This window comes from Paenibacillus sp. 01T442, assembly GCF_056398345.1.
Window position 1 is genome coordinate 1 of the sequence record NZ_JBFTPF010000044.1, and the last position, 52724, is coordinate 52724.

Genomic DNA, 52724 nt, shown 5'->3' on the forward strand with positions numbered 1-52724 from the left:
TCTTCTTCTTCTTCTTCTTCTTCTTCTTCTTCTTCTTCTTCTTCTTCTTCTTCTTCTTCACCAAACGCTATCTTGGAACCATCAGCTAATTCAATCTCAACTTCATCAACTTCTGCCCAAGCGATGTCTTTCATTAAATCATTAATTTCTGTTAAATCAACCTTGTCTTTGTCACCGTTCTCAAACTCCAATGAGAGTTCTGTCACTTCAGGATGCGCTTTTAAATAACTGAGTAATTGTTCCAAACTTTCCAAAAAAATCATTCCCCTCGTCATAAATTAGAAACTTTAATGTCTCCCTGTATACTATGATATTTCCTACCTCATGCTTAGGCTCTTGATAGAGTAGATTGGCGGATTATGATTGTCCACTAGGAGATATTCCATGAACCTTATACATATCAGCTTATTTTCCCTGTGAATAGCCCTTACATTTCCATAATTTTCATCATAAATTAATAATGTCTTCATATAGACAAGGAGGTAAAAGCTTATGAAAGGATTAATTCTCTGTGCAGGCATAGGTACTAGACTCCAACCTTTTACTAATATAAAGCCTAAAGGTCTGCTTCCAGTGGCGAATAAACCCTTAATACATTATGGTATTGAAAAGCTAGTGGAATTAGGCATTCACGAGATCGGCATTGTAATCCGGCACAATCTTCACGCTATGTTTATGGAAGAAGTAGGTGCTGGCGAGAGGTGGAAAGTAAACATCACATATATTTTTCAAATTAATCCTTTGGGTATTTCAGACGCTGTAAAACAAGCCGAATCATTCATGAATAACGAACCTTTTATGCTGCTTCTTGGGGATAATCTGATTACGCAAGATCTTCATGGCTTATCTCACGCCATTACTCATGAGAACCATGATGCAGCCATTCTTCTCAGAAAAGTGACGAATCCAAAGCAATTTGGAATTGCCGAAGTGAATAAAGATCGCATTATTGGTCTGGAAGAAAAGCCTTCAGAGCCCAAGTCAGATCTTGCGGTTCTGGGGAGTTATGCATTTAAACCAAGTATATTTAAAGCTGTTCATGCAATCGCTCCCTCTGCCAGAGGTGAATACGAAATTACAGATGCCATTCAGTGGTTGATTCAACAACAATATTCGGTGTCTTATCAAACGACAGATAAAAATTTCTCCGATGTTGGAACTATGGAAGGCTGGCTAGAAGCGAATAGGTGGATGCTGAAGCAGTTAGACGAAGAAGGTTTGTTAACGACTCCAACAGATTACCCAGGAACTACGATAATCCCACCTGTATGCATCGCCCCTAGTGCTGAATTGATTAATTGTGTGATCGGACCTTACGTGACGATCGGACCCAATGTCAGACTTGAAAGTTGCACATTAGAAAACAGCATTTTGCTAGAGTACGCCATTCTTAATCCTAACCACTATCCAATGACGAACTCGATTATCAGTCCACAGTCGGTGTTTGTGCAAAAAGACGGAGGGTCAGGAAAATGAACATATTAATGATGGGTATGGGGTATGTAGGCGTTACAACTGGATTGGTATTTGCCGAACTGGGATGGCAAGTCACAGGGTTAGATACGGATACGAAGAAAGTAGAGGCATTATCTCAAGGCAATTTATCTTTTTATGAACCAGGGCTAGACCTTTTATTAAAGAAACACATTGAATCCGGTAAAATCAACTTTACGTCCTCTCCCGAGATGGGAATTCGTCAGAACGACATCATTTTCATATGTGTTGGCACACCCTCGGATAAAGATGGAAGCGCTGATCTTCAGGCAGTACGAGGAGCCGCCCAAAGTATTGGAACCTTCATGGATGACTATAAAATTATTACTGTGAAAAGCACAGTTCCCATAGACACAAACCGTAAATTAGCCCAGTGGATTAGAGAAGCTCAACTCCATCCCCACCCCTTCGATGTTGTTTCTAACCCTGAGTTCCTTCGGGAAGGCAGTGCCTTGTTTGATTCACTGAATCCGGATCGTATTATTATTGGAAGCGATAATGAGCAAGCCGCAAGTATCATTCAATCCTTGTATGATCGTATAGAAGCCCCCATTTTTGTGACTAAACCTCGAACAGCGGAATTGATCAAATATGCATCGAATGCTTTCTTGGCAACTAAAATTTCCTATGTCAATGAATTGGCAAGACTTTGCGAGTMGCTGGAGGTCAATGTCACCGATGTCACCAAAGGAATGGGCATGGACCAACGGATTGGCTCTCATTTTCTAAAAGCTGGGATCGGTTATGGCGGATCTTGCTTCCMGAAAGACAGCATGGCACTCTTATATACAGCGAAAGAGCAACAAGTTGAATTGAGTATCCTTGAACGAGTAGTTGCCGTCAATAACTCGCAGTCTTCACACTTTTTGAACATATGGGAACAAAAGCTTGGTGGATTCAAAGGTAAAACGATTGCGATTCTCGGCATTTCCTTTAAACCGAACACCGACGATTTAAGAGAAGCACCCGCACTTTCCATCATTCAACAATTACAGGATAAACAAGTGAACCTCAGAGTGCACGATCCCATTGCCAAGTTGCCTGAAGCTCTTCGCTCTGATCAGGTTCAACAATTCGAAACACTTGAGAACGCATTGCAGCATTGCGATGCAGTCATTCTTTGTTCGGAATGGAAACAATATCGGGAGGCAGACTGGCAGCAGTTAAAAGCGCTTATGAAAGATTATTATTTTTTTGATGGAAGAAATACGTTGATCGGTAAAGAAATGACCAAGCTAGGCTATGCTTACTATGGCATTGGAAATAGATAATTGCTCTAAGATGGGAGGTTTAATGGAATGAAAATACTCGTCACAGGAGCAGCTGGTTTTATCGGATCTCATCTATGTGAAAAGCTTCTCCAGGATCCTCGCAACGAAGTCATTGGATTGGATGCTTTGGTTCAGAAATCGCCAACCCCTGTCCCAGTTAGGGAATATAACCTGCGCTATTTACTGGTGCATGATCGATTCACATTCATTAACCAGGATTTATTACATGTTCAGTGGGAAGCGATTCTCCCCGGGGTAGATGTTGTCTACCACTTGGCCGGAATGCCTGGCGTGCGTTCTAGCTGGGGGGAAGATTTCAAAACCTACGTCACCAATAATATCGAAGCTACGCAAAGACTACTTGAAGGTTGTCGCACTTATCCCGTCAGTAAAATCGTGTATGCATCGACATCCTCCGTGTACGGCGAAAAAACGAATCAAGTGAATGAGGCCGCTACGACGGTGCCGCTCTCGCCATATGGGGTCACCAAACTGACTGGAGAGCAGCTCTGTAAGGTCTATGCTACGAAAGATGAGCTACCCATCGTTGTATTACGCTTCTTCACTGTGTACGGTCCTAGACAGCGTCCTGACATGGCGTTTCATCGTTTTATCCAGCATATTCGGCACAATAAGCCCATCCCGATCAACGGTGATGGACTCCAAACTCGCGACTTTACATTTGTTGGCGACTGCGTGGAAGCCATCGCAGCAACAGCCCATGCAGCGGATATCATTGGCGAAACCATCAATATCGGAGGCAAAGAACGTGCTTCTGTACTTGATTGTATCGCCATTCTTGAGGATCTTTTTGGCCAAAAAATAGACAGGCAATTTCTTGGCAAGGCCTCCGGAGAGCCTCGTCATACCTGGGCAGATATCAGTAAGGCACAATTACTGCTCGGCTATCAACCGAAAACCGATTTACGGACTGGATTACAAGCCGAAATCATGGATTTATCTCATACTCCTTATTTATAAGGTGACACACATCACATAAAACTGGATCTTCTACATGTAGACGTTTGTAGAAACATCCAGTTTTTCTGTTGAACACAGTACTCTTTCTCCGGGCTACGAGCCTCCTCTTCGCTCACGTTAGTCGATTTTATCGACGATCTCGGGGCCACAGGCCTCGAAATTCCCATGACCACTAATTAAATTCGAAATTTGGACAACAAATAGACGCATTTGACACTTCAAAATCCATTTTTTTGTAAATAAAGGTAAAAATCATTCATTTTAGATACAATCAAAACCAGTTATTAGAAAATATCAAATCTATTCCCCCTTCAAATCGTCACAATTACAAGCGTTTCCATCACTTTTGTTAACGAAAATCAGCATTTTCCTGCACAATCACGTGATCTCACGGTTGCATTTCCCACTCTTATCGTTTATATTTTTATCTTGCTGGCCATCCTAATTAGCATAGAATTCGGTTTATTTAACAATATAAGCCAGCAGATAAATAATGATGAGGTGTACCCAATGACATTGAAGAAAACAGCTGCAGGGCTACTTATACTAACGATGGCAGTTACAGGCGCTGCTTGTACTTCCAAAGATTCTACAACTTCTCCTACTCCTGCTGCGTCAGCAACTGCAGCTCCACAAGCAACAGCAGCAGTAACGCAAGATGCAACAAACATGAAAGGCTATATCGCTGCTAGAATTGCACGTGAAAAAGTAGATTACTTGTTCGCTGAAGCAAAATCAGCAGATGGCGCTTTCGTTGTTAATCCGATTGCTGCAACTGATAAAGAAACAGCTAAGAAGTTTCTTGCTAGCTACGTCGATGCCGCGATGCTCGATACTCTTGTGAATCATTATGTGACAGACACGAAGGCTGGTACAACATACGCAACGAACACCAAATCGTACTTCACTTCCAATATTTTAGAGACAAAAAAAGAGGAAATTACTTTCGATAAAGCTAACACGCCTGAGCTTGTGAAGTTCACAACGAAAGATGGCACTACCTATACAACGAAAAAAGTGAACGATAAATTCCTTCTTTCCGAAGTTAAATAAGCTTCTGCTCCATAAGTAAGCCCAGTCCCATGTATGTGGGCTGGGCTTTCGTTATATTTCATAAAGTGCATAACCCGTTTCATGCTAATTTAGATCATACTTCAACCCAACTACTCCAGCTACTTTACCTACTTCAGGATCTCAAACTAGCTAACTATTCTCCTTAAATTTTCAAATAAATGGAAAACCTACAGTTAAATTTCATCATTTCGGCGATTACAGAAGAATAACTGGAAAATACACAGCTAATATTGATGATTTTACTCAAAAATAATATAAACATACTAATTAACTACATATTTTACATCTAATTCAATTTCCGAACCCAAAAGCACTAAATTAGCTGTACTTTTTACAGTTAATCACACTCCCGCTGGGGAGGATGGCATGTTTGGCCCTGGATGACGAGGATCGGGAGAATAGCATGGTTGGCCCTGGATGGCATGGATCGGGAGGATAGCATGGTTGGCCGTAGATGACGTGGATGACGAAGTTCACGAAGATGACGTGGATAGCATGGATAAGGAGCATGGCGTGAAGAATGTGCGAGAAAATCGAATTCCCATACCTAGCCGCGCACAAAAAAGAGCTAAGCATCCGCTTAGCTCTTCTCATTTCATCTATTCCTCAAAATAATTGCTTTCATGCAGCCAATCCGCGATTTGGAACGATCGCAGAATATGATTTTTCTCCGCATCGCCCGGCTCACCGATGAGCGTGCCATTATTAAGAATAGTGAAATTCCGATTCGTATTCACGAGGATTTTGCCCATCGCGGTTGACTCGAATTTCGCTTTATCTACGCCCATCAGATAGGCAAGTGTAGGAAAGGTGTCGATTTGCCCGCCGATAGTGGGAATCTTCTCCCCTTCCATTCCTTTGCTGTAAATAATGAACGGGAGCTGCAGCGAATGCGTTCTCCAGGCTTCATTTTCTAAGGAAGGAATCGCGTCAACTTGGTCTTGATAGTACTTATGCACACCTGTATGATCCCCATATATCGCAACTACCGACTGATCTAACAAACCTAATTGATCCAACTTGTCTAGGAATGCACCAATCTGCTTGTCTGTGTAGTTGATTGCTTGAAAGTAAGCACCCATGATCGTCTTATCCAAGCTTGGATCGAGCTGAAGCGATCTCGTTTTCGCCGGTAAATCGAAGGGGCCATGGCTAGACAATGTAATGACATGCAGCATGAACGGGGATTGGACTTTTGCCATTTTGTCCCCAAGCTGACGGAGATAGGACTCATCTGATAAACCAAGACCGACAGTATCGTCTTCCTTATATTTTCGTAGATCCCAACTCGTTTGGTAACCGATATTATGATGGGCCTCAACCCAGTTCCAGCTGCCCGCAGGTTCCGAATGCGTGGAAATCGTCTGATAGCCCATACCTTCCATTAACTTTGGCAACGAATTATACGTGTTGGTTGGATACCGAAAGAAATTCGCACCCGATCGAATGGGAAACACGGATGTCGTCGTCATTAAATCACTATCTGAACTCGTCCCATTGTTAACCTGCTCATAAAATTGATTGAAATACAAGCTATTACCTAGTATACGGTTTAGGTTCGGCGTAATTTCCTGCCCATTCACCTTTTCACCAATAACGAAGTTTTCTAGCGATTCTACCTGGATGACAATGAGGTTCTTCCCTTGAAACATCCCTTGGTAGCTATTATCCGGAAGGCTTTCTGCGTTCCCTTTAAGCCACTCCTGCACCTCTGTACGATCTTGATCAGCAAGCTTGATACTATTCGATGCACCGAACAGCCGTATCCCATCATACAGATGATAGCCAATCGGTGACATATCTGACATGGATTGAAAAGGGGCCCAGCTCAGATTAAAGAACATCATCTCGCCTTTCGTCGTATTCTTAACATCAATACGATAGTGTTCGTAGGAAACAACACCCACAGCAAGGATAATCAGCAGAGCCGCCAGAATCGGCTGCCTTTTGTTTTCACGTCGACGCGATTGAATTGGTGTGTTTCTAAAGCGAAAAAGTGCAACAGCAGCAATCACCACAAGATCCACAAAGAACCATAAATCAAACGTGYGAATAAAGGTCCACAGATTATAATCGAGAGGATTAAATCCATTGGGATGAGCAAGGAAGCGAAGAGATAGAAACGCTGAATAAGCTCTGTAATACACTAAATCGCAAAACAATACTAAACTAAACAGCACCTGTACACAGATCAAATAGTTGCGACGGCCTCTTTTTTTGAAAAATAGTCCAAAGGCGACGACAAATACGATGAACATAAGATGCGACATGACAGGCGGAATGGTGAAATACATTTTGCCAATATTAATTCCCGCCATATCGGGTGCATGAAGAGCTGCCAGCAAGAGCTGGGACTTCCATAGAATTGCAAAGAACGTATACAAGGTCAGCTTCTCGCTACTCATGACCAATCGAAGAACATGCCCGATCGTGTCGCGGAAGGTCTTTCTTTTATAGGATGATAATTGCAGCAAAAACAGTTCACCTCATACTTCTTGATTTCAAGCCGATTTTCCMATTTTACCACAAGTTATTCGCGTATGTTGCTTAAAATATTGCAATCTACCGACAAGCAAAGCAATATGCCGCTCTCCACAAAAAAAAGAACCTGAGACGAGTGCCCCAAGGTTCTTTGAACTGCTACGTTCTCCCATAAAATCTAATCGTCACTTGATATAAGTTAACAAATTATAGATCAGAACTGCAGCCTGTGCACGATTCGTCGTATCCTGTGGAAACACTTGATTCGCGTAGCCATGTATCAGCCCTATTTTAACCAGCGTAGCAACACTTGTGAACGCATAATCAGATATCAGCGAGACGTCTCCAAATATCAATAGATCCGATTGTTCTCCTACCTGGGTAAGATGATTCGATACGCGTAATGCTCGATCTGTGAGCACCATCATATCTTCTCTTGTAATCGAAGCTTTAGGATGAAATTGATTCGCTTCGTCTCCTTGCACAATGCCCAAATTTCTTGCAATAGCTACTGGCTGTGCATAATAAGCATCAGCTTCAATATCATCAAATGGTTGGCCTACAGTCCCCTTCATGCCTAGAGCTCTCATCAAAAGCACAAGGAAATCCGCACGCGTCACCGCTGCTTCCGGACTGAACTGCCTCTCACCAGTGCCATTCACGATCCCTTTGGAAGCCAAATCTTCAATCGCCTCCACGGCCCAGTCGAAGGAATCAAGATCATCGAAAGCATATGGATGATGTATCGTAAGTGTGGATTTCGCATTTATTTGCTTCGTAAAGTTACCAAGTTTGGAATCTACAAGCTTCACACTGCTTAGTGTGAGTTCATTGTTCCCATTCTGGATCGCTTGAAAATGCAACTTGAATAGGGATTGCTCACCTTCTAATCCTTTCCCTTTTCCAACCTTTGTATGCGCAAGTTGAATATGTGAATCCTTCACAATCGGTGGTACAGAGAACCCAGGTGCATCGGATTTGGCATCTATGAATGTTAACCTTGTAGGATCATACTCCAAATTAATTTCGAAAGCATAGACATCAGTCAATTTTTGTCCCGAAATGACCACTTCAATGGTGTCACCATGATTCGGCATGAGTGTTGAAACCTTCATCGTAAATGTGCCTGATTCATCGGCCTCAGAGGCCCAACTGGTTGTAGGAAGAATCCAACTTATAAAGAGTACTAGTACAAAGCTTATTTTCATCCATTTTCGCAAAAACATGTTCGATGTCCTCCCTCAGCACTCTGAACTCAGAACGATTCATCCCCGTAAAATGAAGATCGCCCGCCATGAAACTATACGAAATGTATCATGACGGGCGATGCTGAATCTGCTTAACCTTACTTAACCCTTATTGAAAGAATGACACTTACTGTTGCAGAATGCGTTGTGCCACAGCAGCCAAATCAACCAGATCCACTTTGCCATCCCTGTTGAAGTCAGCTTTCTTGAACTGTGCCCAATCGATATCTGCGGATGTTTTGCCGTAAGCCGCTGCTACGTTTGCCAAATCTATGACGGAGAGTATGCCATCATTATTCAGATCTCCTGGATCGCCAACGTATTTCAGCGAGTCAAAGACATCTATAGCTTGTTGCAAATTCGCTATCGCTTGCGTCACTTGCGGTTTCGTAACCGCCACATTCGCAGCAACACTTCTTGCAGCGTCGATCGCAGTCTGCAGGGCAGCTTTCGCTCCTGGCGCGTATTGACCACTGCTATAACCTTCTGTTGCGGCATCATGCAAGGATTGCGCCGCATTGATCTTACTGTTTAGAATCGACAGATCGACGATCGCTTTCACCAGAATCACTTCCGATGCTGAGCCAAGGTTCGTTGCCGTCTGCAAATCAGCTAAGGCAAGACTGTCTAATACGATCGTTGTGGACACATCGTCACTGGGCGCTAACGCTTTCCAATGTAGTAACATCAACGGTCCGTTGACATCACCACCAGCCAAATTCGCTGTCAGGATGCGTATATGTCCTGCTCCAACCTTTTGCCCAATGATCGTAATGGCAGGATTTAATGATTCCACCGAGTCAAATTCAAGCAATCCAGCGTCATAAGACAATTGAATATCTTGTGCATACACACTGGAAACAACATCAGACAAATTAATCGTCGTCTCAAAGGATTGCCCGCTTGTGACTGTCGTAGGTCCCTCTATGGAAGCTGATGCAGGTACGGAACCGTACACTCTCACTTCATGAACAGACCACCAGCTGGAATTCGTTCCTGTTTGAACAACTTTGAAGAATCTCGTCACCTGTGGAGCAAAGTCAATGGTGATTAGCTTGTTGCTACCCACTCCTGTGGCGATCGGACTGCCCCAAGTTACACCATTATTGGATACGTATAACGCATAACCCCGTGCATAGTCATTATTGCTGCCTGTAGAATCCAACTCAATACTATTGATACTTGTAGGTACCTTCATATCAATGGTGAACGATTGCTCTGGCGTTGGCGCCATCGGTTTGCCTGCGCTCCAGCGCGTACCCATATCACCATCTATGAGATGAGCTGCTGGATCCGCTGATGTCGAGGTTGCTGTCCATGCAGAGCGATCTAAGGCTCTCTTAGGCGTTGTTACACTTAACGCCGCACTTAACGCGGAAACATTGTTTCCACCATCTTTGGCTTTCACCGTGTAGCTGTAAGTTGTCAGTGGTTTTACCGTAGTGTCCAGATACTCAGCCGTAGTTGTGTGGCCAATGAGCGTCCCATCACGATAAACATCATAACCGGTGACATTGAGGTTATCTGTCGATGCTGTCCATCCAATTTTGACACGATCATGTGCCGCAGTCTCTTTGAGGACCAAATTAGTAGGGACGCTCGGTGCTTCCGTATCCCCAGCATCTGTCCCGTAGAAGTTAATCGTTTGTCTTTGAGCGCTGCCTGATGTCCCGTACACACGACCGCCGATACCATTAATAATGTGTGTGATTTCACTGCCCGCTTTACCATTTAACCAAATAGTCGTCGCATGATGAATTTTGACGCCTGCCGTATTCGGCACTTCGATGGCATTCTCCAGCTTCACCGCTGCATCTCGGAAATAAGAATACACCCCAAGTCCCCAAGCTTCATGGGTCGTAACGGTATCAGCTACTTTATAAGAGGCATATCCATTCTTGCTTCCATCCATCCAAGCCGCTTGATTCGGAACATCATATGGAATCTCGGACTGATAGAAGTAAACGCGACCGCCGTTCCCATTCCATAGGGTTTGATACTCATTATGATGCTCATTAAATAAACCATATAGAGTAACATCATCACCATTCACGATAAGACCATTGGTCGAAACATTCTCTGTCCAACCTGCACCTGCACCGTGGTCTGCGCGCCACATCCAGAAATGATCACCAATGATGTCATCGCTGTTAATGGTCATTTGCGCTTTATTTTCACCAACAACGGCTCCGCCAGTACGGAAGAATAAGTCATGCAACGAGGTTGGGTTAGCTGCGTGATCTAATGAACTGCCCGTTGGTCCGACTTCTAATAACGACGAGGTTGCATTTGGTCCCGCCTCATACAGCAATCCGGCCAGCTTCACGCCATCCACATCAGCAATTGTCATCGCTGGCTTATCTGTCGTTGGAATGAGTGTCGGCATCCCGATGCCCAGCACAACTGTATTCGCATTATTGATACGAATTGTATCATCAATGTGATAAATTCCTGGCGTAAAGAGCAAATTCTTGCCATTCGCCAAAGCAGCATTGATATTCGTAGCACTTGTTGTTGCGGGCACATCTGCACGTACAATATAGAATTGATCAATACTAATGGAATTACCTGGTGTTGCGCCATTTGCCCAGCTTGCACCTTGCGTATTCTGAGAAAGTGACGGGACGAATACTTGATATTCATTCGCGTTATTGATATAGAGATACGGCTTCTCTCTTATGACTGGCGTCTTCTCGACTACTGTATAAGGCGGATCCGGAAAGTTTCCAGTTGGCGTATTCTTGTCACCGACGAACACCATGTTCCAAACCCCGTTGGACCAACTCGACCACTGACTGTTTCGCGAGAACCATTGTTGTTGTGAAGCCGGTGTAACTTGACCATCTACGATGGAGTCCGCGAGGAAACCGCCACTTGCCCATCCAGCTCCCCACCCTGAATCAAAATCGAACAAATTTAATTTCCCTTTAATATGTAAACGCCTTAGTGGTGCCGCTTGTGAAACCGCGATTTGCGTTGTCCCTGCTGAGAAGTGGGCTGGCGCTGGCGGTGTATAATTGAAAGTCGGATTAATGCTCAGATTCTCTATCCCCCGCCAAAAATTACGTGTCGCATTCCCATTATCCCAATCCGCATTCACATTCAGTCCGCCATTGATCAGCACATCATCTGGATTGAGCCCGAGCCCTGAAGCTTGTGTGTTAAACCCAATAAAGTAATTGCCATTATACGTTCCCGGTTTAAAAAGAAAAGCATCTCTTTCCGTACCAAATTCATTGGATTCCTGTCTTGTGAATACCGCATTCACAGCACTCTGAATGTCCGCTGCAGGCATATCAGGATCAAATACATACACATTTGGACCAAAGATCGATGAATTGGCATCACCGATTGGTGTTGCTGCACTCGAAACTCCAGGACTCCACAAACTAAGAACGATAGCCATCATCGATACGGATGAAACCATTTTTTTCAAACTACGCATTGTATACCTCCCTTAGATTAGAAACGATCTATCCTGCTCCACATTCCATTGGTAAGCGATTACATAATTGCTCCGATCACCCTCTCGTCTTACAAAGTAGGATGCTGACTCGTAGTTGGTATCTCCATCATAGAAAAATATGGATCTTAATGAAAGCGGTAAACTTAAGAAGATTAGGAGAGTTACTTAAGGTATTGGGATATTTTAACTATAACGACGACCTTGCCTTATTCTACCTTACTTATGGATATGCTGAAGAATAGCAGGTCGATATCCGATCATTTTCTACCCTGGTCCTTATCCTGTTCACCTTACGAAACATCCGAAAATCCTTAGAATGAAGTAGAGTCAATCAATCAGGAGGTCGAACATGAAAAAACTAACACTTATCTCTACAGCTTTACTTGCAACAACCGTTCTTGTATCCGCATGTGGAAATGGCGAAGAAGCTGCTCCCGCAGATAAAGGCACATCCGGCGAGAAAGTAAAGCTTACCATTTGGCACAACTGGTCTGGTCAAGATGCGAAAGCTGTTGCTATGCGTAAAATTCTAGATGATTTCCAAGCTCAAAATAAAGATATCACTTTGGAAATTGAAGGTCTTCCAACCGACGGTTTGAAAACGCGACTGAAGACCGTTGCAGCAGCMAATGAAATGCCTGACTTATTCGTGATGTGGCCAGATGCGATGACGAAGGAATTCGTTAGCGGTAACTTGCTCCAACCGATTAATGAGTTCTTGGATAGCAAGCCAGAATGGAAAAACAATTTCATTCCAGGCGCTTTAGACGGATATACGGTAGATAGCAAAATCTATTCCGTACCTATGAACTTATCTCCAACTTCCTTTATTTACTACAATAAAGCGCTACTTGATCAGTATCATGTTGCTGTTCCAAAAACGTKGGATGAGCTTATGGCAGCTGTCAAAACGTTCAACGACAACAAAATCATCCCAATCGCGCTTGGTAACAAAGCAAACTGGGCTGCCCAATCCACGATTTTCAGCGGACTTGCTGATCGTATGACGGGTTCCGACTGGTTCCTTAAAGCTGCTAAGCAAGATGGCGTGAAGTTTACAGATCCTGAATTCATCCAAGCTTTGAAAAAGCTGCAAGAGCTAAGCAATGCCAAAGCATTCCAAGATGGCTTCAACAGTATCGATCAAAACCAAATGAGACAACTGTTCTATCAAGGTAAAGCAGCGATGTTCATCGATGGTGGATGGGCGATGGCTGACGTCGTTCAGAATGCACCGAAAGATTTGCTTGCCAACACCCATATCGCTCTAATGCCATCCATTGCAGGTGGAAAAGGTGATCCTCAATCCACTTCTGGTGTAGTTGGTACTGGACTTGGCGTTAGTAAGAAACTTACTGGGGCTAAAAAAGAAGCCGCTCAAAAATTGTTCTATGCACTATCTGGTCCTGATGGTCAACAAGCAACGCTGAACAGCTCCACTTTGGTTAGCTACAAAATTGATCTTGATCCTTCCAAAGCAAACCCGTTATTCGTTGAACTCAATGACCTTATGAAAACAACGAAAATCACACCGGTTTATGATGCTAAACTAAGCTCCGCTGCAGTTGAAGTTATCAATAATGGTCTACAAGAGCTTCTAATGGGTGGAAGCCCCGAAGCGATTGCTAAGAAAATTCAAGACTCACAAGCTGCTTCACTAAGTAAATAATACGTTATCACAACCAGCCCTCCACATCTGTGGCAGGGCTGGCTAATTTCATACATGAAGGAAGTGAGATTGATGAATGCTGCTTACGTCCGCAGGTTTGTTTTTATGAGCCTTGCCCCTGCGATACTTGTTTATGCCTTATTTGTGTTTGTCCCCGTTCTCTGGTCAGGCTACTATAGCTTCTTCGACTGGAAAGGTATTGGTACGGCGAAATTTATCGGTTTGAAAAACTATGTAGAAATTATTCATGATCCTATTTTTTGGACATCCTTAAAGAATAACTTAATTTTTCTTGTTGTTGCTGTGCTCGGCCAGCTGCCAGTTGCTCTTATCCTGGCCATTCTGCTGCATAAAAGCAATGCGCTTCAACGGTTCATCCGTTCTGCCGTCTTCGTTCCGATGGTCATGTCCTCGGTCGTTATCGGAATGATCTGGCAATATATTTATCATCCGCAAATCGGAATTCTGAACCTTCTCCTAGAGAAGCTAGGTTTAGAATCTTGGAAGCTGCAATGGTTATCAGATCCTAAGATCGCTATCTTCGCATTAGCTCCTCCTCTGATTTGGAGTTTTGTCGGTTTGTATCTCATTATTTTCATCTCTGCTTTTCAAAATATTCCTGGTGAAATTCACGATGCTACGCAAATCGATGGCGCTGAAGGAGCACGTAAATTATTCTCCGTTACGCTGCCGATGATGTGGAGTACGGTTCAAATTGCCATTATCCTATGTATTTCTGGCAGCTTGAAATCCTTCGATCTCGTATATGTCATGACCAAGGGCGGACCCGCTCACGCTACTGAGCTCCTTGCTACGTATATGTATAATTCAACTTTTTCCTCATACCGATATGGATTTGGCAGCGCCATTTCGACAACAATCGTCTTGATCTCCCTTATTTTCATTGGGATTAGCCAATGGGCCACAAGTCGTAAATCCAAAGTATAACGAAAGGAGGAAGCTGACTATGTCTTCAATTCCCATTCAAGTAAAATCAACTGCGACAACTCGCAAGTTCTCGTTTCAAGTATGGAAACAAGGCGCACTATGGACGTTCTTAACCCTGTATGCGATTCTCACGCTTTATCCATTGTTTTGGCTCGTTATTTCCTCATTTAAAACGAATAGTGAATTCTTTAACCATCCGTTCGGATTGCCCCAAGTATGRAAATTCTCGAATTACGTAACCGCATGGCAAGCATCCAAAATGGGTACGGCTTTTCTCAACTCGGTTATCGTCTCGCTGGTCTCACTGGCACTTACGTTATTTTTGAGTTCCCTCGCCGCGTATGTGCTTGCCAGAATTAAATTCCGTTTCAAAGGCATTATCCTAGCATTTTTCGTCATCGGGATGCTCATTCCCATTCATAGTACATTAGTCCCCTTGTTTATTCTCATGAAACAAATTGGACTATTGAATACGTACTGGGCACTTATCTTACCTTACACGGCTTTCGCATTACCGACGGCCATCTTCGTTCTTACAGCCTATTTGGCTTCCGTACCGAAAGAAATCGAAGAAGCTGCCTATATTGATGGAACGAGACTTTGGGGCGTATTCTGGCGTATTATGCTGCCAATCTCACTGCCAGCCCTTTCAACAGTCGTCATCCTGAGCTTCTTGCATTTCTGGAATGACTTCTCGTTCGCACTTGTTTTTATTAGCAAAAGCAGTTTAAAAACGTTACCGTTAAGCATCGCTAATTTCGCTGATGGCTACCAAACGGATTACGGCTTAACGCTCGCCGCTATGACGATCGCTGTTATTCCGACAATTGCCGTGTACTTAGCCTTCCAAGAGCAAGTTATGAAAGGGATGACCGCGGGAGCTGTAAAAGGCTAATTGATCAACGATCCAGACAACGAGTTAGGAGATGACACCTGTTGCGCGAGTGGTTCGGCTATTCTTTACAGCGTAAGCTATCCTTCATTATGCTTGTCACAACATTAATCCCCCTCTTGTTTCTGGGTACTTTCGCTTTTACAACATCATCGGATATTACCAAAGAAAAGGCGCAGCAAGCAGGCTTGAATTCACTCGCTCAGATGGATGCCAAATTTCAATTCATTCTGAAAGATGTTGAGAATATTTCTATTTTTCTGATTGGGCAACGGGATATTCAATCGTATTTGAAACGAACTGATGAGAACTTGGATGCGCAAGCACAAATCCTTGGGTTAATGACGAATCTGGTGTACACCAAGGATTACATTTCAAATATCACCATTTATCCCAGCAATAACACGATGCCTCTCTCTACCTCTACGATCTACAATTCGAGTTTGGATCAAGAGATCGCCATCAAACAGATAACAGATAAGTTGTGGACGGGCTTATATCACATTGAGAATTATTTGGGGAAACGACAAGTATTTTCCTTTATACGACCCGTACGCGCTATGAATACCTTTCAAACACTTGGTTGGTTATCGATCAGTGTGGATGAGCAAGTGTTTTCTCGCATTTGGTCCGTTCCACAGTTAGCTGATGGCCAAGGTCAAGTTGCTTTGTTAAATGATCGGAATGAAATCATGTCTTCAACCACCAAGAGTTGGCTGTCACAAGAAGCCGATAGCTTGTTCCCTGGCATAAGGGATCGCGTTCGCGGCTTTTCTTCCGGGGTATGGACGTCAGGCACCGGGAACACTCAACAGAGCATTTTATTTTATCGAGAACCAATGATCAACTGGACGATTGTTGGCATTATTCCGTCAAAGCTATACAGTGCGCAGAATCGGTACATTTTGCAATTAACAGCCGTTGCTGTGGCGCTTTCCGTCCTTACCAATGTGTTTCTCACCATATTCGTCATTCGTAAGGTCACCACGCCTCTCGGATCGCTAACCCGACTGCTAACCAAAATCAATCCTGATGAACCTTTACCCCACTATCCGGTGTACACATCAGATGAAATTGGGCGACTAGCTGGCAGCTACAATTTGTTAAGCACACATATTGAGGCCTTGAAGAAGCAGCTCATCCACAATGAAACACGCAAAAAAGAAGCAGATATGCGGGCATTGCAAGCTCAAATCAATCCGCATTTCCTCTATAACACGCTGTCCTCGATTCATTGGATCGCTTTGCTCAATGAAGAGAATCGCATAGCCGAGATGGTCGGTGCCTTAAGTGACTTCTTGCGTTTCAGCTTGAATAAAGGCAAAGAATATTGCAAGGTCTCGCAGGAGCTAGCCCATATTCGCAACTATGTGCAGGTTCAATCCATCCGTTTTCCAGATGAATTTACCGTGGATTACGTGGTAGACGCCCGACTTAGCGAAACGATCATGCTGAAATTGCTGCTTCAACCATTGGTTGAAAATGCGATGATTCATGGTATTCAAATGAAAGAGGAAAGAGGTGTTATTTCCATTTATGTTGAGCTAAAGGGCAATTCGATGTATGTCAAGGTGATGGATGATGGCATCGGGATGACGGAAGAACGGCTGCGCGAAGTCACTGAAAGTTTATACCCTACTGAGGGCATGGAAGCTAACGATGCCAGTTATGGGCTGCGTAATGTGCACGAGCGACTGCAATTGCATTACGGGCTTGATTCGGGGATTAAGATCGAGAGTCGATTAAATGAAGGTACTTGCGTGTCATTTGTGATCCCAGTTTTGGAGGATAACCATGAAAATCTTGATCGTTGATGACGAGGTCATCATCCGAACAGGCTTGGCCAAAGTCATTAATTGGAAAGAGATCGGACTCGAGCTGCTTAAACCAGCCGTTTCGGCCGAAGAGGCGCTTCGCCGCATGCCTGAGGAACGTCCGAACATTTTATTAACGGATATCCGCATGAAGCATATGAATGGGTTAGAACTTGCCCTTAAAGCGAAAGAAATCATCCCCGATATCGAGACAATTATCTTATCTGGGTACGATGATTTCATGTATACACAGCAAGCGATTCGGCAAGGTGTCAGCGACTATCTCTTGAAATCGAGTCGTCCTGAAGAGATTATGAAAACCGTCCTCCAAGCCAAACAGCGTATTGAAGATAAATGGAAGCATCTCAATCAGGATCAATACAAGAACAAAGAAGTTCGCAATCGATTGTTTGAACGCTGGATCATCGAGGGGGAAGCCGCCGCTGTCGATGCAGCTATGCTGCCGGACTATCTTCCTCTCTTATTTCGCTCACATGAGCATGAGCAACCCAAATTTCAAACCTACGTGGTTACCGCTGAAGGATGGGGAGAAACAGCATCGGAAATTTCTCTGCTGCTTTTCGCCGTTGACAATATGCTGCACGATATCTTGCAATGTGAAACGTTGATTTACAGGCAGCGCATTGTCGTGGCGCTTCCCAAAACAAGCGCATCCGACTTCTTCGATCATCCTGATTCTGCGAAGCAAAAGATCGAGCGGCTGCTCAAATGCAAAGTCAGTATATCCGTCGGCGAGGTCGTTCAGCAACAGTCCGATTTATATAAATCGTATGTCACGGCGGACTATGCCTTTAGCTATAAACATCACCTAGATGAATCTATTCTGATTTATACAGACATTGTTAGGCGTAAAGGTGGCAAAACTGTCTGTACGCACGAGGAGGAGCTAGAGCTCTCTTCGATCCTGTTGGAGGACGACTCCGTTGCATTGAAGAACTGGGTTCAGCGCTATTTGCAATCGGAACTGAGCGACCCGCACATGACGATCGAATCCCTTGAATCATTGGTCCGTTCAGCTGCCMTGTCTGCTCATCGTTGGCTGGAACGTGTATTAACTGCAACGGGACGACAAGGCGCACTGGATGGTCAAAATATCGCCTTCATCGTCAAACGGGATATTGTACTGAAGGATGCCTTATTCCAATATTTGTTGACCCTTATGGAGCTGTATCATCATCGATTAGGTAACGGACAAGCCACACATACACAGAAAGCTATGGCCTACATCCATGAGAATTTGGGGAAAGATATTGGCTTACAGCAGGTTGCTAAATATGTGCATCTGCATCCGAATCATTTAAGCGAAGTGTTTAAAAAGGAAGCCGGCATTACGTTTGGTGACTATGTGACACGACAAAAAATTAATCGTGCCATGGAAATTCTAACCGTATCCCCTGCCAAAATAGCCGATGTCGCAAGCTCCGTCGGATTTGAAGATATTAAATATTTCAGTCAAGTGTTTAAGAAATTCACTGGCAAAACGCCGAGTGAGTTCCGGGAGGAAGCAGTCCTTCACCCTGCTGCTCCACCTCCAAAGTTTTAACAATATCATGGTCTAAGAGGAGAAATCACAGATGGAACTATCAGGATTATGGCGATTGCAGCAGTTCGAAGTAGAACAAGTTCGGCCACTTGAAGTCGCGGCAGCATGGTTAGACGATCGTTTCTGGATTACAGCGAAAGTTCCCGGGGATGTCCATTCCGCCCTCATTGTACGAGAGTTGATTGAGAATCCGTATTTCGGTCACAATGATGCGAAAAGCCGTTGGATCGAGCAAAAAGAATGGTGGTACCGCCATTCCTTCAATTACTCGTTAGGGCATGGAAACGATGAGAAAGAAAAGCATGAATTAACCTTTGAAGGTCTTGATACGTTTGCTACGATCTATGTGAATGGCAAAGAAATCGGAACAACGAACAACATGTTGATGGCACATACCTTCGATGTTACACGCGTCATTCAGGATGGTAAAAATTCAATTGCCGTTAAATTCGATCCTTTGCATTTACATAACAAGGATAAAGAATTATTCCAATGGTCCTCGTATACGAAAGAGCGCCCTTGGCTCCGCAAAGCTGCGATGAACTTTGGCTGGGACTGGGGTCCACGTATGGTCACTGTAGGGATCTGGGGCAAAGTATTTATTGAACGATACCGCCGCGCGAAGCTGGACAGTGTTTTTGCAAGAACGCGCACGATTCGTGATACGCAAGCTGAAGTCCAAGTCGATGTCGACGTGACTACACTTCGCAAAGGAGTACAAAAGTCGTGTGACATTCGTTTAGTGGACGCAGCTGGTCAAGTTGTTGCTTCGGCGCAAGGGAATGTGCAGTCATCTGAATCGTTTATCTTACAAGTCGCTGATCCCCAACTTTGGTGGACACACGACCTCGGTAAGCCTTACTTGTACGAGCTGGAAGTTGTTCTCTATGCAGACGGTGAGCAAGTTGATGCGTATCGCAAACCAATTGGTATCCGTACGATTGAGCTGAAAGTAAAGGATGCGGAAGGTCAGAATGCCTTTGCTTTTGTACTCAATGGTGTCAAACTATTCGCCAAGGGTACGAACTGGATCCCAGCGGATCACTTCATCGGAAGTATTCCCGATCAACGCTATCGAGACTTAATTGATTTATCGGTTACTTCGAATCAGAACATGCTGCGCGTATGGGCTGGCGGCATCTATGAGAAGGATGTCTTTTATGAGGAGTGCGACAAGCGTGGTGTTCTGGTTTGGCAGGATTTTGCCTTCGCGAATGCGTTGTTCCCTGATTTCAACCGTGACTTCATGGAGAATGTCCGGAATGAGGTTATTTATAACATCAAACGTTTGCGCAATTATACGTCCCTAGCTTTGTGGTGCGGGAATAATGAAATTGACTGGCTGTATGATATGAAATCCGCTGGCGGTGACATCAACTGTCCATTCTATGGGGAAATCATTTATCACGAGTTGATTCCTGATGCACTTGAGCTGCTCGATGACAGTCGTGCCTACTGGCCATCTTCCCCATTTGGCGGCAATGATGCCAACGATCCTGATGTCGGCGACCGCCATAACTGGCAAGTATGGCATGGTTCCGTGTATCCGCGTCAATTCGGTGATGTGCCTTTGCTTGATTACAGTATTCAAGGCGTCACGTTCAAAAATTACAAAAAAGACTTCACTCTCTTCAGTAGCGAATTCGGTATGCACGCCTCTGCCAATCGTTACACGTTGGAGAAAAATATTCCAAATGGCCAATTCTACTGGAACAGTGTTGAGATGGCTTATCGCAACAAAGATACCAATCACCAAAAGGGTATTCTCCTTATGGAAGGATATACAGGTATTCCGACCAACATTGAGGAATATATGAACTTCTCCATGCTGACACAAGCCGAAGGCTTGAAGTATGGTATTGAGCATTATCGTCGGAACAAGCACCGCACGAGCGGTTCCCTCATCTGGCAATTGAACGATAGCTGGCCAGGCACGAGCTGGTCGCTCATTGATTATGAATTATTGCCTAAGGCTTCGTTCTACTATGCGAAGAAGTTCTATCACCCGTTGCTGCTCTCGATCGATCATGAGCCTGGGCAGGACTTGAACGTATGGGCTGTCAACGATACGTTGGCTGCGTTACAAGGGCAAGTTCACGTAACGGTTTATAACTTCGCCGGGGAGATCGTGTTTACGCATGGGTTCGATGCTGCCGTGGCGGCGAACTCTGCGATCCAGCTGGGAAGTTTGCCAGAGGCAGCGGTCTTAAATGGAGCATCCGCGGAGCAGGTTGTTGTCCGCGTTCACACGTCCGACTGGGCTGCGCCCGATAATCTTCATTATCTGCGCGACCAGAAAGATCTTCAGTTCCCTGCGACTTCGCTCAGCGTGAACGTCGATGTAGAAGCGCAAGCTGTGCATATTACCGCTAATGGTGCACATGCGCGGATGGTGAAACTGGATCTGCCACAGGGTAACATTCGCTTCAGCGACAACTTCTTCGATCTGCGTGCCGGTGAGCAAGTGACAGTTGAGATTAGTGATCCTACGGGGGATAAGGTTGATTTGAGTCGTTTGCGTGTTAGTGCGATTAACGGGTGAGGAAAATTGCGGATGAGAAATGCTGAAAACTGCTACAGAGAATCAATTGCTCATGATCTTCTGATTTCATGATTGGATTACGAAAAAACTGCTTATTTGCAGTTTTTTCTTTTTTACGTGCAAAGCTCCGTCAAAGCTGCTTTATTGCAGTTTTGGCGCAGCTTTGAAGTTAAATACCCATATACCCATACTAAAAAGAAATAAGCATGCCTTACTTCTACTTAATACCTACTTCTGCTACCTATGCATCAACCGTCTGCCTTTTCTCAGACGCAGCAAACAAATTAATGGATTTTATGTAGCTATTTTTGCTCATTTTGTCCATTTAAGAGCATTAGATGGATTTCCTACAGTTAATTTCTTCCAAAATCCACTAAAACTCCAATCTTGCTCAATTTAACTGTAGGTTATCCATCTATTCAATAACTCCCAACCGTTACGGCAAAATTAGCTGTACATTTTACATCTATTTGAAAGCTAGCTACTCAACTGAGCACTACTTCTACTTCTACTTCTACTTCTACTTCTACTTCTACTTCTACTTCTACTTCWACTTCTACTTCTACTTCTACTTCTACTTCTACTTCTACTTCTACTTCTACTCTTGCTCCTACTCCCCCAACTCTACTCACAATCAACATATCATGGTAAAAAGAACATCCCCCTCAAGCGCGCGATACTCGTGAAGAGCTCCGCATCCTGGAGGATATCCGATTTCCCTATCTCTTACTTTACTACACCTCAATTCGTAACCAGCAACTCCAATGGCATAAAAGCATACTCCCCATTTCTAACAATGCTGCCCTTGCGAACAGGTATAGAATGCTTGAAAATAGGACCATCAATTACTGTTGTATGGAACTCGCCGCCTTCACCACACGGGTCTATACCRCGAGCTTGCAGTTCTTTTATGTAATCGTGGGTTAGCGTGCGTCCCAGATCTTCTTCCCGCATCCCTAACGACAAATTCACCGTAACCAGGACGGAAACAAACCCCAGATCTATAAACTCTTTCACGGCTTGGGCATGGTCCATTCTCCATAGCGGCATGCCAAGTTTTAGGCCAGCATTCTTGGTAACTTTGTCATGCCAACAGCCTTCAACAGGCATATCCAAGTCTCCGGTGACTAACACTTCTGCACCTTGACGTTTGGCTTGTTCCAAAAGGCCCATAAACACGTCTTCATAGTCATCCCAACTGGCAGCAGCCGTATAAACGGGTAAGCCGATGGAGTCTGCTTKGGCGCGAATAAGCTCTGGAGGCATCCCGTGAGATCTGGAACGTTTCCCTTCTTCCTCCAGCATGACGATGAGTCCGATCGCTTCGCCAACTTTCATTGATTTATACAGCGCCAGAACGCTATCCTTTCCCCCGCTAAAAGAAGCTATAAATGTATGCCCGTGAGCACCATTTTTCCAGTTCACAATGTGATTCATCCCTGATGTTCTCCTTTGTTTGTATGCTCTGATCATTATATCACGAGCTGCTCTGGGATTTATTGAGCTCTTTCGCAACAGCTCGTCCCGCTACTCGGCCAGTAAATAAGCACCCTCCGAGAAACGTCCCCTCCAACGCGCGATACCCGTGAAGGCCTCCACCTCCGAAACMGCTTGCCTCTCCGGCAGCATATAGCCCAGGAATCACCTCTCCCGCCTGATTCAGCACACGACCGGATAAGTCCGTTTGTAAGCCTCCCAACGTTTTACGACTTACGATATTCAATCGCACCGCGATAAGCGGTCCATTAGCAGGGTCCAATAGACGATGCGGCTTCGCAACACGAATTAATTTATCCCCGATATAGTTACGAGCGCCTCGAATGGCTGTGATTTGCAGATCTTTGGTAAAGGGATGCGCGATCTCCCGATCTCTCGCCTTGATTTGCCGTTCAATATGGTCAAAATCAAGCAATTTCTCCTCCGTCAACGCATTCATCCCAGAGACCAGCTCAGCCAATGTCGGAGCAACGACGAAATCCTCTCCCTTATCCATAAAAGCTTGCACCGGAGCCATCGCTCCTGGCAGTGCTCGAGACAACACTTTACGGATACTTTTCTCTGTTAAATCGGGATTTTGTTCGGAGCCTGACAACGCGAATTCTTTTTCAATGATTTTCTGGGTTAAAATAAACCAAGAATAGTCGTATCCAGACTTTTGGATAGTCTCCAAAGTTCCMAAGGTATCAAACCCCGGGAAGTTAGGGGCTGGAAAACGCTGACCCCGTGCATCTAACCAGATTGAGGAGGGACCCGGAAGAATACGAATACCATGGTTATGCCATACGGGATTCCAATTTTTGATCCCTTCTGTGTAGTGCCACATCCGGTCGCGATTCACAATCCGACCTCCGGATTGCTCCGTAATGGCCAGCATGCGGCCATCGACATGTGCGGGCACACCAGAGAGCATCCGCTTAGGTGCTTCACCAAGCCGACTCGGCCAATATTGGCGGACTAACTCGTGATTAGCGCCTATTCCGCCACTGCTGACGATGACCGCTTGCGCATGGAATTCGAACTCGCCAATTGCCTCACGTGAGCTCACTTCTCCACGAGCCGCCGTGCTAGCCACAAGCACGGAACCTCTAACACCCGTGATAGCACCACCGCTTTGAATAAGCTCGTTCACGCGATGACGCGGTCGGTACACAACGAGTCCACTCGCCATATGCGCTCTGACTCTCTTCTCGAATGGCTCAACGATGCCAGGCCCTGTCCCCCAAACGATGTGGAAGCGAGGCACAGAGTTGCCATGCCCATCTGCCAAATAACCACCGCGTTCCGCCCACCCGACAACTGGGAAGAAGCGGATCCCCATGACATGCAGCCATTCCCTTTTTTCACCAGACGCGAACTCGACATAAGCCTCCGCCCACTTGCGGCCCCAGTAATCCTCGTCGTCTTCACGATCAAATCCAGCTGAACCTTGCCAGTCCTGCCAAGCTAGCTCTTGTGAATCTTTAATTCCCAACCTGAGCTGCTCGGGGGAATTAACTAGAAATAAGCCGCCGAATGACCACCAGGCTTGTCCACCAAAGGAGGCCTCCGGTTCTTGATCCAAGAGCAGCACCCTCTTACCAGAATCCGCAATCTCCACTGTTGCCACTAAACCCGCGAGTCCTGCTCCAACTACAATAGCATCATAGTCCATGATCGAATTCTCCTTTGATTCAGTTTCTTCTCTAGATAGCCTTAATCGATCTTTTGCCAAAAAAAAATAGCCTCCCTCTGACCACTATAGCCAAAAAGGAGGCAATTCAAAGGATGGAATGTCCATCCGATTACGAATCCTTGAGATCTTCTTCCATGTCGTCAATCACGACAAGTGATTTTTCAAGCGTAAACTTCCGCAGAGGCTTCACTTCAATTGCTCTAGGACGCGAGTCGCCATAAAGCTCAGTGAAGATCTCTTCAATTTCATCACCTGTCAAATCTTCACGTTTCAGCAGCTCTTCCGCGATCTTGTGGACGAACTCTGTATATTCGTTTACGAGCTTCTTGACCTCGAGCATTTGCTCTTTGAGCAGCTCATTAATTTGTGGCCGCAGTGCCTTAAGTCCATCCGTCCGCGAACCGACCGCTAAGAAGCTGAATAGTTCATCGCCCATCCCCAGCATCCCCAGATACGCACCTGCAATTTGGGTCGCATGCTGCAAATCTGACGTTACGCCGTTTAATTTCTTGTGAAGAAATTCATCTTCTACCGCACGGGCAGCCAGACAAACCTGAATCTCTGCCAACATCTCTGAATCGCTGCGGTTATATCGCTCATGGGTCTCTTTCGTAGCCGAAAGTCCAAGAGCGCCCCCACGTCGAATGATCGTCACTTTCCAAACTCGTTCATGAGGCTTCAACAGAAATTGTGCCACTGCATGACCCGCTTCGTGATAAGCGACATTCCGCTTCTCATCATCGCGCATCGAGCGAAGCGGTTGTTTGAGCCCCCACTCATAAGTCTCCATAGCGGCTCGGAAGTCCTCATAACTCGCCGCCTGTGCGCCACGTTGATGTGCGATAACAACAGCTTCGTTGACGATATGTTTTATTTGAGCTGGGCTGTAACCGATGGAATCAAGACCCGCTTTTTCCGCAGTTAACGATGCGTCCAGCTTGACCTTTTTCAAATAGTATTGGAAAATATCAACCCGACCGTCGTAATCCGGTACATCCACCCAGAGTTGTCGATCGAAACGACCTGGTCGCAGCAAGGCTGAATCGAGCACATCAGGCAAGTTGGTAGCAGCTACCGTTAGCACTGGCGGGCGTTCTGCCTTTTTACGACGTAGTCCTAGAGAGCGCAGCATCTTTACAATTTTGGAGGTATCAATATTAGGTGGGTCCATTTGCAGGAGCAGCTCGTTCAGAAGGCCTGAACCTCCACCCATCCCCATCATCCCCATGCCCATACCGCCACCGCCGCCTTGACGACTCATCCCAATCGCATCGATCTCGTCAATAAAGATGATACAAGCGCCGTAGACGCGCGCAAGCTTGCGGGCCTTTTTGTAAATCCCCATCACCTTGAGGTTACCTACACCGAAGAACATATTCTGAAAGCTTGGTGCAGACGCGTAAGCAAAAGGAACTTGTGCTTCATTCGCAATAACCTGTGCTAAATATGACTTCCCTGTTCCTGGCGGTCCACAAAGCAATAATCCGCGAATAGCTTCGCCGCCCATTTCCTTGAACTCTTTGACACCTTTAAGCAGGGTAACAATCCGTTTCGCATTTTCCACAATTTCAGGGTTTCCACGATAATCATCCCATGTCGATCCGGTTTCTCCAGGCAGAATCCAATACGTTCGTCCTCGAGCAAGGAACCAGAACAAGGCAACAAATTGAATGATCATAAAGGCCATAGCGAATACCAGTTGCATCAGCAACGACGCGACACTTATTGCTATCCCCCAAGCGGTTGGCCCACCTGCCCATAGCAGCCCGCCAAACAACACGATGGCTGCTAGCCAGAGGATGAACTTTCGCCATCTAATCCATTGATATCTCCTCATGGCTACACTTCCTTCATATGATTAAGTTTGAATATCCCTATGAAAAAACAACATTCTTGGCCCCGCAAGAAGCAGGGCCACAGCAACGGTTATTGGAATCTTTTAATAATATCGAGCACGTACTTGGTCATCACAGCGAGACCGCAAATGAAATAGAAAATCACCACAATCCACCCTGTTGGATCGAAAGAAATCATAGATAATAGGACCGTCAGTGGCAGCACATAGTATAGGACATCTTTCAAATAACCTAACACGAGTGTAGGACCAAAGGAGCCAACCCAGAAGGATTTGAAGAACGCAATCAGAAAATCAATCAACATGAAGCCAAAAATACCCCACAACGTGTAAATTATCCAGCCCTCAATTGTATTTGTCACTTTTCATCACCACCTTCCTACATACTATGCTAGGATTACTGACGGGTGAGAGATCAGTGGGCAACAAGCGTTGAACCAGAAATATTTACCTTCTATTACTTACTTCATACAGCTTTATTTTCCTTCTCAATTCGGATTGTTTTAAGAAAAATATATTACTTTTTTTAGGAAATAAGACCGAAGATTGTAGCGGAATCTTTGAAAATACACCAAGAAATAGCTTCTAAATCGCGAAAGCGCAACCAAGCTAATGATATTCAGCGATAGAAACCGATTCAGTTGAATTTAATTTTCCTTTTTTTAAAATCAACACCCAGAAAAACCCATCTACTCCCGAATGCTGTTAGTAAGATTGACTAACTCAAGCACGCACCGCAGGGTCGCAATTTTCTACTCATATATTTTATTAAGGAGAGAAGAAGAAGATGAAGCATTCGCGAATGAAAAAACTGCTTATCCCCACGCTAGCCCTCACACTTGTTATGACGACTGGCACAACAGCCTTCGCTCAGAACGGTCGCGACCACAAGGACGATGATCGTAACAACAACGCACGCCAATCGTATGACAAACGCCCACAAGCACCTATCAAATTTGACTTCAAAGACATCAAAGGGAAAGAATTCGATTGKGCCTTAAGCTACATTATGAGTCTAGTCTCTAGGCGTATTTTCGATKGGTATCCCGATGGTACTTTTAAACCGCAAGAAACGGTCTCACGCATTGAGGCCATTACAGCAGCTGTACGGTTAATGGGACTCCGCGATCAAGCCGAATCCGATCAAGAAAAAGCGACTAAGCTGAATTTCAATGATGCAGCCAATGTACCTGCGTGGGCCGTCGGCTACGTAGCTGTCGCATTGGAGAACGATCTTTTCGCCGAAACCGATACGAACGTCAATCCAAATCAACCTGCTGATCGCCTCTGGGCCACAACGCTCCTCGTGAAAGCTTTGAAGCTTCAAGACGAAGCTGAAGCCAACATGAACGCAAGGCTTCCTTTCTCCGACGCATCTAGCGTACCTGCGGGTTCGGTGGGATATGTTAAGGTTGCCGTCGATAAAGGTCTCGTGAACGGCTTTGAGGACAATACATTCCGCCCTAAACAGCTTGTAACTCGTGCACAAATTGCCGCCTTGTTGGATCGTGCAGGCAATCAATTGCCGGGCAGCATTGATGGACTCGTGACAGGAACTGTCGTCTCGCCAGTCAATGGTAATGTACTAACCGTCCGAACGAACGGTCAAAACATTAATTTGACATTAAATCCCGATGTTTTTATTTACCGAAATGGTGCCAAAGTCAGTCCTTCCGCTTTGCAAATTGGGGACGTCCTTAAGATTCGTTCCAACGACAATTCCATCATTTACATTGAAGTTTCCCAGCCAACTGGCGGCAACCCGACAACGCCTACTCAAGCTGTAGGTGTAAAAACGGGCATGGTATCTTCAGCGGTAACTGGTAATACACTCACCCTTTTAACTAATGGGCAAACGATTTCCCTTCCTTTGAATAGCAATGTGCTTTACTTCCGTAATGGCACTCCGACGACGGCCGCAGGCTTGCAAGTAGGTGACATCGTAAGCACGCGCTCCTACAACTATGGCATCAGTTATGTAGAAGTCACGCAATCTGTGGGCACCGTTGGAACACCAACGAATTTCGCTTCGACTTTAACCGGCACGATGACTTATCCGATTAGTGATAATACGTTACTTCTAACCACGTCTAACCAACTTCAAGGCGTATCACTGAACAGTAATACCATCGTTTACAAAAATGGTGCATTTACAACTCTTTCAGCGCTTCAGGTTGGCGATATCCTAACAACGTACGCTTACAATCATATGGCTGCTGTTATTGAAGTAACCAAAAGTGTCTCTCCGGTAACGACGACAGGTGAGATGACCGGTACGATTGCTGGCCAGATCAGCAACAACTTACTCACGCTCACGAGTGGCGGACAATCTTACAGCCTGCAGCTTCACGCAAACACCTCGATCTACTCCGATGGTGTTCAAACGACAAGCGGCGTATTGCTGCCAGGTCAAGTGATTAAAGTGCATTACTATAACGGCGTTGTGCTCCATGCCGAAGTCCTACAGCGTGCTGATGGCACCTCGGTTACACAGCCAACCATTGCCCAGCTCACAGGTACGATCATTTCAGCTACAAACAATCTCATCGTGCTTGTCAGTGGCAATCAGGCGCAAGCGATTAATTTGAACGACAAAGCTTTCATCTATCGCAGCGGCACCCAAGTCAGCGGTTCAGCTTTGCAACCAGGTGATATTGTCAAAATCCGCTCCTACAATAATTCAGCCATCTATGCGGAAGTCACGCAACTCACCAATGGTAACACTCAGAACTTTAGTGTGTCTGGCACATTTAACAGTGTAACCTTTACGAATCAAGGTAAAATCGCCACAATCACCATTAACCAAACAGGAACAAATGGAAGCAACGTAACAACGACTTACAACGTGTCCTCATCCGTAACTATTACTGGCAACATGTCCAATTTGGTGCAAAATCACGCCATAACGCTGAAAGGCACAGGTGCGCTGATTACGAACATCAACATTCAGTAGTCAAAGAAAAAACGGTCCCCCATAAGCCATGGAAGTGGCKGGGGGCTTCTTTTTTTGTGAAGATGGAAGAACAATACACCAGATCGTTACTCCTCCAACTTTTCTTTTTTGAGTCGTGTACACTTGTGTGGGCCTCAAAAGTGCAAAAGAGCATCCTTTTAAATCGGAGTAGCTTAACTTGCTGAAATACGTGCGAATAGGCAACTATTTCTGGAGGGTTGGATTATTTTGGGACTTTTTGGTCCAAAAGGTTGCCTTTTTGCACTAATTCATCTAAATTCAGCCTATCTCGCTTAAAATAAGTGTATTTTTGCATCTTTGACCATTTATTTCATCGTGGCAACGCGATGGTGGGGGTGGGAGGCAAGTTGGAAGATGGCGATTCGGGCGCATTTCGCTGCTGTAAGCGTGTTTTTCATCGTTACAGCGCAGGTGGATGGCGATTCGGGCACATAACACTGCTGTAAGCGTGTTTTCATCGTTACAGCGCAGGTGGATGGCGATTCGGGCACATAACACTGCTGTAAGCGTGTTTTTGATCGTTACAGCTCGGGGAGATGGCGATTCGGGCGCATAACACTGCTGTAAGCGTGTTTTTCAGCGCTACGCGCGATGAGTCTGGTGCTTCGAGGCGATCGCCGTAGCCACAAATCCACAAAGAAAAGGAGCTAAGCGCAAACACGCTTAGCTCCTTTTCCACTCTATTTGGGCAGCAATGGTGCGCCCTGAATCACCGCAAATACAAGCTGAGCGGCTGCAGCTTCAAGTCCTTCAAGCCGGCATGAACCAGCTTCGCGACTTCAATCCCGCCTTGCTGCTGGAAATGCGTGTTGTCTTCCACGCCATCCGGGAAATTCATGAATTCACCTGGCGCCAGCCACATGAATAGCCGTTTCGTTCCCTCTGGCCCTAAAGCTTCAAACAATGCCTTGCTGCTAGCTGCAAGATCGATCAATGGCACTTCTTCCGCCGCAGCCAACTCACGCATCGCGATCAGGTAATCGCCGTGTGTATCACGCAGCGTACCATCTTCCTCGAAAAACCGTCGTTGCACGGATGTGATCAGAATCGGATATGCGCCTCGCTCCCGAGCGCCGTCGATATAGATTTTCAGCGTTTCCTTGTAGGTGGAAAATGGCTCCGTAAACCGCGCTTCATCCGGCTTCTGGTCATTGTGACCGAATTGGATGAGCAGGTAATCGTGGGGCTTGATTTTGCCCCAAATCGTATCCAAGACACCTTCGCCTATGAAACTCAAGGAGCTGCGTCCCGACAAGGCATAATTGGCTACCGCTGCATCTGCTTTGACGAATAAGGGGAGCATTTGTCCCCAGCCTGCGTACGGATACCCGTCAGTCGGCTGATCGGTCACGGTTGAATCTCCTGCTAGAAACAGCGTACAAGCTGTAGGCACAGGCTCGATTTCCAGCGCATTGATGCGCGGTGCTCTACCTGTGAACGTAAGCTTCAACTGAGAACCTGTCACCCATACAGAGAAACTCGAACGGGCAAAATGCCCCGCCGAAGTACGTTGCTTATGAAGCACAAGCCTTCCTTCACCTGTGGTAATTGTTGTTTCTGTTTCAGYGATCTCATCGCCTAACAGGATCGAAACGCGATAGGTCCCGTCAGGAACATCCACCAGAAACGAAGTGTCCAGCGGGATGCAGAAATCTCTGCGCAACGCGCTAGGCTCCTCTCGATCCTTGGCATGCACATTCTTCACATGGCTAAATCCATATCCTACCGATTTCTCGTACTGAGTAAGTGGGGTGATCTTCGTATATCCTATGTCAGCACTACCGACCCCGAAATCGAACTTCAATGCGTGTGTCATCGTAGATTTCCTTTCTCTTATAACGGAATTTCGCCGCCAGGATATAAGGTTGAGCTGGACAAACGTTTGGGCTGCGGCAGTTGTGTACCGGATAGTCCCTCTCGCAATGCAAGCGGCCTACTTGCATAAATGGCGGCAGTTCCGTCATTATAAATGATCACTTGCTCTGTCCCACTACCACATACATCGGCATGAACAGCATATCCATTTAGCGGAAATTCAACAACAACGTTCATTTCCCCATCATATAAGGATGGCCATACACCACCGCCTCTGCGATAAGCAAGGATCAGATCTGCAGCATCAGCTTTCCATCCGCGAAGTGGCTCAATAATCGTCAACCAACCATCGGTTTGACGATCTTCTTTCCAGATCTCTTGACCTTCACTGTCCAGCAAAAACAAACCGTCCTTCCCCTTCAATCCCTTCCCATCATCCTCACGGACGAGTCGATCCAACCCAGCAATTTGCAACCCAGGTTTATCGCTGCAGAACCTGCCCAAGGCGATATGCTGCGATTCAATCGAGCCTTCATAGCGCCAGAGCTCTTTGCCGAAGCGGTCATACATCACTGTGACACTTCCGCCGATCACTAACTCTGGATGGCCATCTCCATTCACATCTCCGACCCAGATACAATCAGCATGATCATCGAGATCCTGACAGCTCCACAGCTTCTGACCATCATGGTCCAACAGATCATAGCCAGCCATGACCTCGTCTTTCCCATCACCATCCAAATCGTATACCCATGGGAAGTGACCAGGATTTCCTTCATGCGTCCATAATAGATTAAAATGACGATCGAGCGCCCACATCGTGTGATAGCGGTCTTTCAAGATAATATCACTCGCATATGCCCCGCCAGTCAAATTCGCCACGATGATGCAATCATGGGCGTGCTCATGCGGCAGCTCGTGCGAGGCTTTCACCTCGCCAGTCCTCCCGTTCAGGATGAGAAAGCGCCCATCCATCACGCAAAGTACTTCTAGCTGACCATCGCCGTCGATGTCAGCGATTTGTGCAGGGTAGTCGGACCCTGCACTTCCAGCTCCGGAATCGGGCTTGCCTGTCTGCCACAGCAGATTGCCCTCCAGATCAAATGCCGTCAGGCACTGCACCTGATGGGGAATATATCGAACATCCTGACGGTTGTCAGGATGCACCAACAGCATCTCCATGCGACCGTCACCGTTCAGGTCGCCTAGAAGCATTTTGCAGCGCGGACCAGCCTCACGAATGTCTATTTTACCAATCAAATAAGGCTCTTTGCTCGCTTGTTCCACAGCCCATCTCTCCTGTCTATTGAGGTAGCCAATCCGATATAAGCTCAAGTGCGATAATCGTATTCAATGACCATTGTGCGGCCTCATTCGTACTCATCCAATCGATCTCTTGCAAAGTATCCACATGCGTGACGATAGACGCTTCCTCCTGAAGATCAACCTTAGCGAATGCGCTTCCCAGCAAAATAGCCCAACACTTCTCAGCCGTCTCATCGTCCCGCTTATAAAAGGCTCCATACGCAGTGATTGCTGCACTGAGCACAGGATGCTCGAAATTATTCGTGGATATCTGACCATGGGTCAGCTTATCCTTCTGCTCCTGTGTTTGATTATAATACACGCCAAGCTCCGCCATCATGTCTTCCCATTCGGGATCCTTCAACATGCCAGCAAGTTCGAACCACACCTGCGGTCCTCCCATACAAATGGCCAAATGTCTGCCCMAATTATCGTCACCAAGTGGCGAGAGTACACCTGTTTTCGGATCATACCCATAGGTCGGGCCAGAGATAAGCCCATAATTAGCATCCTTAATACAATTGATGCCCACCAAGATTTTATCCCGATACGACGTATCCTCATAGCGCTCCCAACGTGTCATCCAGTTCGAGCTGAAAGCCGCCCAATCCGGTCCCACACGGATATGCGTTGGATGCTCATCCTTCGGAAAGTAAGCGCGCATCGGATCCAAATTCACCGTGGTGAAATCCGAATCACGCACTTCATCCATAATATCCCCGACCCGCTCATCGGCGGTCAAATAATAGAAGTACCGATGTAAGCCCGCCATCCCGATGCGAGCCTCCTTGCAGCCGCAGCCCCAATGGACCACATTATGCCGAGAGCCGAGTCCCGCATATTCGCCAAAATGGTACAGGTCTACTTCACTTGTGTGCCGAGTCATCGCTTCTGCCATCCGGAAGATATCCGCTCGACCCGTCCGCAGGAACATCACCCATAGCCACATGTTGGGCGCAAGCTCTGTATTTTGCCAAGCACAACCGCCTAAATCATAGTTCCATACATGCCTGACAGGATCATAACTATGCATGTAATCGCCATAATCCCAGAATCCATACCACTTTCGTTGCTCAACTTCATCTTGATAAAAGGTAATAATGCCATCCAGCCTATTCTCTAGTTGCTCTTTCACTGGATGACTACGGTCTGGTAAACTCCAATAGCCAAAGGCACCTGACTCGTGATAATACCCAGGCTCGCAAATAAGAAGGGATGGATCTTGCGACTCTTCCTGCATGTGCTGCAACATCTCCATGCCCGGCGTCTCGCTCGTACACCACAGCATCAATTCACTCGTATTCGCAATTCCGTAGGGTGTTGCCCGTAACTCTTCAGCCCCTTCATACGAAGATTCCACGTGTGTTTCTGTATCATAATGGCGAAGGTCCATCGGTGTCCCGTCCGGGGACCACAACCAGATCGTTAATGCAGCCTCTGAAGCTGCTGTACCATGTACCTCAAAGCTAGATGGATGCTTCTCCCAGAAGTGTCGCAATCCCACCGCTAAGCCGCCGCCTTCACCGCCGACATAGCCCAGACCGCCAGCGCGCGCGCCATCTGTTACCTTGACCCAGCTGCATCCGGGTTTCGTCCGCTTCCAAATACGGTAATGCTCGGATGAATCTTGTACGATTTTAAAGCTATCCCACGTTGCCGAATCATCCAGCAGCCCAAGGAAATACGCATCCTCTGCGGGGTCAAATGTCGTTAATTCGCCTGCCGTTTGACGCTCAAATAACGCTCTATACTTCCCTTTGGTTCGACGGGTATGTAAGGTTTTGGGGGATTCGCTGAAATAGCCACGATCCCCTGCAAAACGAATATGCCGATTGTATTGGGCCCCTCTCATCGGCACCGCGAAGCGAATGCCTAGACCTTTAATGAAATCCTCATGAGGATTTCCATCATAATGAAACGTATGCACGAGTTTAATTGTTTCCTGCCCCGCATACACATACATACGCAGTGTAAAAGGCAGCCACTCTCTTGTTCCCGTCGTCGAGCGGAGTCTGCCGTCCAGCTTAACGACGGCCCGAATCGGTCCGGCTTGTTCAACAACAGCGCGTAGGACACGGCTTTCGAAAGCCTCCTCACGACTTATCCGTACACCTGACGCCTCGCTCATTCCTTCTTTCAAGCCAATCAACTCGCCGCCACTGCATATTTCGTTGCCCTCACGAACGATGCTGCGAAGCCATTGTTTCCCCTGCTTGCCTATTGTGCAAATCATGACGCCTGTATCCAGCGTAATAGTATCATCCGTTTCCGTTACGGTAATTTGCTTATCCGACTCGGGACCCTTGCCTTTGCGAATAGCAAACCCTTCACCAGAACCGGGAAGGACTGCCGCCGCATGCGCAGACCATTTCACGCTGCCATCCGGCCAGTAAGCCGTCGGCCAGCTTTGGACGGGTACGGCTCCTTGGCCGTCATCCGTATCCAAACGCAATGACTCATCTCGTCCAAGCTCACCCTCACGCCATGGTATTCCCCATGTTATCCCTACAGGCTTTGATGCCTCTTTGTTTAACCAACGCAGCTTAATTGCCGAATTCGAAGCCAAGCGAATCATCTCCTTTTCACATGTAGCCCTATTGTAGAAARGAGATCTCTTGCGAACAAGCGGACATTATTGCTAAACAGCGATTTAGCGGTTTGCACTTTATTGGCAAACTCATACATTGTTGCTAAGTTGTTCGACTGAGCTCACGATAGCGCGTTGGCGTCATGCCTTCCAGCTTTTTGAAAATCCGATTGAAATACGTATGTTGGTATCCGACCTGATCGGCGACATCATTGATTCGCATTTCCGAATCTCTTAGCAGTTCTTTGGCTTTATCCATGCGCAGCTCCGTCAAGTAATCGATAAAGTTTTTGCCGGTCACTTGCTTAAAGGATCTGCTAAGGAAAAATGGATTCGTCCCCGTATGCTCCGCACAATTATCAAGCGAAATATCTTGTCTGTAATTATTTTGCAAATAAATCATCGCTTGTTCGATAATGCGTTTCACTTGCGCGTCCGAACGACCAGACATCTCCCTCATGAAGGGACTTAGCACTTTATCCTGAAACCAGGCAAGAATTCTTGTAGACTCTCGAATCTGGGAAAGCTGTTCATATAAGTTCGCACCCTTGAAGAGGCGATTCGGATTAATTCCGGACACCATGATGGCGTGCTGAACATTGCCAAGCAAATGCAGCATCCCTTGCTGAACCTCAATTTCTTTGGCCCCTTTGCAGGTTAAAACCTCCAAGAAAGACACCAGCATCTCACTTGCTTCCCCTTCTTTTCCTGTCCGTATTGCTTGAATGAGCTCCCGCTCCTGTGTAAATGGATATTGCAACTCCATGTCTTCATCTCCTGCATAATTGTCATGCTCCAAATCGATAATCTGATTCACATTCTCGAAGTAACGATAGCTAACCGCTTGCTTCGCTCGTTCAAATGCGATTGGGACATCTGAAATCAGTGATACTGGCCGGCTGATCGCCATGGTCATGCGCATTTTCAAAATACGGTTAATCGACTGCTTCAAATCGTCACTAAAAGCTTGGGTGGCTTCCGTATAAGATTGATCCTCAGGCAGGATGAGAAGAATACCCGCTGTTAAATCGTGAAAGTTTAGGGTATGACACTTGTCAAAATACTGAGCCGCCAGCTCATCAATCATATTCACGGCCGCAAAAGTAACAAGTCCCTCTTCACCTAACCGGAAGTTCCCCTCCATGCTCGACATCCCAATCAACTGGACATAGAGGACAACGAATTGTTTATGCTTCACGTCCCACTTAAAACGCTCCATTCGATGTCGTAAATCATCTTCTGAATACGCATTCAAATATCCTTGCAGCAGTTGGTGCAGAAAGCTGTCCTTGAGGTGGGGAAGCTGTTCTGTCAGCTTCGTGTTCAGCTCGAGACTCTCGTTATGCAAATTCATCCACTTCGACTCCAGCAATGTGAATTCGTCCGCATTCTCGTGGTGAGTCGTGTTTCCACCCAGCATCGCAACAAGCCTTTTGACAGGCAAATAAATGCGACGTGAAGCCAGCCATGCGAGAATAGCCGCAAGCAGTAATACAGCAAGACTTACCGTGATAATCAACTTGGAAATAAAGACTACCGGTGATGTGATACTCGAAATCGGCGATGCGGATACATAGGTCCAATCTTCCGCAATTCTGGCCAAACTACCGTACGATACCGTGTATGTAGAGCCTTTCCAATCCATAAAAAAGGAACCTTTATTTCCTTTTAGTGAGTCAATTTTGTCACGAAGAGCGCTTACAAATGGAGATGACGACGTATGCCCGTTTGCTGAAACGAACAGTTCACCAGCGTTCTGAATCAGAAACGTCTCCCCGCCATCATAAGGCGTTAGCGTATTGAGCATATTGGCCACCTTCTGACTATCAAAACGGAAAACTAAGACCCCGAACGGTTTCAAACTTCCACCCGGAACTTGATGAACGAGCGTTAAATCTTTGTTATCAGGACGATTCGCATCAAATGACCATTGCGTCCAGTAGGTCGTATTTTGACCGTGGATGAGAGGTTCATATCTAGATGCTGTCGCTGCTGTACGATTATCGATCTTCATATATTCAGGGTTGAACAGAACAGAGCTTGTTCCACCCACGTATAATTCAGCATGCTTCACCATCGCATTAGATCCCTGCATGGCGACCAGCGTTCTGGTAATATCCTGTGTCCGTTCGAAATTCCTTACAAAATCAAACCCATTTAAACTATAGTCAAATTTATTATCAAACGCCCAATGGGATAGCAGCAGCTCCAGATTGCCTAATTGGTCGTCGATATTTTGTGACCGTTGTTCAATTTGCCGATAATGGAGTTGAAGCAGCTCACTTTCCACACGCCCACCTGCCATCCAATACACGAGGACGCCCATCAGTAGCCCAGGAATACCCGAGACGATGAAGATCGTTATCAGACTCTTTTTGTAAAAGCGGCCTTGTCCACCCATCGTTTTGCTTAAACTTCTTGCCAGACCTTCTTTCATTGCTCGGAACATGCTCTCACCAACCGTTCGAAAGTTTAGTTTGGAGCGAAGACTTCAACTTAGAGCGTATACCGATTGGTGTATGAATGGAAGTTAATTTCCAGAGGAAATACATGACTTTTCCGACTTTTTGTGTTTAAAATGCAGTGGTGAGGGAGATTCAGTTTCTCCACGCCAACTCAGCGTCCGTAAAAAAGCAGCTCCCTAATTGTCAGGGAGCTGCTGCCGGTGCAGAGACAGATGTGAATTGGGCTAGAGTGGGACGCTGCTCGTCACTTAAATCGAGAAATTTTTCATTAATGGCATTATAAACGAAATAACACCCATGCCCATCTTCATAAAACTGCCGATGTTTCCAAAGAGGCCGCCTGCAGAACCACCTCCGCCAAGTAGCCCCCCAAGACCTCCACCTGATCCTCCTCCACCAAGCAAGCCGCCAAGCCCTCCGCCGCCTAACATCCCAAGCATGTTACCCAATCCACCTAAGCTGCCTAAACTAGAGATTTGGGCTTTGGATTTGCTTTTATTGCGTGGAAGCTTTTTTGTTGCTTTGAAGCCTTGGAGAATGACTTGATTGGCCTCAATGTCTTCCAAAATACCGTAGTATACGGAACCATCTTTAAGCCCAATACATACCGGTGTTCCTAAATGAGCTGCTGCTTGTGCAGCGATCGTGGACGTCGTTCTGACTGCTGATTTTTGTACGGCATGACTGCGTTTATGTTTACTTTTGGACTGATGTAAAGGTTTCATACTGCTCACGCATCCTTTAAAAGTAGTTATTCTTATCATCTTATGTTCAGCAGACAAGTTTTGACTAAGCTTTTAAGCACATTTATATAAACAAAGACCAGTCTTACACACTATTCCTAGTGGTGGACTGGTCTTTGTTTCAAACTACTATTTCTTCGCAGCAGCATACAAATCGTTCATTTCCTTCACCAAATCATCACCACCCGATTTCTTCCAAGTTTCAAAAGCAGCCTTCAGAGCCGCTTCGTCACTTTGACCGACGATGAATTTAATACGCGCATCGTTGATGATGTTATCCAGCTGTTGACCTTTTTGCGAGTACACGCTGGAGATGAATGGCTCAACTGGATTGGCCACAATGTTCGCTTCTGCATCTTTTTGAATCTTCGTCGTTTGCAAACGAAGCGGTGTTTGCTTCACTTTCAAGCCGCGATCTTCCGGAATAAATGGCAGCATTTGGTTCAATCCTTCGACTTCGGACTCGAGAAGAGCTGTATCTTTACTCACCACAAGCGCATCGCCATCCTTCGTATAATGCTTGCCTTCGATACCGTAGCCAGCTAACGTTTGAAGATCAGGCTCATTCATTTGATCTAAGAATTTCAGTACACGCTTCAGTTCCTCTTCCGTCTTCACTGTCGATTTCGAAACAGCTAGAATACCTGCAAATCCGGAGGTAGGCAATGCTTTCAAGCCATTTTTGCCTGTGACACCAATCATATTATCTACATAATGAATGTTCGGATTATCTTTGCCATCCTTGGCAAGCGCTGCATGTATTTTATCATCCATACGTGCGGCATTGTCGGTTACGTCTACGATGACCCCTGCTTGATTGTTGGCAATTGGATCGTTCCACTTCGCTGAATCAAACACAGCAAAATCCTGATTAATTAACTTCTCATCATATAGCTTCTTCATAAATTTAAGGGCTTCCAGATATTCGGCAGTTTGATGCTCAGGTACGAGCTTCCCGTCTACAACGCCCCATTTGTTCGGTGCACCGAACCAGAGTTTCATAATATCAAAGCCGCTTGCCCATTGCCCCGTCCATTTGACCAATACCATGCCGTATGTGTCGTCTTTGCCGTTTTTGTCAGGATCTTTTTCTTTAAACGCTTTGAGCATGTTGTAGAAATCATCAATCGTTTTTGGAGGTTGCATACCAACAGCTTCCAACCAATCTTTACGATAGTTGATCCCATTCCGACCCAAAGCACGTCCACGGTAAATACCGTAGTTTTTACCATCGACCGAAGAGTTGTTCATAATGACTTGGTTCGCTTTGCTGAGGTTCGGGTAATCCTTCAAATATTTCCCAATTTCCCAGAACGCTCCCGATTTGGCCGCATTCACGAAACTCGGGTTCTTTACATCACCAACATAAATGATCTGAGGCAGCTTGCCTGAAGCCAATGTAATATTAAATTTATCTGTGTAGGAAGCGTTCGGGACCCACTCCAGATGAATATTGGTGTTCGTTTTCTTCTCAATTTCTGTTGTAACAGGACCATCATCTTTCGGGAAATTCGTTTTGAAGATCGGAAGCATGATGCTTAGATCCAGCGGGGCTAGATTTTCTGGTGCTTTGGTCGGTGTAGCTGCTTGTGTGGTTGAGGCGGATGCTGCAGGTGTTGCTGTTCCCTCTTTGTCACTGCTGCAACCAACGATTGTTGTCATGACAGCTGTGCCTACGGTTGCTGCGGCAACCCATTTTTTCGCATTTCTCTTCATCTAAACATGCCTCCTCTAAGTTATGGACTTGCCTTTATCGTAATCCGTTACCCCTTGACCGAGCCGATCAAGACCCCTTTGGCAAAATGTTTTTGCAGGAACGGATAGACAAGCAAAATTGGAATGGTGCCCACGACGATAACAGCCATCTTGATGGATTGCTCGGGCGGTTTCACGAAATTCGGATCCATGGCATTGATATCCCCAGCTGCCGCCTGAGACAGTAAAACAATCTGTCTGAGCATGACTTGCAGCGGCCATTTGGAGGGATCGTTGATGTACAGTAATGCTGAGAAGAAGTTATTCCAATGACCTACGGCATAAAATAAGGTGAAAGTGGCCAATACGGGCATTGATAGCGGCAGCACGATCCGCCACAGAAGCCCAAGCTCTGTGCAGCCATCAATCTTCGCGGCTTCCTCCAATTCGGGAGGGATCTCTTGGAAGAAATTTTTGACAATAATCAAGTTAAAAGCGCTAATCGCGCCAGGAATCATTAAAGCCCAGTAAGTGTCCAACATGTGCAGCTGACGTACAACCAAGAAGGTCGGAATTAAACCGCCGCCAAACAGCATGGAGAAAATAATCAAATTTAGCACCGTATTTCGTCCCATTAACCCACGCTTCGATAAGGCATACGCCATCGTTACGGTGAAGAATAAGTTCACAAAGGTACCTAGAACCATTACGTACAGCGATACCCCAATACTTTTCAAAATCGTATCTGTTGAGAAAATAAAGCGATAAGCAGCTAAAGTAAACGTCTCTGGTATGAGGAACACGKAACGTTGTGTTAGTTCTGCATCCGAAGCGAACGACCCTGCTATGACATATAGAAATGGTAGAACGGCAACGATCCCTATAACGCCAAGTACAACATAATTCGTTACATCGAAGATGGTTCCGGGAACGCTCTTATATTGCTTTGCCAAAACCCCTCTCCTCCTTTACCCATYATATTCGTATTAATAAATGCCGGATTGTCCGAACCTCTTCGCTGTCCAGTTCGCGCCGAGTACCAAGATGACGCCAATGACCGCTTTAAACAATCCAACAGCTGTACTGTAACTAAATGCTCCTTGCGTAATCCCCATCATATAAACGTAGGTATCAAATACTTCAGCTACCTCCCTGTTCAATGGATTCAGCATGAGGAAAATTTGTTCAAATCCGTTATCCAACACATCCCCCATCCGCAAAATAAGCAGGATGACGATCGTACTGCGAATCGACGGCAGTGTAATGTGCCACAGCTGTCTCCAACGGTTAGCGCCATCCACGATGGATGCTTCGTATTGTTCCACATCGACTCCCGCAAGCGCTGCAAGGAAGATAATCGTACCAAACCCGCATTCCTTCCAAATCGTTTGCATAATAATCATCGGCCGGAACCATTCCGGACTAGCTAAGAAGTCAATTTTGCGACCCACATATTTCTGCAAAAGCTCATTAACCAATCCGTCTTGTGTCGTTAGAAAAACATAAGTTAAGCTGGCMACGATAACTAATGATATGAAATGCGGCACATAAATTAATGTCTKAATGGTTCGTTTATACATATTGACTTTGATTTCATTTAATAGGAGTGCAAGCACAATCGGTGCCKGGAAGTAAAACACCAAATTATATAACGAAAGCAACAACGTATTACGGAGGAGCATGACAAACTCTGGATTTTGAAAAAACACACGGAAATGCTCCAAGCCAACCCAGTCACTCTTCCAAAAGCCAAGAAAAGGCTGATAATTCTTAAAGGCAAGCAGCACGCCCCACATGGGCACATATTTAAAAATAATGAAATACAATAATCCTGGTGTTAGCAATGCATAGATCCATTTATCCTTGCGCAACCTTGCCCACACCTGTGATCTGCGAAGCCCTTTCGCCTCGGTCACCTGAATCAGCTCTCTGTTGTTAGGAGCAGCTGCCTGCTTCATCCTTTTCACCTCCATGTCATGATCGCCTTGTGAGCGTTTGTAGCCCTATTATGCATCGCCTGTGATTTACCGCCTATCAGACATTCTTGTAAGCCCTTCCAAATGGTTGAATTCGTGTTGCATCAAGAAAGTGCAAACCMGTCAAAACAGTTGAAACTTCCTTATTTACCCAGCAAGAATGTGTTATTGCCCCTGAGTAAAATAGCACTTATAGTAGAAACTAACTTTCTGATGAAAAGGATGGATGAAGATAATGGGTAAAAAGCTATATCATGGAGCGGCCTGGTATCCTGAGCTTTGGGATCAATCGGTCATTGAACAAGATATCGTTCTTATGAAGCAAGCAGGTATGAATGTCGTGCGCATCGGCGAATTCGCCTGGTCTAATATGGAGCCAACGGAGGGGAATATTGACCTTGGATTTTTTGTGCAAATGGTTAACCTCCTCCATCACAATGGGATAGATACTGTTATGTGTACACCGACGCCAACACCGCCAATTTGGTTCACGCACGGTCATCCGGAACGGATGTATGTGAATGAGCAGCTGCAAGTGATGGGACATGGGTCTCGTCAGCATGCTTGTACGAATCATCCTTATTTTCGTGAAAAAGCCGCCATTATCACCGAGCATATTGCACGGGCTATTGGACGCTTGCCAGGTCTGATCGGTTGGCAGATCGATAATGAATTCAAAGCGCATGTATCCGAATGTATGTGTGGAACCTGTCTTGTACAGTGGCATGAATGGCTGGAAGCGCGTTATGAAACCGTTGAAAAGTTGAATGAGGCGTGGGGCACGCAAATTTGGAGCGAATACTATCACAGCTTCGAGCAAGTGCCGCAGCCTGGTCCTGCGCCGTTCTTGCACAACTCTTCGCTGAGTACGATGTACCAACTATTCTCGATGGAGAAGATTGCGGAGTTCTCAGATGCACAAGCGGCGATAATCCGCCAATTCTCGGATGCACCGATCACGCATAATAGCAGCGTCGCTTTCAGCGTAGATAATGAGCGTTTATTCCGCGAATTGGATTTCGCATCGTTCGATACGTATGCAACCTACGATCATCCAGCGAACTATTTATTAAATAACGACCTGTGGCGGAATTTTAAGCGCGGTCGAGATTACTGGATCATGGAAACGAGTCCCTCCCATGCTGCCTCACTTGCAAGCTATGCAAAGCCGCATCCTAACGGCTATCTCAAAGCGGAAGCTGTTGCCGCTTATGCGCTGGGAGCAGAGGCCTTCTGTTATTGGCTCTGGAGACAGCAGCGAGCAGGCTGCGAGCAGCCACACGGCTCTGTTATCAGCACATGGGGCAAGCCTACGGTTGGTTTCCCTAATGTGTTGGAAGTCGAGCAGGCTAGAAAAGAAATCGAAGCCACGATCTTAGCGACTCGACCTACGCAAGCCGAAGTTGCTATGACTTATTCGGATCGCTCCAAAGCGTTTCTGAAAACCGAACCGCATCAAAAGCTCAATCATCGCGGACTTGTAACCAGCTTCTACGAGCGGATACTCCATCTAGGACTTCACCGGGACATCGTGCCAGAAGGTGCCGATCTGGCCGGGTACAAGCTGCTGTTTACACCATTCCTCCCTTATATCTCATCGGATCTGATGAAGCGTGCTTCTGCGTTCGTTGCCGAAGGCGGTGTATGGGTGGTTGGCCCTCTCTCTGGCGGACGCACCGAAGAACACACCATGCATACGAATGCTGCACTCGGTGAGTTGGAGCACCTAGCCGGTGTAGAAACGGTCTACACGTTCCCCATGGACGGCAGCGGATCCATCGGCAGCGCCTTTGGCGTTGCTGCCCCGCTTTCGCTTTGGAGCTCCGTCTTCGAGCCGAAGGAAGCTGTCGCCGTTGGAACCGTCCAATCGGGGCTGACACCAGGCCTGGCCTTCATTACCGAGCGGGCGTATGGAAAAGGCAAGATTGTCATGCTTGGTTCTATGCCGACCGGCGAGGAAGGCGAGCAATTGTTGAACAAGCTTATCCTGCGCTATGCGGATGATGCTGGGGTGCAACTGCGTACTGATGTAACAGCAGGTACCATTGTTGCACCGAGACATGGTGATGGCCGCGATGTATGGGTCGTGGTTAACATGGACGGTGCGGGCGGCAGCGTAACTCTTCCACGTGATGGCGTCGACCCGATTACAGGAACAGCCTACCTGAAGGGGCAGCTAACACTTGGCCGATATGAACACAAAGTGATTAAATTCACAGCTAGGTAACAAATTTACTTCAGAGGTTATCGTTATGCAAATTTGCTAGGTTCAATGGGTATAAGTACTGACAAGCAGCGTACACCTCACATACGCTGTCTAAAAAGAGGTGTACTCCTATGCCCACGTATAAAAGCAGTTCAATCAAGAGCAAATCCTGATATTCAAGAACGGGAAGCGCAATTGAAGCAGTTAGGCTTGGCAGTCGGGTATGCTTTTGAAGATCATAATCGAGGATTCCGAGAACTGGGTCTCGACGTCGCGATTGATTCCAAAGGGAGACCGTGGATTCTAGAAGTGAATACCCGACCACAGTTCTATCCGCTGAAGAACATGTCTAGTCATAAGCTGTATCGACGTATGGTGAATATCGGGAAGCAGTATGGGCGAACCAAATGATGTGAGGACATAAGCGAAAAAAAAGCGGTATCCACGGACAGAAATAGGTCCTGGATACCGCTTTTATCAATTCTCACTTTCCATTTTCATCCTCCTGTTTCGTGATAAAATTGAATTAGGAAATCCAAGTAAACTTCCCTTTTCATCTCAACTRCTGTAGGAAGAAAATATATTTTTCGTTTTTTTCAATAAATGATAGAAATCATATGTCCTTTGGCATCAAACATTGTAATGGGAGAATGAAAGGATGGCAGGTCATTGGAAAAGGTTAGAATAGATGAGCAACAGGAGCTCGTACAGCGCGCGCGTTCTGGTGATCGAGAGGCATTCGGTGAATTAGTACGTTATCATCGGAGTAAAGCTCTCGGATGGGCGAATACAATCGCGCAAGACAGCTCGCTTGCCGAAGATATTGTGCAGGAGGCCCTCATTAGAGCATTCCTACACATGGGTACCTTGATGAATCCGGAGCGTTTTATTCCTTGGCTGCAACGTATCGTTCGCAACCAGGCATATATGAAAATGCGACGCGGTGGACCTTATGGCAAGGAACGACCTTTCTCTGACTTCAGGCAAAAAGCTGGAGACACGTCGACTGTTGATACCAATTGGAGCGACATTGACGAAATCTTATTACGTCTATCCCGCTCTGCTACGGAAGAAGCACAGTTTCGTGATGATCCAGCGGTTTCATTAGTACGAGCGGATATGTTGCAGTGTTTACGCGATTTACTTTCATGCCTTGGCAAGCGGGAAAGAGCTATATTTGAAGCTCATTTTTTCGATGAACTGACGCCAGCCGAGATTGCCTCACTGTTCCAAACAACGACTGCCAACGTTTACAACATATTGTCCAGATCCAAATCCAAAGTCTATCGAGAGCGAATCCGTGTTTCCCTTAACAGCTATGTACAGAAACGAGCAGCATTAGGTCGCCCAAAACGTGCCATTCTGGCCTCTCCCCCACTCTAACATTCTCATGAAGGTGGTATCCTAACATGATTTCTGAACGACTTATCCAGCGTGATTGGACGAAAACAATGACTTCCGCTGCAAGTGCCGTATATGGAGCGGTCAGTTACACCGATAAAAAAGCGCTCTCCCTTGTAGACGTTATGGGGTTCACTGGACACGCCTTCCGGCTTAATATCGATCCAATTGAAGTAAACGTCGCAGGTCCAACATCTTTTCCTGGTGGTTATATTCTTCGCAGGAATTTATGCAACTTGGGCTATACCAGCAATATGGGAGAAGCCTCTACACCTGTATCTCCTGACAATTTGGAGCAAACGATAGCACTTATTCAGCGATCTATTGACAAAGGCTATCCAGCTATCGTCTTCGATCTATTTATTCCGGAATTCGGACTGATTTACGGTTACGACGACGATATGCAAATCTTTAATGCTAAGGATGTCTCGCAAGAAGGTACAATTACATACGCAGATTTCGGTCGACCTAAAATTCCTGTCCTATTTTTAGTCACAATCGAAGATAGTCTTCCTCACTCCAAATATGAGATGCTCCGTATGGCACTGGATATGATTGTGGAACACACTCGTGGGCGCGAGTGGACATATAACTTCAAAGACCGTTATACGCAAGGACTAAAAGGGTATGATGCGTGGATCCAAGTTATGGAGAATCGAAACGCTGACGAGTTCGGTAATGCTTACAACATTGCGGTTGTAGCTGATGCTAGAGAATTTGCTGTCAAGTTCCTTCGAGAAATGTCCATCAAATGGGACGGCAGCAATGTCGTGGAACGAACAGTCCGAAGCAAAGCGGCAGAGGCTGCTGCTCATTATGAAACCGTGGCAGAAGCTTTAAGTGATTTACGCGAAATCTTCCCTTTCCCTCAAGGCKGTCAGCCAAAGAATCCAATCCTAGCAGATAGCGCTATTAAACTATTAAATATTGCGAGAGAAGCGGAAACTAAGGGTATTGAGGTTCTCGAAAAGCTATTGCACTTTATGAAAGCTTATCACTCGGATATTTGGATTAAACCGACGTCGAATTGATTATTTAATAGCTATTAGAACACTATGCGAATATGAAATAATTGAATCTCATGCTAAAAGAAAAGTGTCGGCCCATGCGTAGTTGCATGGGCCTCCAAGATTTATCGATGTTGTTCATATCTATTCAATTGAGTTAGCTTACGAAGTAGGGTAACCTCATCTTCTGTTAAAGGCGGTCCCTCTGCTGCGTCGATATTGTCCAACAATTGATACATCGAGCTGGCTCCTGGGATGGTCACAGCGACCGTTGGATGCGATAACGCATAGCGAATTGCAAGCTGGCTTAGATTGCGATCACTTGAATCGGCTAGCTCCTGTAATTGGGGATGAAGGGTGAAAAGTGATTCTGCTGTGTAATCAAGATATCCTTTCTGAAGACGCCCCTGTCCTCCGCTCGACAGAATTCCTTTCGCTACTGGACCGCGAGCTATCATACTGATCGAATGCTCGGCAAGCCAAGGCAACACGGCTTCCTCCGGCCGTCGATCCAATAAGCTATATTGACTCATGACGCTAACCATCGACGAACGGTTTGTATACTCACGAATGACATTAGGACGAATCGAGGAAATACCATAATAGCGAATGATCCCCTCACGCTTCAATTGTTCAAAGGCTTCGATCGTCTCATCGATCGGGTCCTCCAGCGTGCCCCCGTGCAATTGATATAGATCAATGTAATCCGTACGCAGCCTTTTCAAACTATCTTTGACCGCGGAGACTATGTATGCTTTGGACGCATCCCATGCCCAGCCATCTTGGCCGGGAATTCGTCGATTACMAACTTTTGTGGCTAAAATAAGTTCCTCACGGCGGCGATCAYGAATCGCTTGTCCGACGATTTCTTCATTGAGACCTTCTTCGTACAAATCTGCCGTATCTATAAAATTTACCCCTCGATCCAATGCTGCATGAATCATCTCGATTGCGAGCCGTTGATCTGTGCCTAACGACATGCAGCCTAAGCCAACCTCGCCTACCATGAGCTCCGAAGTGCCTAATCGATTTCGTTTCATTGGTATGTTCCCCTCCGATATCGTGTTCTAATACCTATATGATATCTCAAAAAGGGCATTTCCGGCTATGGACGAAATAGACGATTTGAGAAACGAATACCCGTGAAAGCGGACAATAATAAAGTCTTGATAGCAGTAGCGATGCAGTTGGCCGGAAATAATCCTTGATGGAAAAAACACAAAAACCTCCAGCTATCTCGAACAATTACGGTATGAGCCGTAAAATCCGAAACGAACTGGAGGTTTGATGTCAACTATTCTCTGCTTAGCAGCCGTTCCCAAAGCTATTCTTCTTCGATTGCAAAACCTCAGCAAGGAATGTCAAGGTTAAGCCTTGCCCCCATCCTTGAATGCGTTTGTCCGGCACGCCTTTGTAACCTTCAGCATTTTTCATGACAGCCGTTCCCGCGGATACACCAGTTACTGTGCCATCCTCGGTAATTCGTGCTAAGATGCCGTCGATCGACTTCTGTGTATATTTGTTGTACAATCTGCCCCGCGTAAGCAAAGCAGTGGCAATTCCGGCTGACCCTGACGTCTCCAGCGGAGCTGTCGGATCACTAAGAATGGTGTGCCACAAGCCTGATTCATCTTGCAATCGAACAAGTGCGCTTAGTTGATCACGCAATGAGCCATCAATAATCATGAACGAAGGATGCGTAACTTCAACGAGATGAAGTGCGCGCGCCATCGTGAGCGCAGCCCAGGAGTTCCCGCGTGCCCAGAACATAGCGGACATATTATTTTGAGCGATATTGTCCCATCCATGATAGTACAGGTTGGTTCTCGCATCTTGCAGGACGTTCTCATGTCCATGATACTGCTTCAAGCCAAGCTCGAAATAGTCATCATTATTCAGTAGTGTACCAACACGAAGCAGGAAGTAACCAGCCATAAACATCGTATCTACCCAAGCTTGTTCTGGAAAGTTATACGTTTCGGAATTAACCGTATGTTGGAGGATATCTTCTCCAAACCGCTCCGCTTGTGTCGCAAGGAATTCCGCCATTTCCTTCACCGTATCTAGATATTTTTCTTCTTTTGTCACGTCATATAGAGTAAGAAGGGAGTGTCCGATGGACACCGCATTGACCGAAAGCTTCGGCAAGCCATCCTCCATATTTTCATCCACCCAAGCCTTCAACCTAGTTAGATACGATTCATTCCCTGTTGCCGCATAAGCTTCGCAAACCCCATAAAATGCGACACCACCTGGCCAATCCCATCCGAAGTCCATACGAAACGTGCGATCTACCACACGGTCGATGGCTGATCTGATATCATTTTCCTCAAATACTAATTTCGGCATGTCTATAAGCTCTCCTCTCATCTTCTATCCTTTCAAGCCGCTTGTGCTGATCCCTTCAACAATGTACCGTTGGAAAATGAAGAACACGACAACAATCGGTACCAGTGACGCGGATGCCATTGCGAACATGCCCCCCCAGTTGTTCACTGACTCTCCATCCAAGAAAAGTTTCAAGGCCAGGGACACAGGGTACATACTCGGCTTATTTAAGTAAAGCAGCGGGTTTATGAAATCTTCCCAGCGCCAGTAGAAGGAGAAGATCGTTGATGTAATGAGCGCTGGCACGATTAGTGGAACCAAAATCCGGAAAAAGATGCTGTATTTACTACAGCCATCCATTTTCGCAGCTTCATCAAGCTCAATTGGAATCGTCCGAATGAACTGCATAATCAGGAAGATAAAGAAAGGAATCGCAAAGAACTGCGGTACGATGATCGGCTTAAAGGATCCAATCCATTCTAACTTCGCAAACAATACGTATTGCGGAATAATTGTAACATCGTGCGGCAGCATCATCGTAAGCATCATACAACCGAACCAGAAGTTTCTTCCGAAAAATGGGATACGGCCAAACGCATAAGCAACGAGGGCTGAACTGACCACCGCGCCGATCGTAGATAGGATCACGATATAGAACGAGTTCATGAAAAAGCGACCGAATGAATTACCTGCGAATCCTCTCCAGCCCGTTTGAAAGTTCTCCCAAGCGATCTTGCTCGGAATCAAGCTGTACGCGGTTGAAAAAATTTCACTATTTGGCTTCAACGAGCTCGCAAGTAACCAAATGATTGGGTACATCATCACAAGTGAACATAGGACTAAAAGGAGATGATAGCCAAAGCGTTTGTAGTTAATCGAATGTGCCATGTTATTTCTCTCCTTTGTTTTYGTAGTAAACCCAGTATTTCGATGTTTGGAAAATAACGAGTGCAATGATACCKACAAGTATTAACATGACCCATGCCATTGCGGAAGCGTAACCCATTTCGTAGAATTGGAATGCTCTGCGGTATAAGTACAAAGAATAAAGTAATGTATTGTCCAGCGGTCCACCTTCGCCACGTGAGATGATATAGGCTGGCGTAAAGGTCATGAACGCAGAGATGGTTTGCATAATCAGGTTAAACAGGATAATTGGGCTGAGCAACGGAAGCGTAATTTTGAAGAACTGGCGAATTTTATTCGCACCGTCTACGCTAGCTGCTTCATAGTAAGACGCTGGAATGTTTTTGAGACCTGCAAGGAAGATGAGCATGGAAGAACCGAACTGCCAGACGGACAAAGCAATCAGTGTCCATAGCGCCGTCGACGGGTTGCCGATCCATGATGTATCTGTGTGAATCCCAATAACACCAAGTGCGGAATTGACCAAACCTTTATCTCCGAATACTTGCGTCCACATGATGGAAACTGCCACGCTGCCGCCGATCAAAGAAGGCAAGTAGAACGAGGAGCGATAAACGCCGATACCTGAGACAGCTTTATTAAGCAGAACCGCTACCATTAATGCGAATGCGAGTCGTAGTGGCACGCTGGCGAACACGTACGTAAAGGTTACACTGACGGATTTCCAATACTTATCATCCGCGGTGAACATTTTTTCATAGTTGTCAAAACCGATAAAATTCGGTGCATCAAACAAGTTGTAATCCGTAAATGAATAAAAAAGTGATGAAATGATCGGATACAGTGTGAAGATGAGAAATCCCAGAATGAAAGGGGAAGCAAATATGTACCCCACCAGGTTATCGTTATAACGCAGCTTGTTCATTGGTGATCAACCCCTAACCTTGATTTATGAAGCGGAAGCCTCGCTTCCTCTCTTCTCTACCTTTATTATAAAAGAGTTGATTCGCTGCCAGAAGGCAAAAAACCGTTGTGTTTGTATAAATAACAGAGTGATAATAGCGGTTACATCGTACTATTGGAAGGTCATTTCTATCGTGGGATGTGGCAGGCTCGGGTGTTACGTAGCCTCAACTTTCGATTGAGAACTAAAGCTGACGACCTCGACGGAATCGCCTCCCCACCTGCTCTTTAGTGATGAAAAACATCACTAAAGCTGACGATCTCGTCTGAACGATGAAAAGCCTCCGCACGATAAACATGCGGAGGCTCTCGGACCAAGCTTATTTTTTGTTTTTAGCTAAGATTGCGTTCGCGTCCTTACGGAATTTCGCTGCGCCTTCTTCAACAGTTAATTTTTTGTACATGATTTGTTCAGCCGTATCTTTAAGCAGTTTCTCTACTTCAACGGAACCAATTGGGCTTGGCGGATCCATTGGAGAAGCGTTTTTCTCTGCCCAAGCTACGTACTCAAATACTTTCTTTTGTTCTGGCGTCAATAGCGGCATCAAAGCTTCTTTCACTTTGGAGGAAACCGGTACACCGCGCTCGCCCATGATGATCTTGTTCGCATCGATATCATTGATCAAGAAGTCAACGAATTTGGCTGCTTCTTCTTTATTCTTAGAGCTTTTGGACACAGACCAGAACATACTTGGTTTCAAGAATAGGGCTTTGTTTTGACCCCAGCTTGGCGTTTTCATTACATCCAGTGTACGTTTAGCCGCTGTATTGAAACCAATAAATTGGTTGGACCAACCGAATGTAGCAAGCGCATTGCCTAGTACCATTTCGTCGTCTTCTGCCGTTCCTTTTTTCTGTGCTAGCTTATCAAGCGGCAGCAAGTAACCGGAATCATACAATTTTTTATACATCGTGTAATAGTCAACAAAGGCTTTATCATCGGTATAACCAAGACTAGCTCCATCTGCCGCGTATAGTTTCTGACCAACACTTCTCAGATAGAATGGGAAGTATACGTCATGACGAAGATCTCCTGCAAGCAACTTGCCTTTGGCTTTCAGCGTCGCGCCAACTGCGTCCAAGTCAGCGAAAGCCCAATCTTCTTTCAGTGTAATGCCATTGTCTTTCAGCATTTGCGGATCAATCGTAGCGCCAAGTGCATTGGAACCTGCATTCATCGCAACCAGTTTACCGTCAATTTTACCGCCGGAAATGTTGTTTTCAGCAATATCTTTCACATTCAGCACGCCGCTCGTTGTAAATGGTGTCAAATCTTCCAGTTGCCCTCTAGTTCCGTATTGAGTCAAGTAGGAGATATCCATTTGAAATACGTCAGGTAATCCATTCGCAGCAGCCTGCGGTGCAAGCTTCTTCCAATAATCGTCGAATGCGGCATATTCCGATTCGATTTTCACATTCGGGTGCTTCTGCTGATACAATTCAATTACTTTCAATGTATAGTCATGACGTGCTTGTCCGCCCCACCAAGAAACACGCAAAGTAACTGGATCTGCTTTGGCACTTGTCGTTGGTGCTGCACTTGCTGCTGGGCTTGTGCCTGTGCTCGGTGTGCTTGTTGATCCGCTAGAACCACTTGTACCACAACCTGCAAGTAGTAACGCGGCTGAGATTACTGTAAACATGACTTTTTTCATCTGTCATTTCCTCCCCAAAGTTGTAATCGTTTTCTTTCTACTCGTATTATGCCGCTGGAAGGAGCAAACGTTAATCCAAAATACAGACCTATTTGTTTAAAATGCAGAGGTGTCTGTCGATTTCATGTACTCCGATGGGGTTGAACCTCGGTATTTTTTGAATACTTGACTAAAATATTGTGGATTGTCTCCGAAACCAAGTCGTTCAGCGAGTTCGAAAATTTTGATATCCGCATCCTCAGCGATCAACTCGGTGGCTCTATTAAT

Annotated in this window: 40 protein-coding genes; 17 read left to right on the forward strand and 23 right to left on the reverse strand. The window is 45.8% G+C overall.

Annotation, left to right across the window (positions count from 1 at the left end; all coding sequences use genetic code 11):
- Positions 1 to 254: hypothetical protein (locus AC1DLM_RS24635; protein ID WP_477571444.1), on the reverse strand; the 254-nt coding region annotated here is incomplete at its 3' end.
- 238 nt (positions 255 to 492) lie between these two features.
- Here AC1DLM_RS24635 and AC1DLM_RS24640 point away from each other — a divergent pair.
- The 5 genes from AC1DLM_RS24640 to AC1DLM_RS24660 all read left to right on the forward strand — a co-directional run bounded on the left by AC1DLM_RS24640 (position 493) and on the right by AC1DLM_RS24660 (position 5435).
- The gene (locus AC1DLM_RS24640) at positions 493 to 1476 is read left to right on the forward strand and encodes a sugar phosphate nucleotidyltransferase (RefSeq protein WP_477571445.1); all 984 of its coding nucleotides are present in this window, start codon (positions 493 to 495) and stop codon (positions 1474 to 1476) included.
- Complete coding sequence (locus AC1DLM_RS24645; RefSeq protein ID WP_477571446.1) at positions 1473 to 2765, forward strand: UDP-glucose dehydrogenase family protein; 1293 nt, start codon at positions 1473 to 1475, stop codon at positions 2763 to 2765. The genes AC1DLM_RS24640 and AC1DLM_RS24645 overlap by 4 nt, the downstream gene beginning before the upstream one ends.
- A 27-nt stretch (positions 2766 to 2792) precedes the next feature.
- Positions 2793 to 3746, forward strand: coding sequence for an NAD-dependent epimerase/dehydratase family protein (locus AC1DLM_RS24650; protein WP_441991269.1), 954 nt, complete (start codon positions 2793 to 2795; stop codon positions 3744 to 3746).
- A gap of 510 nt (positions 3747 to 4256) precedes the next feature.
- Positions 4257 to 4799 carry a hypothetical protein gene (locus AC1DLM_RS24655; protein ID WP_477571447.1) on the forward strand — a complete coding sequence of 181 codons (543 nt, stop codon included), beginning with the start codon at positions 4257 to 4259 and terminating at the stop codon, positions 4797 to 4799.
- Positions 4800 to 5264: 465 nt separating this feature from the next.
- A complete protein-coding gene (locus AC1DLM_RS24660) occupies positions 5265 to 5435 on the forward strand; it encodes a hypothetical protein (protein WP_441991267.1) in 171 nt (56 codons plus the stop codon).
- Here AC1DLM_RS24660 and AC1DLM_RS24665 read toward each other — a convergent pair.
- The 3 genes from AC1DLM_RS24665 to AC1DLM_RS24675 all read right to left on the reverse strand — a co-directional run bounded on the left by AC1DLM_RS24665 (position 5420) and on the right by AC1DLM_RS24675 (position 11993).
- Positions 5420 to 7294 (reverse strand): LTA synthase family protein, encoded by a 1875-nt coding sequence (locus AC1DLM_RS24665; RefSeq protein WP_477571448.1) that lies wholly within the window; start codon positions 7292 to 7294, stop codon positions 5420 to 5422. The two genes, AC1DLM_RS24660 and AC1DLM_RS24665, sit on opposite strands and share 16 nt — an antisense overlap.
- A 192-nt stretch (positions 7295 to 7486) precedes the next feature.
- On the reverse strand, positions 7487 to 8527 hold the full coding sequence (locus tag AC1DLM_RS24670) for an S-layer homology domain-containing protein (RefSeq protein ID WP_477571449.1): 1041 nt from the start codon (positions 8525 to 8527) through the stop codon (positions 7487 to 7489).
- A gap of 148 nt (positions 8528 to 8675) precedes the next feature.
- The gene (locus tag AC1DLM_RS24675; RefSeq protein ID WP_477571450.1) at positions 8676 to 11993 is read right to left on the reverse strand and encodes a discoidin domain-containing protein; all 3318 of its coding nucleotides are present in this window, start codon (positions 11991 to 11993) and stop codon (positions 8676 to 8678) included.
- 370 nt (positions 11994 to 12363) lie between these two features.
- Between AC1DLM_RS24675 and AC1DLM_RS24680 the strand changes: the two genes are divergently transcribed.
- The 6 genes from AC1DLM_RS24680 to AC1DLM_RS24705 all read left to right on the forward strand — a co-directional run bounded on the left by AC1DLM_RS24680 (position 12364) and on the right by AC1DLM_RS24705 (position 21443).
- Positions 12364 to 13683 (forward strand): extracellular solute-binding protein, encoded by a 1320-nt coding sequence (locus AC1DLM_RS24680; protein ID WP_477571451.1) that lies wholly within the window; start codon positions 12364 to 12366, stop codon positions 13681 to 13683.
- Positions 13684 to 13755: 72 nt separating this feature from the next.
- Positions 13756 to 14631 (forward strand): carbohydrate ABC transporter permease, encoded by an 876-nt coding sequence (locus AC1DLM_RS24685; protein WP_056613115.1) that lies wholly within the window; start codon positions 13756 to 13758, stop codon positions 14629 to 14631.
- A gap of 19 nt (positions 14632 to 14650) precedes the next feature.
- Positions 14651 to 15526, forward strand: a complete 876-nt coding sequence (locus AC1DLM_RS24690) for a carbohydrate ABC transporter permease (RefSeq protein ID WP_477571452.1) — start codon at positions 14651 to 14653, stop codon at positions 15524 to 15526.
- Positions 15527 to 15567: 41 nt separating this feature from the next.
- Positions 15568 to 17337: a cache domain-containing sensor histidine kinase gene (locus tag AC1DLM_RS24695; protein WP_477571453.1), complete on the forward strand. Its 1770-nt coding sequence runs from the start codon at positions 15568 to 15570 to the stop codon at positions 17335 to 17337.
- Positions 17318 to 18901, forward strand: coding sequence for a helix-turn-helix domain-containing protein (locus AC1DLM_RS24700; RefSeq protein ID WP_477571454.1), 1584 nt, complete (start codon positions 17318 to 17320; stop codon positions 18899 to 18901). Before AC1DLM_RS24695 ends, AC1DLM_RS24700 begins: the two co-directional genes overlap by 20 nt.
- A 31-nt stretch (positions 18902 to 18932) precedes the next feature.
- Positions 18933 to 21443 carry a beta-mannosidase gene (locus AC1DLM_RS24705; protein ID WP_441991259.1) on the forward strand — a complete coding sequence of 837 codons (2511 nt, stop codon included), beginning with the start codon at positions 18933 to 18935 and terminating at the stop codon, positions 21441 to 21443.
- Positions 21444 to 21928: 485 nt separating this feature from the next.
- Here the strand turns inward: AC1DLM_RS24705 and AC1DLM_RS24710 are convergent, their stop codons facing one another.
- From AC1DLM_RS24710 to AC1DLM_RS24730, 5 genes are all read right to left on the reverse strand, one after another.
- Complete coding sequence (locus tag AC1DLM_RS24710; RefSeq protein ID WP_477571455.1) at positions 21929 to 22075, reverse strand: hypothetical protein; 147 nt, start codon at positions 22073 to 22075, stop codon at positions 21929 to 21931.
- A 109-nt stretch (positions 22076 to 22184) separates the two neighbouring features.
- Entirely contained in the window at positions 22185 to 22880 is a 696-nt protein-coding gene (locus AC1DLM_RS24715) for a Dph6-related ATP pyrophosphatase (RefSeq protein ID WP_477571456.1), read from the reverse strand.
- 40 nt (positions 22881 to 22920) lie between these two features.
- Positions 22921 to 24594, reverse strand: a complete 1674-nt coding sequence (locus tag AC1DLM_RS24720) for an FAD-binding dehydrogenase (protein ID WP_477571457.1) — start codon at positions 24592 to 24594, stop codon at positions 22921 to 22923.
- Positions 24595 to 24724: 130 nt separating this feature from the next.
- The gene (locus tag AC1DLM_RS24725; RefSeq protein ID WP_441991255.1) at positions 24725 to 26452 is read right to left on the reverse strand and encodes an AAA family ATPase; all 1728 of its coding nucleotides are present in this window, start codon (positions 26450 to 26452) and stop codon (positions 24725 to 24727) included.
- Positions 26453 to 26541: 89 nt separating this feature from the next.
- Positions 26542 to 26832, reverse strand: a complete 291-nt coding sequence (locus AC1DLM_RS24730) for a hypothetical protein (protein WP_441991254.1) — start codon at positions 26830 to 26832, stop codon at positions 26542 to 26544.
- A gap of 425 nt (positions 26833 to 27257) precedes the next feature.
- Between AC1DLM_RS24730 and AC1DLM_RS24735 the strand changes: the two genes are divergently transcribed.
- Together AC1DLM_RS24735 and AC1DLM_RS24740 are read left to right on the forward strand one after the other, a co-directional pair.
- On the forward strand, positions 27258 to 29423 hold the full coding sequence (locus AC1DLM_RS24735; protein WP_477571458.1) for an S-layer homology domain-containing protein: 2166 nt from the start codon (positions 27258 to 27260) through the stop codon (positions 29421 to 29423).
- Between the two features lie 318 nt (positions 29424 to 29741).
- A complete protein-coding gene (locus AC1DLM_RS24740) occupies positions 29742 to 29879 on the forward strand; it encodes a hypothetical protein (protein ID WP_441991252.1) in 138 nt (45 codons plus the stop codon).
- Between the two features lie 274 nt (positions 29880 to 30153).
- Here AC1DLM_RS24740 and AC1DLM_RS24745 read toward each other — a convergent pair whose 3' ends face one another.
- The 8 genes from AC1DLM_RS24745 to AC1DLM_RS24780 form a co-directional block, all read right to left on the reverse strand.
- Entirely contained in the window at positions 30154 to 31260 is a 1107-nt protein-coding gene (locus AC1DLM_RS24745) for a rhamnogalacturonan acetylesterase (RefSeq protein WP_477571459.1), read from the reverse strand.
- A gap of 17 nt (positions 31261 to 31277) precedes the next feature.
- On the reverse strand, positions 31278 to 32474 hold the full coding sequence (locus AC1DLM_RS24750) for an FG-GAP-like repeat-containing protein (RefSeq protein ID WP_441991278.1): 1197 nt from the start codon (positions 32472 to 32474) through the stop codon (positions 31278 to 31280).
- An 88-nt stretch (positions 32475 to 32562) separates the two neighbouring features.
- Positions 32563 to 35139, reverse strand: coding sequence for an exo-rhamnogalacturonan lyase family protein (locus tag AC1DLM_RS24755; protein WP_477571460.1), 2577 nt, complete (start codon positions 35137 to 35139; stop codon positions 32563 to 32565).
- Positions 35140 to 35254: 115 nt separating this feature from the next.
- Positions 35255 to 37600: a helix-turn-helix domain-containing protein gene (locus AC1DLM_RS24760; RefSeq protein ID WP_477571461.1), complete on the reverse strand. Its 2346-nt coding sequence runs from the start codon at positions 37598 to 37600 to the stop codon at positions 35255 to 35257.
- A gap of 264 nt (positions 37601 to 37864) precedes the next feature.
- Positions 37865 to 38341, reverse strand: coding sequence for a hypothetical protein (locus AC1DLM_RS24765; RefSeq protein ID WP_477571462.1), 477 nt, complete (start codon positions 38339 to 38341; stop codon positions 37865 to 37867).
- 147 nt (positions 38342 to 38488) lie between these two features.
- A complete protein-coding gene (locus AC1DLM_RS24770) occupies positions 38489 to 40075 on the reverse strand; it encodes an extracellular solute-binding protein (protein ID WP_441991247.1) in 1587 nt (528 codons plus the stop codon).
- 47 nt (positions 40076 to 40122) lie between these two features.
- Positions 40123 to 41007 (reverse strand): carbohydrate ABC transporter permease, encoded by an 885-nt coding sequence (locus AC1DLM_RS24775; protein WP_477571463.1) that lies wholly within the window; start codon positions 41005 to 41007, stop codon positions 40123 to 40125.
- Positions 41008 to 41040: 33 nt separating this feature from the next.
- Positions 41041 to 42012: an ABC transporter permease gene (locus AC1DLM_RS24780; protein ID WP_477571464.1), complete on the reverse strand. Its 972-nt coding sequence runs from the start codon at positions 42010 to 42012 to the stop codon at positions 41041 to 41043.
- Between the two features lie 253 nt (positions 42013 to 42265).
- Here AC1DLM_RS24780 and AC1DLM_RS24785 point away from each other — a divergent pair, with 253 nt between their 5' ends.
- From AC1DLM_RS24785 to AC1DLM_RS24800, 4 genes are all read left to right on the forward strand, one after another.
- Entirely contained in the window at positions 42266 to 44257 is a 1992-nt protein-coding gene (locus AC1DLM_RS24785) for a beta-galactosidase (protein ID WP_477571465.1), read from the forward strand.
- A gap of 45 nt (positions 44258 to 44302) precedes the next feature.
- Positions 44303 to 44647 carry a YheC/YheD family protein gene (locus tag AC1DLM_RS24790; RefSeq protein ID WP_477571466.1) on the forward strand — a complete coding sequence of 115 codons (345 nt, stop codon included), beginning with the start codon at positions 44303 to 44305 and terminating at the stop codon, positions 44645 to 44647.
- 258 nt (positions 44648 to 44905) lie between these two features.
- The gene (locus tag AC1DLM_RS24795) at positions 44906 to 45619 is read left to right on the forward strand and encodes an RNA polymerase sigma factor (protein ID WP_477571467.1); all 714 of its coding nucleotides are present in this window, start codon (positions 44906 to 44908) and stop codon (positions 45617 to 45619) included.
- 26 nt (positions 45620 to 45645) lie between these two features.
- Positions 45646 to 46668: a hypothetical protein gene (locus AC1DLM_RS24800; protein ID WP_477571468.1), complete on the forward strand. Its 1023-nt coding sequence runs from the start codon at positions 45646 to 45648 to the stop codon at positions 46666 to 46668.
- Positions 46669 to 46769: 101 nt separating this feature from the next.
- Here the strand turns inward: AC1DLM_RS24800 and AC1DLM_RS24805 are convergent, their stop codons facing one another.
- From AC1DLM_RS24805 to AC1DLM_RS24830, 6 genes are all read right to left on the reverse strand, one after another.
- Complete coding sequence (locus tag AC1DLM_RS24805) at positions 46770 to 47684, reverse strand: aldo/keto reductase (protein ID WP_477571469.1); 915 nt, start codon at positions 47682 to 47684, stop codon at positions 46770 to 46772.
- 265 nt (positions 47685 to 47949) lie between these two features.
- Positions 47950 to 48993 (reverse strand): glycoside hydrolase family 88/105 protein, encoded by a 1044-nt coding sequence (locus AC1DLM_RS24810; protein ID WP_477571470.1) that lies wholly within the window; start codon positions 48991 to 48993, stop codon positions 47950 to 47952.
- Between the two features lie 24 nt (positions 48994 to 49017).
- The gene (locus AC1DLM_RS24815; RefSeq protein ID WP_441991277.1) at positions 49018 to 49794 is read right to left on the reverse strand and encodes a carbohydrate ABC transporter permease; all 777 of its coding nucleotides are present in this window, start codon (positions 49792 to 49794) and stop codon (positions 49018 to 49020) included.
- Positions 49795 to 49861: 67 nt separating this feature from the next.
- Complete coding sequence (locus AC1DLM_RS24820) at positions 49862 to 50764, reverse strand: carbohydrate ABC transporter permease (RefSeq protein WP_477571471.1); 903 nt, start codon at positions 50762 to 50764, stop codon at positions 49862 to 49864.
- A 358-nt stretch (positions 50765 to 51122) separates the two neighbouring features.
- Positions 51123 to 52457 carry an ABC transporter substrate-binding protein gene (locus tag AC1DLM_RS24825; RefSeq protein WP_441991239.1) on the reverse strand — a complete coding sequence of 445 codons (1335 nt, stop codon included), beginning with the start codon at positions 52455 to 52457 and terminating at the stop codon, positions 51123 to 51125.
- 96 nt (positions 52458 to 52553) lie between these two features.
- The coding region (locus tag AC1DLM_RS24830) for an AraC family transcriptional regulator (RefSeq protein WP_477571472.1) at positions 52554 to 52724 on the reverse strand (171 nt) is incomplete at its 5' end.

What these genes read in the sequence shown, in the direction of transcription:
- AC1DLM_RS24640 (WP_477571445.1), top strand. Translation starts at nt 493, where the DNA reads ATGAAAGGATTAATTCTCTGTGCAGGCATAGGTACTAGACTCCAACCT.
- AC1DLM_RS24650 (WP_441991269.1), top strand. Translation starts at nt 2,793, where the DNA reads ATGAAAATACTCGTCACAGGAGCAGCTGGTTTTATCGGATCTCATCTA.
- AC1DLM_RS24655 (WP_477571447.1), top strand. Translation starts at nt 4,257, where the DNA reads ATGACATTGAAGAAAACAGCTGCAGGGCTACTTATACTAACGATGGCA.
- AC1DLM_RS24670 (WP_477571449.1), bottom strand. Translation starts at nt 8,527, where the DNA reads ATGTTTTTGCGAAAATGGATGAAAATAAGCTTTGTACTAGTACTCTTT.
- AC1DLM_RS24675 (WP_477571450.1), bottom strand. Translation starts at nt 11,993, where the DNA reads ATGCGTAGTTTGAAAAAAATGGTTTCATCCGTATCGATGATGGCTATC.
- AC1DLM_RS24685 (WP_056613115.1), top strand. Translation starts at nt 13,756, where the DNA reads ATGAATGCTGCTTACGTCCGCAGGTTTGTTTTTATGAGCCTTGCCCCT.
- AC1DLM_RS24705 (WP_441991259.1), top strand. Translation starts at nt 18,933, where the DNA reads ATGGAACTATCAGGATTATGGCGATTGCAGCAGTTCGAAGTAGAACAA.
- AC1DLM_RS24725 (WP_441991255.1), bottom strand. Translation starts at nt 26,452, where the DNA reads ATGAGGAGATATCAATGGATTAGATGGCGAAAGTTCATCCTCTGGCTA.
- AC1DLM_RS24750 (WP_441991278.1), bottom strand. Translation starts at nt 32,474, where the DNA reads ATGCTTCTAGGCGACCTGAACGGTGACGGTCGCATGGAGATGCTGTTG.
- AC1DLM_RS24760 (WP_477571461.1), bottom strand. Translation starts at nt 37,600, where the DNA reads ATGTTCCGAGCAATGAAAGAAGGTCTGGCAAGAAGTTTAAGCAAAACG.
- AC1DLM_RS24765 (WP_477571462.1), bottom strand. Translation starts at nt 38,341, where the DNA reads ATGAAACCTTTACATCAGTCCAAAAGTAAACATAAACGCAGTCATGCC.
- AC1DLM_RS24770 (WP_441991247.1), bottom strand. Translation starts at nt 40,075, where the DNA reads ATGAAGAGAAATGCGAAAAAATGGGTTGCCGCAGCAACCGTAGGCACA.
- AC1DLM_RS24785 (WP_477571465.1), top strand. Translation starts at nt 42,266, where the DNA reads ATGGGTAAAAAGCTATATCATGGAGCGGCCTGGTATCCTGAGCTTTGG.
- AC1DLM_RS24790 (WP_477571466.1), top strand. Translation starts at nt 44,303, where the DNA reads ATGGGTATAAGTACTGACAAGCAGCGTACACCTCACATACGCTGTCTA.
- AC1DLM_RS24810 (WP_477571470.1), bottom strand. Translation starts at nt 48,993, where the DNA reads ATGCCGAAATTAGTATTTGAGGAAAATGATATCAGATCAGCCATCGAC.
- AC1DLM_RS24815 (WP_441991277.1), bottom strand. Translation starts at nt 49,794, where the DNA reads ATGATGTACCCAATCATTTGGTTACTTGCGAGCTCGTTGAAGCCAAAT.
- AC1DLM_RS24825 (WP_441991239.1), bottom strand. Translation starts at nt 52,457, where the DNA reads ATGAAAAAAGTCATGTTTACAGTAATCTCAGCCGCGTTACTACTTGCA.